At 64.8% G+C, this 56,918-nt stretch carries 54 protein-coding genes (2 of these 54 only partly in view); 36 read left to right on the forward strand and 18 right to left on the reverse strand.

The genetic code is table 11. The features are described 5' to 3' along the window. Together dnaK and LG661_RS02460 are read right to left on the reverse strand one after the other, a co-directional pair. Positions 1-591 carry the beginning of a molecular chaperone DnaK gene (gene dnaK / locus LG661_RS02455; RefSeq protein WP_230530273.1) on the reverse strand. 1,332 nt of this gene lie to the left of the window's left edge, so only the first 591 of its 1,923 coding nucleotides appear in the window; its start codon is at positions 589-591; its stop codon lies off the left edge, out of view. A 278-nt stretch (positions 592-869) separates the two neighbouring features. Beyond that, a complete protein-coding gene (locus LG661_RS02460) occupies positions 870-1,487 on the reverse strand; it encodes a DUF6428 family protein (RefSeq protein ID WP_230530274.1) in 618 nt (205 codons plus the stop codon). A gap of 43 nt (positions 1,488-1,530) precedes the next feature. On the opposite strand from LG661_RS02460, the gene LG661_RS02465 reads away from it, so the two are divergent. After that, positions 1,531-1,869 (forward strand): ArsR/SmtB family transcription factor, encoded by a 339-nt coding sequence (locus LG661_RS02465; RefSeq protein ID WP_230530334.1) that lies wholly within the window; start codon positions 1,531-1,533, stop codon positions 1,867-1,869. Between the two features lie 33 nt (positions 1,870-1,902). Here the strand turns inward: LG661_RS02465 and LG661_RS02470 are convergent, their stop codons facing one another. Continuing rightward, positions 1,903-2,811 carry a methylated-DNA--[protein]-cysteine S-methyltransferase gene (locus LG661_RS02470; RefSeq protein ID WP_230530275.1) on the reverse strand — a complete coding sequence of 303 codons (909 nt, stop codon included), beginning with the start codon at positions 2,809-2,811 and terminating at the stop codon, positions 1,903-1,905. Between the two features lie 385 nt (positions 2,812-3,196). Then, positions 3,197-4,471, reverse strand: coding sequence for a calcium-binding protein (locus LG661_RS02475; RefSeq protein ID WP_230530276.1), 1,275 nt, complete (start codon positions 4,469-4,471; stop codon positions 3,197-3,199). A gap of 290 nt (positions 4,472-4,761) precedes the next feature. On the opposite strand from LG661_RS02475, the gene uvrA reads away from it, so the two are divergent. The 4 genes from uvrA (at position 4,762) to LG661_RS02495 (ending at position 13,041) form a co-directional block, all read left to right on the forward strand. Next, positions 4,762-7,752: an excinuclease ABC subunit UvrA gene (uvrA, locus tag LG661_RS02480; RefSeq protein WP_230530277.1), complete on the forward strand. Its 2,991-nt coding sequence runs from the start codon at positions 4,762-4,764 to the stop codon at positions 7,750-7,752. 276 nt (positions 7,753-8,028) lie between these two features. Then, positions 8,029-9,936 carry a PAS domain-containing sensor histidine kinase gene (locus LG661_RS02485; protein WP_230530278.1) on the forward strand — a complete coding sequence of 636 codons (1,908 nt, stop codon included), beginning with the start codon at positions 8,029-8,031 and terminating at the stop codon, positions 9,934-9,936. A gap of 199 nt (positions 9,937-10,135) precedes the next feature. Beyond that, positions 10,136-12,205: a hybrid sensor histidine kinase/response regulator gene (locus LG661_RS02490; RefSeq protein WP_230530279.1), complete on the forward strand. Its 2,070-nt coding sequence runs from the start codon at positions 10,136-10,138 to the stop codon at positions 12,203-12,205. Between the two features lie 95 nt (positions 12,206-12,300). Next, entirely contained in the window at positions 12,301-13,041 is a 741-nt protein-coding gene (locus LG661_RS02495) for a DUF4336 domain-containing protein (protein WP_230530280.1), read from the forward strand. A 114-nt stretch (positions 13,042-13,155) separates the two neighbouring features. Here the strand turns inward: LG661_RS02495 and LG661_RS02500 are convergent, their stop codons facing one another. The 3 genes from LG661_RS02500 to LG661_RS02510 form a co-directional block, all read right to left on the reverse strand. Then, entirely contained in the window at positions 13,156-13,395 is a 240-nt protein-coding gene (locus LG661_RS02500) for a DUF6894 family protein (RefSeq protein ID WP_230530281.1), read from the reverse strand. Between the two features lie 204 nt (positions 13,396-13,599). Next, a complete protein-coding gene (locus LG661_RS02505) occupies positions 13,600-13,911 on the reverse strand; it encodes a hypothetical protein (protein ID WP_230530282.1) in 312 nt (103 codons plus the stop codon). Between the two features lie 42 nt (positions 13,912-13,953). Continuing rightward, positions 13,954-14,310: a TonB family protein gene (locus LG661_RS02510; protein WP_230530283.1), complete on the reverse strand. Its 357-nt coding sequence runs from the start codon at positions 14,308-14,310 to the stop codon at positions 13,954-13,956. Positions 14,311-15,321: 1,011 nt separating this feature from the next. Between LG661_RS02510 and LG661_RS02515 the strand changes: the two genes are divergently transcribed. The 6 genes from LG661_RS02515 to LG661_RS02535 all read left to right on the forward strand — a co-directional run bounded on the left by LG661_RS02515 (position 15,322) and on the right by LG661_RS02535 (position 22,224). Then, positions 15,322-16,392: an autotransporter-associated beta strand repeat-containing protein gene (locus tag LG661_RS02515; RefSeq protein WP_230530284.1), complete on the forward strand. Its 1,071-nt coding sequence runs from the start codon at positions 15,322-15,324 to the stop codon at positions 16,390-16,392. Continuing rightward, positions 16,389-17,468 (forward strand): autotransporter outer membrane beta-barrel domain-containing protein, encoded by a 1,080-nt coding sequence (locus LG661_RS25015; RefSeq protein ID WP_268995426.1) that lies wholly within the window; start codon positions 16,389-16,391, stop codon positions 17,466-17,468. Before LG661_RS02515 ends, LG661_RS25015 begins: the two co-directional genes overlap by 4 nt. Further along, entirely contained in the window at positions 17,440-18,009 is a 570-nt protein-coding gene (locus LG661_RS25020) for an autotransporter outer membrane beta-barrel domain-containing protein (RefSeq protein WP_268995425.1), read from the forward strand. The genes LG661_RS25015 and LG661_RS25020 overlap by 29 nt, the downstream gene beginning before the upstream one ends. A 102-nt stretch (positions 18,010-18,111) precedes the next feature. Continuing rightward, entirely contained in the window at positions 18,112-19,224 is a 1,113-nt protein-coding gene (locus tag LG661_RS02525) for a S1C family serine protease (protein ID WP_230530285.1), read from the forward strand. A gap of 281 nt (positions 19,225-19,505) precedes the next feature. Beyond that, complete coding sequence (locus tag LG661_RS02530; protein ID WP_230530286.1) at positions 19,506-19,811, forward strand: hypothetical protein; 306 nt, start codon at positions 19,506-19,508, stop codon at positions 19,809-19,811. Between the two features lie 211 nt (positions 19,812-20,022). Continuing rightward, positions 20,023-22,224, forward strand: a complete 2,202-nt coding sequence (locus tag LG661_RS02535; RefSeq protein WP_230530287.1) for a malate synthase G — start codon at positions 20,023-20,025, stop codon at positions 22,222-22,224. A 34-nt stretch (positions 22,225-22,258) separates the two neighbouring features. Here the strand turns inward: LG661_RS02535 and LG661_RS02540 are convergent, their stop codons facing one another. Together LG661_RS02540 and pxpB are read right to left on the reverse strand one after the other, a co-directional pair. Beyond that, on the reverse strand, positions 22,259-23,284 hold the full coding sequence (locus tag LG661_RS02540) for a 5-oxoprolinase subunit C family protein (protein WP_230530288.1): 1,026 nt from the start codon (positions 23,282-23,284) through the stop codon (positions 22,259-22,261). Further along, complete coding sequence (pxpB, locus tag LG661_RS02545; RefSeq protein WP_230530289.1) at positions 23,281-24,042, reverse strand: 5-oxoprolinase subunit PxpB; 762 nt, start codon at positions 24,040-24,042, stop codon at positions 23,281-23,283. The genes LG661_RS02540 and pxpB overlap by 4 nt, the downstream gene beginning before the upstream one ends. Positions 24,043-24,201: 159 nt before the next feature. Between pxpB and LG661_RS02550 the strand changes: the two genes are divergently transcribed. Further along, complete coding sequence (locus LG661_RS02550) at positions 24,202-24,987, forward strand: 3-hydroxybutyrate dehydrogenase (RefSeq protein WP_230530290.1); 786 nt, start codon at positions 24,202-24,204, stop codon at positions 24,985-24,987. A 120-nt stretch (positions 24,988-25,107) separates the two neighbouring features. Here the strand turns inward: LG661_RS02550 and pip are convergent, their stop codons facing one another. Next, complete coding sequence (pip, locus tag LG661_RS02555; RefSeq protein ID WP_230530291.1) at positions 25,108-26,052, reverse strand: prolyl aminopeptidase; 945 nt, start codon at positions 26,050-26,052, stop codon at positions 25,108-25,110. 165 nt (positions 26,053-26,217) lie between these two features. Between pip and LG661_RS02560 the strand changes: the two genes are divergently transcribed. From LG661_RS02560 to LG661_RS02575, 4 genes are all read left to right on the forward strand, one after another. Further along, on the forward strand, positions 26,218-27,291 hold the full coding sequence (locus LG661_RS02560; RefSeq protein WP_230530292.1) for an extracellular solute-binding protein: 1,074 nt from the start codon (positions 26,218-26,220) through the stop codon (positions 27,289-27,291). A gap of 71 nt (positions 27,292-27,362) precedes the next feature. Further along, entirely contained in the window at positions 27,363-28,445 is a 1,083-nt protein-coding gene (locus LG661_RS02565) for an ABC transporter ATP-binding protein (protein ID WP_230530293.1), read from the forward strand. After that, entirely contained in the window at positions 28,442-29,308 is an 867-nt protein-coding gene (locus LG661_RS02570; protein ID WP_230530294.1) for an ABC transporter permease, read from the forward strand. Before LG661_RS02565 ends, LG661_RS02570 begins: the two co-directional genes overlap by 4 nt. A gap of 5 nt (positions 29,309-29,313) precedes the next feature. After that, positions 29,314-30,150: an ABC transporter permease gene (locus LG661_RS02575; protein ID WP_230530295.1), complete on the forward strand. Its 837-nt coding sequence runs from the start codon at positions 29,314-29,316 to the stop codon at positions 30,148-30,150. 17 nt (positions 30,151-30,167) lie between these two features. Here the strand turns inward: LG661_RS02575 and LG661_RS02580 are convergent, their stop codons facing one another. Genes LG661_RS02580 through LG661_RS02605 form a run of 6 tightly spaced genes read right to left on the reverse strand, consistent with a single transcriptional unit; the run spans position 30,168 to position 36,554 of the window. Further along, on the reverse strand, positions 30,168-31,295 hold the full coding sequence (locus LG661_RS02580) for a dipeptidase (protein ID WP_230530296.1): 1,128 nt from the start codon (positions 31,293-31,295) through the stop codon (positions 30,168-30,170). A gap of 33 nt (positions 31,296-31,328) precedes the next feature. Further along, the gene (locus LG661_RS02585; RefSeq protein WP_230530335.1) at positions 31,329-32,108 is read right to left on the reverse strand and encodes an ABC transporter ATP-binding protein; all 780 of its coding nucleotides are present in this window, start codon (positions 32,106-32,108) and stop codon (positions 31,329-31,331) included. A 22-nt stretch (positions 32,109-32,130) separates the two neighbouring features. After that, a complete protein-coding gene (locus tag LG661_RS02590; RefSeq protein ID WP_230530297.1) occupies positions 32,131-32,967 on the reverse strand; it encodes an ABC transporter ATP-binding protein in 837 nt (278 codons plus the stop codon). Next, positions 32,964-33,899 (reverse strand): ABC transporter permease, encoded by a 936-nt coding sequence (locus LG661_RS02595; protein ID WP_407666623.1) that lies wholly within the window; start codon positions 33,897-33,899, stop codon positions 32,964-32,966. Before LG661_RS02595 ends, LG661_RS02590 begins: the two co-directional genes overlap by 4 nt. Beyond that, a complete protein-coding gene (locus tag LG661_RS02600) occupies positions 33,896-34,951 on the reverse strand; it encodes an ABC transporter permease (RefSeq protein ID WP_230530299.1) in 1,056 nt (351 codons plus the stop codon). Before LG661_RS02600 ends, LG661_RS02595 begins: the two co-directional genes overlap by 4 nt. 7 nt (positions 34,952-34,958) lie before the next feature. Beyond that, positions 34,959-36,554, reverse strand: a complete 1,596-nt coding sequence (locus LG661_RS02605; protein WP_407666618.1) for an ABC transporter substrate-binding protein — start codon at positions 36,552-36,554, stop codon at positions 34,959-34,961. A 244-nt stretch (positions 36,555-36,798) separates the two neighbouring features. On the opposite strand from LG661_RS02605, the gene argH reads away from it, so the two are divergent. The 3 genes from argH (at position 36,799) to LG661_RS02620 (ending at position 39,069) form a co-directional block, all read left to right on the forward strand. Then, positions 36,799-38,163: an argininosuccinate lyase gene (gene argH / locus LG661_RS02610; RefSeq protein WP_230530337.1), complete on the forward strand. Its 1,365-nt coding sequence runs from the start codon at positions 36,799-36,801 to the stop codon at positions 38,161-38,163. Between the two features lie 187 nt (positions 38,164-38,350). Continuing rightward, positions 38,351-38,785, forward strand: coding sequence for an Hsp20 family protein (locus LG661_RS02615; protein ID WP_230530300.1), 435 nt, complete (start codon positions 38,351-38,353; stop codon positions 38,783-38,785). Between the two features lie 23 nt (positions 38,786-38,808). After that, entirely contained in the window at positions 38,809-39,069 is a 261-nt protein-coding gene (locus tag LG661_RS02620) for a BQ00720 family protein (RefSeq protein ID WP_230530301.1), read from the forward strand. A 15-nt stretch (positions 39,070-39,084) separates the two neighbouring features. Here LG661_RS02620 and LG661_RS02625 read toward each other — a convergent pair whose 3' ends face one another. After that, positions 39,085-39,846 (reverse strand): alpha/beta hydrolase, encoded by a 762-nt coding sequence (locus tag LG661_RS02625; RefSeq protein WP_230530302.1) that lies wholly within the window; start codon positions 39,844-39,846, stop codon positions 39,085-39,087. Between the two features lie 83 nt (positions 39,847-39,929). On the opposite strand from LG661_RS02625, the gene LG661_RS02630 reads away from it, so the two are divergent. The 6 genes from LG661_RS02630 to pheT all read left to right on the forward strand — a co-directional run bounded on the left by LG661_RS02630 (position 39,930) and on the right by pheT (position 46,342). Continuing rightward, on the forward strand, positions 39,930-41,174 hold the full coding sequence (locus LG661_RS02630) for a glycosyltransferase family 4 protein (protein ID WP_230530303.1): 1,245 nt from the start codon (positions 39,930-39,932) through the stop codon (positions 41,172-41,174). Positions 41,175-41,313: 139 nt separating this feature from the next. Then, the gene (infC, locus tag LG661_RS02635; RefSeq protein ID WP_230530304.1) at positions 41,314-41,835 is read left to right on the forward strand and encodes a translation initiation factor IF-3; all 522 of its coding nucleotides are present in this window, start codon (positions 41,314-41,316) and stop codon (positions 41,833-41,835) included. A 198-nt stretch (positions 41,836-42,033) separates the two neighbouring features. Beyond that, complete coding sequence (gene rpmI, locus LG661_RS02640; protein ID WP_036362945.1) at positions 42,034-42,234, forward strand: 50S ribosomal protein L35; 201 nt, start codon at positions 42,034-42,036, stop codon at positions 42,232-42,234. Positions 42,235-42,275: 41 nt separating this feature from the next. Further along, the gene (gene rplT / locus LG661_RS02645; RefSeq protein ID WP_230530305.1) at positions 42,276-42,644 is read left to right on the forward strand and encodes a 50S ribosomal protein L20; all 369 of its coding nucleotides are present in this window, start codon (positions 42,276-42,278) and stop codon (positions 42,642-42,644) included. Positions 42,645-42,822: 178 nt separating this feature from the next. Continuing rightward, positions 42,823-43,905, forward strand: a complete 1,083-nt coding sequence (gene pheS / locus LG661_RS02650; RefSeq protein WP_230530306.1) for a phenylalanine--tRNA ligase subunit alpha — start codon at positions 42,823-42,825, stop codon at positions 43,903-43,905. 13 nt (positions 43,906-43,918) lie between these two features. After that, positions 43,919-46,342 carry a phenylalanine--tRNA ligase subunit beta gene (gene pheT / locus LG661_RS02655; protein WP_230530307.1) on the forward strand — a complete coding sequence of 808 codons (2,424 nt, stop codon included), beginning with the start codon at positions 43,919-43,921 and terminating at the stop codon, positions 46,340-46,342. A gap of 22 nt (positions 46,343-46,364) precedes the next feature. Here pheT and LG661_RS02660 read toward each other — a convergent pair whose 3' ends face one another. Next, the gene (locus LG661_RS02660) at positions 46,365-47,153 is read right to left on the reverse strand and encodes a HesA/MoeB/ThiF family protein (protein WP_230530308.1); all 789 of its coding nucleotides are present in this window, start codon (positions 47,151-47,153) and stop codon (positions 46,365-46,367) included. Positions 47,154-47,306: 153 nt separating this feature from the next. Between LG661_RS02660 and LG661_RS02665 the strand changes: the two genes are divergently transcribed. The 11 genes from LG661_RS02665 to LG661_RS02715 all read left to right on the forward strand — a co-directional run. Next, positions 47,307-48,311 (forward strand): BMP family lipoprotein, encoded by a 1,005-nt coding sequence (locus LG661_RS02665; protein WP_230530309.1) that lies wholly within the window; start codon positions 47,307-47,309, stop codon positions 48,309-48,311. 105 nt (positions 48,312-48,416) lie between these two features. Beyond that, a complete protein-coding gene (locus tag LG661_RS02670; protein ID WP_230530310.1) occupies positions 48,417-49,940 on the forward strand; it encodes an ABC transporter ATP-binding protein in 1,524 nt (507 codons plus the stop codon). Next, the gene (locus LG661_RS02675) at positions 49,940-50,374 is read left to right on the forward strand and encodes a VOC family protein (protein WP_230530311.1); all 435 of its coding nucleotides are present in this window, start codon (positions 49,940-49,942) and stop codon (positions 50,372-50,374) included. The genes LG661_RS02670 and LG661_RS02675 overlap by 1 nt, the downstream gene beginning before the upstream one ends. After that, positions 50,371-51,474 carry an ABC transporter permease gene (locus tag LG661_RS02680; protein ID WP_230530312.1) on the forward strand — a complete coding sequence of 368 codons (1,104 nt, stop codon included), beginning with the start codon at positions 50,371-50,373 and terminating at the stop codon, positions 51,472-51,474. The genes LG661_RS02675 and LG661_RS02680 overlap by 4 nt, the downstream gene beginning before the upstream one ends. Before the next feature lie 3 nt (positions 51,475-51,477). Continuing rightward, positions 51,478-52,383: an ABC transporter permease gene (locus LG661_RS02685; protein WP_230530313.1), complete on the forward strand. Its 906-nt coding sequence runs from the start codon at positions 51,478-51,480 to the stop codon at positions 52,381-52,383. A 1-nt stretch (position 52,384) separates the two neighbouring features. Further along, the gene (cdd, locus tag LG661_RS02690) at positions 52,385-52,789 is read left to right on the forward strand and encodes a cytidine deaminase (protein ID WP_230530314.1); all 405 of its coding nucleotides are present in this window, start codon (positions 52,385-52,387) and stop codon (positions 52,787-52,789) included. 3 nt (positions 52,790-52,792) lie between these two features. Beyond that, a complete protein-coding gene (locus LG661_RS02695) occupies positions 52,793-53,614 on the forward strand; it encodes a purine-nucleoside phosphorylase (protein ID WP_230530315.1) in 822 nt (273 codons plus the stop codon). Beyond that, positions 53,607-54,368: a deoxyribose-phosphate aldolase gene (gene deoC, locus LG661_RS02700; RefSeq protein WP_230530316.1), complete on the forward strand. Its 762-nt coding sequence runs from the start codon at positions 53,607-53,609 to the stop codon at positions 54,366-54,368. The genes LG661_RS02695 and deoC overlap by 8 nt, the downstream gene beginning before the upstream one ends. Position 54,369: 1 nt before the next feature. Further along, positions 54,370-55,692 carry a thymidine phosphorylase gene (gene deoA, locus LG661_RS02705; RefSeq protein ID WP_230530317.1) on the forward strand — a complete coding sequence of 441 codons (1,323 nt, stop codon included), beginning with the start codon at positions 54,370-54,372 and terminating at the stop codon, positions 55,690-55,692. After that, on the forward strand, positions 55,689-56,630 hold the full coding sequence (locus LG661_RS02710; protein WP_230530318.1) for a 2-hydroxyacid dehydrogenase: 942 nt from the start codon (positions 55,689-55,691) through the stop codon (positions 56,628-56,630). Before deoA ends, LG661_RS02710 begins: the two co-directional genes overlap by 4 nt. 135 nt (positions 56,631-56,765) lie before the next feature. Then, positions 56,766-56,918 carry the start of a hypothetical protein gene (locus tag LG661_RS02715; protein WP_230530319.1) on the forward strand. 153 nt of this gene lie beyond the right edge of the window, so the window shows 153 of its 306 coding nt (coding positions 1-153); the start codon lies at positions 56,766-56,768; the stop codon falls past the right edge of the window.

Raw genomic sequence — 56,918 nt, forward strand, 5'->3', positions numbered from 1 at the left:
GCCGCCGCCGAGGTCGTAGACAGCGATCGTGCCCTGCTGCTTCTTGTCAAGGCCATAGGCCAGGGCCGCAGCGGTCGGCTCGTTGATGATGCGCAGAACCTCGAGGCCCGCGATCTTGCCCGCGTCCTTGGTGGCCTGGCGCTGGGCGTCGTTGAAGTAGGCGGGAACCGTGATGACGGCCTGCGTCACCGGCTGGCCGAGATAGGCCTCCGCGGTTTCCTTCATCTTCTGCAGGGTGAAGGCGGAAATCTGCGAGGGGGAATAGGTCTTGCCGTCGGCCTCGACCCAGGCGTCGTTATTGCCGCCCTTGACGATGTGGTACGGAACCAGGCCCATGTCCTTCTTGGTCATGGGATCGTCGAAGGTGCGCCCGATCAGGCGCTTGATGGCGAAGAAGGTGCGCGACGGGTTCGTGACCGCCTGGCGCTTGGCCGGCTGGCCGACGAGGCGCTCGCCTTCGTCCGTGAAGGCCACGATGGACGGAGTCGTCCGCGCGCCTTCCGCATTCTCGATGACTTTGGCCTGCGAGCCTTCCATCACGGCGACGCAGGAATTGGTGGTGCCGAGGTCGATACCAATGACCTTACCCATGGCGGGATCCCTCACTTTCAAGCAGACCGCCGGGCCCTGAAAGCAGCCCGGCCCATGGCTTATGGGTTGAACAATGTTTTTACGACGGACAGGCCGCCCCAAGCGGAGGCGTATCCTGTTCTGGCGCTGATATAAGAAGAGGGCTCAAGCGCTGCAAGACGATCCGTGACGTCTCGTGCGCTTATCACCCTCTGGAGCGCGTCCCTGTGGCATCCCTGCCATTCTTCGGCGGCAGGGATGCGCGTCGCCAATGTTCGAGGGAAACCCGTCAGAGGCGGCTAGCAGCAGCCGGCGCCCTTGGCGGCCGGGCGGGAAGGGGAGCAGCACCCCGAGGCGGCCTCGCGGATCGCCTTCTCGGTCCGGGCATCGTCCGGGGTGAGGCGGGCCGGCCTGTCGAGCCCTTGGGCCTCGAACCAGCGGTCCCGCGGCTTGCAGGAGGCCTGGCGAGGGGAAAGCGAGACCAGGACCCGCCGAGGCTCCACCACGATCCCCGCTACGGCGTAGAGCCCGATCACCCCCACATCGTCGCCGCATTCGAAGGTGAGGCGGGAATCCGGGTCGATGCCGGCATCGCGGGACACCTTGTCCATGATGGCGAGGAACTTGGCGGCCGTCATCACGCGCTCGCCGTCGGCTCCGGGAACATCCCAGACCTGGACGAACGTCTCGGTCCACGCCTCCGGGTTGGCGCCGCAATCCAGGCCGGAGAAGCGTCCCGACTTGACCTCGGTGACATGGTAGCCGGCCCGGGTTTCCCGCCCCGCATAGGCAACGACGAGAGGCAGCGCGCCGTGGGGCCTCAGCGCCTCGAGAAAGGCGCTCGTGGTGGGGTCCGAGAGGTTCGCAGCCTGCGATGATCCCGGCTTCGCAAGGGGAGAGATGACAAGGCTGGTCATGATGGGCTATCCTTATTTAGACATTTAAAGGAATATTGAAATGTTGGGCGAGAGTCAAGCCATCGCGGCTTTCGGCTCCCTCGCGCAGGAGACGAGGCTGCGGGTGCTGCGCCTGCTGGTGCAGGCCGGGGCGGAGGGATTGTCGGCGGGAAGCCTTGCGGAAAGGCTCGAGGTGTCGCCCTCGAACATCTCGTTCCACCTGTCCCATCTCGAGCGGGCGGGCCTGATTCAGGCCCGCCGCCAGGCGCGGTCGATTATCTACAGCGCCGCCTATGACGCCTTGCGCGACCTTGTCCGCTTCCTGATGGAGGATTGCTGCGCCGGAGATCCCCGGGTCACGGGCAGGGGCTGTGCGCCTGCAGAACCGCCGAAGCCAGCCTGATCTCCGGCGCGGCCGCCGGCCGGAATGTCGGCATCAGGTGGCGAAGCTGCCGCTCAGGTTCCCCGCTTCCCACCCCAGGATCGCCTGCTTGCGGGTGAGCCCCCAGTGATAGCCGGTGAGCGCGCCGGAGCGGCCGAGCACCCGGTGGCAGGGGACCACGAAGGAGATCGGGTTCTTCCCCACCGCCGCTCCCACCGCCCGGCAGGCGGCGGGCTTGCCGATGTGGCGGGCGATGTCGGAATAGGTGGTGGCCCGGTCCCTGGGGATGCGCAGCAGGGTCTGCCAGACCCGGACCTCGAAATCCGTGCCGATGAGCACGACCCTCAAGGGCTGCTCCGCCTCCCACTGGGACGGGTTGAAGATCCTCCGCGCCAGCGGCGCGGTGGCGGCCGTGTCCTCCACGTAATGGGCCTTCGGCCAGCGCCGGGTCATGTCGGCCAGCGCCGCCTGCCGGTCGCCGTCGTCGACGAAGCCGAGGCCCGCGAGGCCGCGTTCCGTCACGATCAGCAGCGCCTCGCCGAAGGGGGAGGGGTGGAAGCCGTAGCGCATGGTGAGGCCTGAGCCGCCGGCCTTGTAGTCTCCCGGCGTCATGGCCTCATGGGTCACGAAGAGATCGTGCAGCCGGGCCGGGCCCGATAGCCCGAGCTCGTAGGCGGTATCGAGGACGCTGGCCGAGGAGGCGAGCAGCGCCTTGGCGTTGTCGAGCGTGATCGCCTGAAGAAACGCCTTCGGGCTCAAGCCCGCCCAGCGCCGGAAAAGGTGGTGCACATGGGTGGTGGAAAGGCCCACATGCTCCGCGATGGCCTCCAGCGAGGGCTGCTCCCGCCACCGCTCCGAGATGAAGGCGATGATCCGGCGCACCCGCTCATAGTCGGCCTGCGGCCCTTCCGGCAGGTCGATGGCGCCGGATTCGATGGTGATGTCGCGCAAGGTATCGAGCATGATCGTGCTCCCTGATTGACGGTCACTCTAGCGGCCGATGGCGGGAATCGACACCCGATATCTGTGACGGCTCCCCTATTCCAGCGGAGAGGAGATGGACGAGGGCGTCTCGCGTGCGCTCTGGAGCCTCCTTCGAGACGCANAGAAGTCCCTGTAGGTCATCTTCAGCTTCTTGGAGAGACTGGCGATCTCGACGGCCTTGCTGCGTCCTGAGCCATCGGCGTCATAATAGAGCACACCTTTCTTCTTGCTGTAGACGAGATGGCCGCTCTTGTCCTTGGCCTTATCGCCCACGACAAAGTACTTCTTTTTGAGCTTCGCAGGCTTCTTCTCCGAGCCCTTCTTGCCGAGCTTCTTGAAGATCTTGTTGTCGAGCCAGATGGTGTCATCCTTCGTCGCGAAGTCTGTGATCTTGTCGAGATTCGACTTCTTGTTCGGCTTGGCGTCGAACAGAAAAATGTCCCCGTCCCGCGCCGCCCTTCAGGATACCCTTGCCTCTGCCTCCATTGAGGATGTCATCGCCGGCCTGACCGTCCAGCACATTTGCGAGGGAACTGCCCGTGAAACAGTGATTGTGAGCCGTGCCGATCAGATTCTCGACACTGATGAAGGTGCTGCGGCCATTGTCGGTGGATTGAGCTTTCGACTTCGCGAGATTGATGCTCTCGCCATGCGATGCCGGAGAATGATTGGGGAGATAGTCGACCCCGTCGAACTTCACGGTGTCAACCCCGGCGCCGTCGTTGAGAGTATCGTCTCCCTGCCCGCCGAAGAGCACATCGTTTCCGGCACCTCCTTGAAGTGCATCATCCCCCGAACCGCCGGCCAGCAGGTTCTCTCCACCATTGCCGATAAGGCGGTAGTGGCTCTGATCAGCAATGATATTCTCAATCCCGGTAAGCGTGTCGAACCCCGACCCTGTGTCCTGCGAGCCAGTTCGGCTCAGATCGACTGTAAAAGGTCGTGTCATGTCATACGCCCTGAAAACGGCAGTATCGCTACCCGTGCCGCCGTCGAGCACATCATTGCCTATCCCACCAACTAGATATTCGGCCCCTGCCCCACCATGGGCGCGATCATCACCACCTCCCAGCGCAATGTAGCCCCCAGATACAAAGCCCTCGCGGCCGTAATAAGCGTCGTTTCCATCATTCAGGTCGATTTCGCCGTGGATCTTTCCGGCGTTTTTGATTGTATCGTCTGCGCCAGAAGCCCGAATTGCGGTGCGGCTGAAAACCATATCCGTATTCTGAATCACCCCCACGTTGTTGACGACGAGAGCATGAGCACTGGAAATGGCCGCTTGGGTTCCGCTGATGGCGCCGGCATTTCGGATGGTGCTTGCTATGGAACCTGGCTCCGAGTGATCGTAGCCAATACCAATCCCCCGTCTTCCGGAGAATGACCCGGTGACGCCGACGGTCACATCGACCACCTCATTGGCCCACAGGCCGAAATAGTCGCTAGCGCCAGCAACCGCACCGCAAATAGCAATAGCGTTTCCGCTGGAGGCGATGATGCCATCTGATCCCCCAACCGGCATGAGGATGCTCCCGGTCGCGCTGACCAGAAGCCGGTCGCCGGAGTCGAGGTAAAGGGGCGAGTCCTGGAACTCATCGAGTATAACGTCCCAGGTTTCGCTCGCATTAGATTCGGCCATGATGCTTTCTCTGATAAATGAGGATATGCACCTTTATAACACTTAATTTACTGAAAGCTGTCCAGACCATCGAGAAATTTACCACTGGTTGAGAGGCAGGAACCCATCCGCTTCATTCCATCCACAGTACCAGGAAGGTTAGGTCGCCCGTCCCCATTGCCCGCGTACCCCCTTTGTTCTAGGATCGCATCCCTGGAATCATCCGCCGCATTGCGCCGGCGGGTGGGGCGTCACATATCCGGGAACCGGCCGCACTGGGCCGGATCTCCTCCAAAAGGCTTTAGCGGGCAATGGCTAAACTCGACGACCTGTTCAACCGCGCCAAGGCGGGCGATCCGAATGCGCGCGTGATCTCCGTGCGCGGGGCGCGGGAGCACAACCTCAAGAACGTCGACCTCATGGTCCCGCGCGACCAGTTCGTGGTGTTCACGGGGCTTTCCGGCTCCGGCAAGTCGTCGCTTGCCTTCGATACCATCTATGCCGAGGGGCAGCGGCGCTATGTGGAGTCGCTCTCCGCCTACGCCCGCCAGTTCCTGGAGATGATGCAGAAGCCGGACGTGGACCAGATTGACGGTCTGTCGCCCGCCATCTCCATCGAGCAGAAGACCACCTCGCGCAACCCGCGCTCGACGGTGGGCACCGTCACCGAGATCTACGACTACATGCGCCTGCTCTGGGCGCGGGTGGGCGTACCCTATTCCCCCGCCACGGGCCTGCCCATCGAGAGCCAGACCGTGAGCCAGATGGTGGACCGGGTGCTGGAGCTGCCGGAGAAGACGCGCCTCTACCTGCTCGCCCCCGTGGTGCGCGGCCGCAAGGGCGAGTACCGCAAGGAGATCGCCGAGTTCCAGAAGAAGGGCTTTCAGCGCCTGAAGATCGACGGCGAGTATTACGCCATCGACGAGGCCCCTGCCCTCGACAAGAAGTTCAAGCACGACATCGACGTGGTGGTGGACCGCATCGTCGTGCGCGCCGACATCGCCGCGCGCCTGTCGGAATCCTTCGAGACCGCGCTGGAGCTGACCGACGGCATCGCCGTCATCGAATATGCGGACGAGAAGGACGAGAAGGGCCAGCCCAAGCGCATCGTCTTTTCCTCCAAGTTCGCCTGCCCGGTCTCCGGCTTCACGATTCCCGAGATCGAGCCGCGCCTGTTCTCGTTCAACAATCCCTTCGGCGCCTGCCCCACCTGCGGCGGCATCGGCCACGAGATGCGCATCGATCCCGCCCTCGTGGTGGACGAGAGCCTGTCGCTGAAGCGCGGGGCCATCCTGCCCTGGGCGAAGTCCACCTCCCCCTATTACGGCCAGACGCTCGAGGCCCTCACCCGGCACTTCAAGGCCTCCATGACGAAGCCCTGGGCGGAGCTGCCGGAGAATGTACGCGACGTGATCCTCTACGGCTCCGACGGCGAGCCGGTCCGCATGGCCTATGACGACGGCCTGCGCGCCTACGAGGTCAAGAAGCCGTTCGAGGGCGTGATCCCCAATCTCGAACGCCGCTACAAGGAGACCGAGAGCGACTGGGCCCGCGAGGAGATCGGCCGTTTCATGGGCGAGACGCCCTGCGAGGCCTGCGGCGGCAAGCGCCTCAAGCCCGAAGCGCTCGCGGTGAAGATCGCAGGCTCCGATATCGGCGATGCCACCGCCCTCTCCGTCAAGGACGCGCAGGAATGGTTCGCAGGGCTCGGCGACAGGCTGACCGCGAAGCAGAACGAGATCGCCGGCCGCATCCTGAAGGAGATCCGCGAGCGCCTGACCTTCCTGGTCGATGTGGGCCTGGAATATCTCACCCTCGCGCGCGCCTCCGGCACGCTGTCGGGCGGCGAGAGCCAGCGCATCCGCCTCGCCTCCCAGATCGGCTCGGGCCTGACCGGCGTGCTCTACGTGCTCGACGAGCCTTCCATCGGCCTGCACCAGCGCGACAATGAGCGCCTGCTCGTGACGCTCAAGCGCCTGCGCGACCTCGGCAACACCGTCATCGTGGTGGAGCATGACGAGGACGCGATCCTCCATGCGGATTACGTGTTCGATATCGGCCCGGGGGCGGGCATCCATGGCGGCCAGGTGGTCGCTGAGGGCACGCCCGACGAGATCATGGCGAACCCGAAATCGCTCACCGGCAAGTATCTCACCGGCGAGATGAGCGTGAAGGTGCCCGAGAAGCGCCGCAAGCGCGACAAGACCCGCATGCTGAAAGTGGTCGGCGCGAAGGGCAACAACCTGAAGAACGTGACGGCGGAAATCCCGCTCGGGACGTTCACCTGCATCACCGGCGTGTCCGGCGGCGGCAAGTCCACGCTCGTCATCGACACGCTTTACAAGGCGGTGGCGCGCAAGCTCAACGGTTCGCTGGAGCACCCGGCCCCGCATGAGCGCATCGAGGGCCTGGAGCATCTCGACAAGGTCATCGATATCGACCAGTCCCCCATCGGACGCACGCCGCGCTCGAACCCCGCCACCTATATCGGCGCCTTCACGCCGATCCGCGAGTGGTTCGCGAACCTGCCCGAGGCCAAGGCCCGCGGCTACCAGCCGGGACGCTTCTCGTTCAACGTGAAGGGCGGCCGCTGCGAGGCCTGCCAGGGCGACGGCGTCATCAAGATCGAGATGCACTTCCTGCCCGACGTCTACGTCACCTGCGACGTGTGCAAGGGCAAGCGCTACGACCGCGAGACGCTGGAGGTGAAATACCGCGAGAAGTCCATCGCCGACGTGCTCGACATGACGGTGGAGGAGGCCCGCGAGCTGTTCAAGGCCGTGCCTTCCATCCGCGAGAAGATGCAGACATTGGCCCGCGTCGGCCTCGACTACGTGCATGTGGGCCAGCAGGCCACCACCCTTTCCGGCGGCGAGGCGCAGCGCGTGAAGCTCTCGAAGGAGCTCTCCAAGCGCGCCACCGGCCGCACCCTCTACATCCTCGACGAGCCCACCACCGGCCTCCACTTCCACGACGTGGCGAAGCTCCTGGAAGTGCTGCACGAGCTGGCTGATCAGGGCAACACGGTGGTGGTGATCGAGCACAATCTCGAGGTCATCAAGACCGCCGACTGGGTCATCGACATGGGCCCCGAAGGCGGCAGCGGCGGCGGCCAGATCGTGGCCCAGGGCACCCCCGAGGACATCGCCGCCTCAGGCGCCAGCCACACCGGCCGCTTCCTCAAGGAGGTGCTGGAGCGCCGTCCCCTGAAGAAGCCGGCGGCCGCGAAGGAGCCTGCCAGGAAGGCCGCGCCCAAGAAAGAGGCGCCCAGGAAGCAGGTGACCCGGCAGGCGGCGGAGTAGCCGCCCCTCTTTTCCGTCGCCGCGACATTCGGTAAAGACAACGGGAACGGAGGAGCTCTTTGCGAGTTGGTGTGGGTTGTTTGCCGCTCCTCGTTCATGACTACCCACAAAGCCAGTCACTTTCCCTCACGCCTAAGGAGGCGCTCGTGGACGGCGAGGCCATGTCAGGTCGCGATGGCCATATCAATGCAACCGTCAAGGACGAGCGCAGGCCCCTCGGCCGACATGACGGTCGGACCGGACAGCCAATCGCCTTTTCCGCCGGAAGCCTGCCTAGTGGCTGATAGCGCACAGGTCGCGGCGGTATCCCGCGCTCCCCGCTTTCTCCAGGGAGGCGGCGAGATGGGTGCGCGCATGCGCGAACTCGACTGGTCGATCTCCCCTTTGGGTCCCCCTGAGCATTGGCCGCAATCCCTGCGCAGCTATGTGGAGCTGATGCTCAATGCCCGGCAGGCCATGTTCATCGCCTGGGGACCGGAGCTCGCGTTCCTTTACAACGGCGATTACATCCCGGTCTTCGGGGCCAAGCACCCGCACGCATTGGGACGCCCCTTCGCCGAGGTCTGGTCCGACATCTGGGAGCAGATCGGCCCCATTGTCGACAGGACCCTCGCAGGCGATGCAAGCTGGTTCGAGGATCTTCACATTCCCATGGAGCGATATGGCTTCAGGGAGGATACCTGGTTCAGCTTTTCCTATACGCCGATCCGGGACGAGAGCGGCCGGATCGCGGGCATGTTCTGCGCGGCCGTGGAGACCACGGAGAAGGTCCTCGCGGAGCGGCGCAACATGGAGGAGCACGAGCGATTGCGGCTACTGTTCGAGCAGGCGCCCGGCTTCATCGCCATGCTGCGCGGGCCGGACCACGTATTCGAACTCGCAAATTCCTCCTACATGCAACTCGTCGGCCACCGGGATATTCTCGGGAAGCCGGCTGGGGAAGCCTTGCCGGAGGTCGTCGATCAGGGCTTCATCAACCTGCTCGACCAGGTTTTTCACAGCGGCAAGGCCTACCGGGCGGATGGAGTGAGAATCGAGCTCCAGCGCGCGCCGGATGGGCCGGCCGAGGAGCGCCTCCTTAATTTCGTCTACCAGCCCATTACCGATTCCGGGGGGCAGGTGACGGGGATCTTCGCCGAGGGGCACGACGTCACGGACCAGATGCAGGCCGAGCGGGCCCTGCGCGAGAGCGAGGCGCGGCATCGCGCCATTGTCGCTGCGACACCGGAATGCGTGAAGCTCGTCTCCACGCAGGGCAGGCTTCTCGAGATGAACGCCGCCGGGCTCTCGATGATCGAGGCTCCTGACGTGGCATCCGTTCGGGGAGCGAACATTCTGGACGTCATCGCCCCGGAATTTCGCACGGAATGGCGCGAGAACCATCACCGCGTCTGCAGGGGCGAGAGCCTGAGCTGGGAATTCGACATCGTCGGCCTGCAGGGAACGCGTCGGCGCATGGAGACCCATGCGGTGCCTCTCACCATGCCCGACGGAACCGTCGCCCAGCTGGCCGTGACCCGCGACGTCACCCAGCGCAAACGCTCGGAGGAGCACCAGCAGCTCCTCATCAACGAGTTGAACCACCGGGTGAAGAACACCCTCGCCACGGTCCAGTCCATCGCGGCCCAGACCCTGCGCAGCGCCGGGAGCCTCGATGGGGCCAAGGGCGCCCTGGAAAGCCGGCTCCTCGCCCTGTCACGCACGCACGACGTGCTCACCCGGGAGAACTGGGAGGGCGCGGGCTTGAGGGAGATCGCCACGCAGGCGATCGAGCCCTATGCCGGTGTCGGCGAAGGCCGCCTGCACCTTCAGGGGCCGGATGTGCGGCTTCCTCCACGCATGGCCCTGGCGCTTGCGATGGCCCTGCAGGAGCTGGCGACGAACGCGGTCAAGTACGGGGCCCTCTCGCGACCGACGGGGAAGCTCCGGATCGCTTGGGCGATCGAGCACGGCGATCCTCCCTGCCTGCATCTCGAATGGCGGGAGAGCGGCGGTCCGCCCGTCCGGCCGCCGGCCCGGCGGGGCTTCGGCACACGCCTCATCGAGCGCAGCCTGGCCCAGGACTTGAACGGCAGCGTGCGGATCGATTTCGAACCCGCCGGCGTCGTCTGCCGAGTGGAAGCGCCGATGGCGGATATCTCCGGCCCGGCCAGCTCGCATCGCCGGGATACCGGCCGCCCTTGAAACCCGCGCCCCATCGCATATTTGCCCCCGCCAGTTTCCTGTAAGCCTTGGGTGAAGCCAAGCTTGCATGTCCTTGGCGACGTGAATGCCCCGGAGCGGACCTCGCCCGGAAAGGCGGTGCACGGAAGGGCTTGGGTTCGTGGGTCAGGTTGCATTGAAAGGGAGGAATGTCCTCTGGCCTCTCCAGGCCCTGACGGTCATGAGCATTCTCGGGCCGGCCCTGTTCTTTGCCTACACGGCGTGGGACGACCGCCGGCGCATCGTGGCGCAGACCGAGGAGCGGATCGAACGGGCGCTCGACGTGATCCAGGAGCACACCCTCAAGGCGCTCCAGACCGTGGAGCGCACCATCGCCGAGACCGAGGAGGTCATGCGCGGCCTCACGCCGGAGGAAATCCGGGCGGAGGAGGCCCGCCTCTCGGCCCGCCTCAGGCGGACCCAGGCGGCCCTGCCCCAGATCGAGGCGATCTGGGCCTTCGACCGGAACGGGCATCCCCTGGTCTCGAGCACGGTTCTGCCCGTGCCCCGCGACCTGGACAATTCCGACCGCGACTATTTCGCGGCCCAGGCCGAGCGCGATGCGGGCACCTATATCGGCAAGCCCACCGTCTCGAAGATCGGCGGCATCCGCTTCTTCGTGGTCAGCCAGCGCCGATCCAGCCCCGACGGCAGCTTCGACGGAGTGGTCGCCATCTCCCTGCGGCCCGAGCATTTCCGCGAATTCTACGGCCGGATCGCGCGGGGGATCGCGGATTCCTTCGGCCTCATCCGGGCCGACGGCGAGTTCCTGGCGCGTTATCCCTCCCTCGGCAGCGAGCCGATGCGGCTCGACCCGCAAAGCGCCTTCGTGCGCTCGATCCAGCAGAGCGCCCGGGCCGGACGCTTCACCACCGTCTCGCAGATCGACGGCGTCGAGCGCCGGATCGGCTACCGCAAGGTGCCGGGCTACCCGGTCTATGTGCAGGTCGGCATCGAGAAGGCCATGATGGGGCGGGAGCTGTGGCAGGCCATGGCGGGCCTTCTGGCCTTCGGCGTCCCGGCCACCCTGTTCCTCTTCGGCCTGAGCCTCTACGCGCTCAACCGCACCCGCAGCTTCCATGCGGAGGTCGGGCGGCGCGAGGCGGCCGAGGCGGCGCTGAAGCAGGCGCAGCGCCTGGAGGCAATCGGCCACCTCACGGGCGGCGTGGCGCACGACTTCAACAACCTGCTGATGGTCGTCAAAGGCAACGTGGACCGCCTGCGGCGCTATCCGGCGGAGGAACGGCAGAAGCGCTCCATCGACGCCATCGAGACCGCCGCCACCCGCGGCGCGACCCTCGTGCGCCAGCTTCTGTCTTTCTCCCGCCAGCAGACCCACGAGCCGGCGGTGATCAACCTGCGGGATTACATGTCCGAGCTGCAGGACATGCTCCGCTCGTCCCTGCGCGGCGACATCGCCGTGGAGACGAGGCTGCAGGAGGACCTGTGGAACACGAAGCTCGACGTGAACGAGTTCGAGCTCGCGATCCTCAACATCGCGGTCAATGCGCGCGACGCCATGCCCGACGGCGGACGTCTGATCATCGAAGCATGGAATGCGAACCTCGCCGACCGCACCCTGGCGGGGCTCACCGGCGATTTCGTGGTGCTCAGCCTCACCGACACGGGAAGCGGCATCCCCGAGGACGTGCTGCCCCACATCTTCGAACCCTTCTACACCACCAAGGAGGTCGGCAGGGGCACCGGCCTGGGCCTGAGCCAGGTCTACGGCTTCACGCGCCAGATCGGCGGCGCCGCGACGGCGCGGGCGGAGCCCGGGCAAGGCACGACCATCACCCTCTACCTGCCGCGTTCGACCGAGGGCGTGGAGGCTGCCGCGTCCGATGCCGCCGCTCCCCTCCAGGCGGGCGGCGAGGGCCACATCCTGCTCGTCGAGGACAATCCCGACATCGCCGAGGTGACGAGGACCAACCTCGAGGAGGTGGGCTACAGCGTGACCCATGCCGCCCATGCCGGCGCGGCGCTCGAGCTTCTGGGCCGGAGCGAGATCTTCGACCTCGTGCTCAGCGACATCGTCATGCCAGGAGACCTGAACGGGCTCGATCTCGCCCGCGCAATCCGCGCGCGCGACCCGTCCCTGCCCGTGCTGCTCACCACCGGCTACAGCAGCGTGGCGCAGACGGCCATGGACGAGGGTTTCTTCATTCTCCGCAAGCCTTACGATTCCGCCGATTTGAGCGACTGCATCGGCCGGTCGATCCGGATCCGGCCGCTCAAGGAGAGCGCATAGAGCAAGGAGAGCGCATAGAGCAAGAAGCATCGGATTGGTCCCGAAAGCGCCCATCCGCTTTCGGGTCCGTGCCGCAACCAGGGGAAGCCCACGCCATGCCCAGCCCCGACGTCACCTATCCGCCCCTCGACACCCTCAAGCCTGTCGCGGACGATCTCTGGATCGTAGACAGCGGCCCGCAGCATGCCGCGGGCCTCGCCCTGCCGGTCCGCATGAGCGTGATCCGCCTCCCCTCCGGCGGGATGTGGCTCCACTCCCCGACGCGCTTTTCCGAGCCCCTGCGCCGGGAGATCGAAGCGCTCGGCCCCATCCGCCACCTCGTCGCGCCCAACATCGCCCATTGGACCCATCTGAAGGAATGGCAGGCCCATTGCCCCGAGGCCCGAACCTCCGCCGCGCCGAACCTGCGCCAGCGCTCCCAGGTGCAAAGCCAGGGCGTCCGCCTCGACCGGGACCTCGGCGAGACCCCGCCGGAGGATTGGAACGGCGTGATCGAGCAGATCATGGTGCCCGGCGGCGGGGGATTTACGGAAGTCGCCTTCTTCCACCGCCCCACGCGCACGCTGCTTCTGGCCGACCTCGTTCAGAACCTGGAGCCCGGCAAGCTCCCCATCGGCACCCGCCTCTTCGCCGCGCTCAACGGGATCCTCGCCCCCGACGGGAAGGCCCCCGCCTATCTGCGCCTCGCCATCCGCCTGCGCCGGAGCGAGGCGAGGCAGGCCGCGGAACGGATCCTGGCCTGGAACCCGGAACGCGTGATCCTCGGCCACGGCCGTTGGTTCGAGAAGGAGGGCACGGCGCAGCTGAAGCACGCCTTCCGCTGGCTGGTGGGCTGAAAGCGAGCGTCTCGTGAGGAAAAGTCGATCCGGTTTTCCTCACGATGCTCTCATCATAAGATAAAGCATCGGACGGGATCCCAAAAGTGCAAATCCACTTTTGGGTCCGATGCTTTAGCGCGGCGTCTGGATCGCCTCGACGAACGGGAACTCCAGCACGATCTCATCCGCCTCGTCCCGCACCTCCACATGGCAGGACGCCCAGCTGACCGGCCGCGGCAACGCGCTCCCCATGAGGTCGAGCGCCAATCCCCGCGCGGCCTCCCACGCCGCATCCGCATCGGGCAGCTCCCGCCCGTCCGGATCGCTGACGACATCCTCACCGATCTGCACGTTGAAGAAGTAGCGGGGCATGGGATTTCTCCGTGAGAGCATCGGGCCGGGTGTTCCCGGCTTCAATGCCGATTGACGCTAAAGCTTTTTCGGCGACGTGGATCCGGCTCGCCGCCCCAAAAACGGAGCAAGGCTCTAACGAACGGCAATGAGTTCACCTCGGTTCGTGATAGCCGGACTCGTAAGTCTCACTCCGAAAATTCCAACCGAAGATACTTCCACTCGCTATAACTCCCAGCGAAAGCCGCTGGGATGCGGAAAGGCGCGCAACGCCGGATCGCTCGAAGAGCGGCTTGCGCCAATTGGGGGGTCCGCTTGCGGGCCCAACACTTTCGGTGGCCGGGAAAGCGAACCATCCTGGGCGAGATGCAGCCCGAGTTGCGCCTTTGCGCCCTGTGGACTCGAAGGCATCATGAAGCAGGGAACGATCTGGGAGAGAAGGATTTTCACCAGAGCATCGTGCTGGTCAGGGGCCATTGCACGAGCCGGATCGGTCCATGCGCAAATCACGAGTAGTGCTGGAATCAGGCGTTTCATCGGCTTCTCGCTCCCATTGGCAGTCGAGTCTCCAGCACTGTGCTATTCCGTCTCAAACCCGATCCGCATCACCCTCCAGTCTCGATAGCGCGAGCGCATTTCTGCCGGAACTGCGAAAGGTGTGCAGCGCTCCAGGGCTCGCAATGCAGCCTGTGCTGCTGTCGATGTCGGAGACCCTTCGATCACCTGCGGCGGCTGGGCCAGGGAACCGTTCGGATTGAGCCGCACCTCGACGACAACTCTCCCCTCGCCGCGCGCTTTCGCGGGAATGACATAGCACTCGCCAACCTGATGCTGGAAGGCAGCCCTGAGGTCCTCACGCCCGTCCATGGCTGTCATGCAGGCGGAGAAGCTCATGGTGAGCAGGACAATGGATATTGCGGAAGCGAAGCGGTTCATGGGCGGGAATCCCTTTCCCGAAATGGTAAGCGTCGCCGTTTGGCGTTGCAACCCTATTGCGAAACACTCATCCCCCTATCCGCCTATCCGTTCTAACACCCCACAGCCCTCATCCTGAGGAGGTGCGTAGCACCGTCTCGAAGAGCCTGCCCCGGACTTGATCCGGGGACGAGGGCGTCTCGCGTGCGCTCTGGAGCCTCCTTCGAGACGCAGACTGCGTCTGCTCCTCAGGATGAGGAGGAGAGATTGGGCCGGTGTATGTTCCTCTTTTGTTCTTGACTGCGGCCTCAAGCTTTGCTATATCCTGTCTTGTCCGCAGCACCGGGACGCGCCCGAGGCGTCGGTNAGACTGCGTCTGTTCCTCAGGATGAGGAGGAGAGATTGGGCCGGTGTATGTTCCTCTTTTGTTCTTGACTGCGGCCTCAAGCTTTGCTATATCCTGTCTTGTCCGCAGCACCGGGACGCGCCCGAGGCGTCGGTTGTGGCGGCGGATGCGGTTTGCTCGCGGCACGGGGTCTCGCAAGCCCTGCGCCGCCAGGAGATCCGAGCGGGAGACCTGGAGCACGGCGCCTGTTCGGGCAGGCCTGCGTTCCCCTCTCCCCAGCCTCGCCCGTACCGGATGACAGCCGGGGCTGCGCGACAGAGCGCCGTAAGAGAGCCTGGGGGCGGCTGTGGCGTCCCATCACAGGCTCTCGGAGCGCGAGGCCGGAGCCCTGCCGAGACGCCGCGCGGGACGCGTGTTGCTTCCTGCCCGGGCGGCTTCCCGCCCGAATTCTTCGCACGCCGCAGGGCAGCGAAGCGAGACAGCGTCCCGTGCTTCCCCCGTCCCGCAAGGGACAAAGCCAGGACCGGACCGACAGCCCTTCCGCCAAAACCCGGCGCGAAGACGATGGCTCGCGGGCGTTGCTCCGGTTGACGGAGCCCTGCTCAACCCTCCCCGAACATACAGTTTCCCGGCGGCATGGGAGCGCTACGTCATCTCGTTGCAATTCCATTTTCGAAAGGAACGTGATGGCTGGCGCACATCTCCCGACAGGTCCTGTGAGGACCGCCCGATCCTCGCATCATCCCATCTTCACGCTCCTCCTTTCCGCCTTCGCCTCGATCCCCGCCCTCCTTCCCTCCTCGCCGGCCCTGGCGCAGAGGCAGGAGGTCCTTGCCGGCGGGCAGGTGATTGCGGATCCGGTCGATCTCGGCGCGCCGGGCATCGCCTATACGGTCCCAGGCCTGTCGAGCGACCGTGCCGCGATCAGCGGCCGGATCGGAGGAGCCGGCCCCCTGATCAAGGACGGCGGCGGAACGCTGGTCCTCCAGAACACGCTGAACGATTACACCGGCGCGACGACGGTTCGCGCCGGAACGCTCGAGGGGAGCCTGAGCCGGACCACCAATCTCACCGTGATGAGCGGCGCCATCTACAGGACCACCGGCACTCAGAACATCCGGTCGCTCAGCGGCGAGGGAACCATTGCCGGAGCCGCCCGCTCGTCACTCTCCGTCAACCTGAACGCCGTTCCCCTGCAGGTCTTTTCCGGCCGCCTTTCACTGCCGGATTTCCACATCTCGGGAACGGGAACCTTCGTGTTCCGCGGATCCGCCGACTTCACCACTTTCCATGCAGGGCCGGGCAGCACGTTGCGGGTGGAAAGCGAGGTCGGCCAGGTGCGGCCGGTCGGCGGCACCGTCCAGATCGCCGATGGCGCCAGGATCGGCAGCATCTACATCCGGGGGAGACTCCGAACACGATCGACGTTCCAAGCGGCGTCGGAGAAATCGGCTTCATCGACGCGCGAGTCGAAGGCGACACGCAGGGAACGCTCATCAAGACGGGAGCCGGCACCCTGCGGGTGCCGTTGGACGATCCCAATTACGGCGCCGGCTGGAACTTCAACTCGACCGTCGTCGTGCGGGAAGGACGCCTGGCCGTCGACGGCACGGTCTTCCCCGGCGCGTTCAGCGGCAGCCGCCTGTTCGGGGAGTGGATCGTCGAAGGATCGGGCGTTCTCGGCGGCACCGGTCAGATCGGCTATCCGGAGGATCCGGAGACCGGCTCCCGGCGCGGCGAAATCCATGTCTTCGTGAACAACAGCGGCACGATTGCGCCCGGCAATTCCATCGGCACCCTGACCATCGTCGGACCGGTGACGTTCAATGCCGGCTCCAGCCTCGAGGTCGAGGTCGATCCGCAGGGGCGGAGCGATCTGCTCAGGATCGACGGAACCGCGATCCTCAACGGCGGCACCGTGCGGGTCCTGCCCCTGGCCGGCCTCTACACGGCCCAGAGCCGCTACGTCATCCTCACTGCGAGCGGCGGCGTGACGGGCCAGTTCTCCGATGCGCGCATCCCGCATAATTTCGCGTTCCTGACGCCGACGCTGTTCTATTCGGCGAATGACGTCGCTCTTGTCCTGACACGCAACGAGCGTCCCATCGACGACATGGACGACGAGTCGACGGACCCGCCGCCGGATACGACGTCGGACGATGATCCGGAGGATGATGACGGCGGCAATGATCGCAACGATGAGCCCGGCGGCAACGGGCGCGATCTTCCGGGCGGAAACCCGCTCACCATCGGCGGCGTCCTGGATGCCCTGCCCCTCACAAATCCCGTCGTCGAGGCCGTCGTCTCCCTCGATGAAGCAAACGTGAGGCCTGCGCTCGATCTGCTGTCCGGCGAGCTCTATCCCAGCCTTGCGGCTGCATGGCTGGATGAAAGCCGCCTCGTGCGGGAAGCGGTTCTGAACCGCCTGCGGCAGGCCTCGGCACAGAGCGGGATTCCCGCATTCGTCGCCGCGCAGGGGCTGCGCGTCTCCTATACGGCCGATGTTGCAGGAGGACGGCAGGCGTCCCCCGTTCCGGCTCCGGATCCCGCCTTCGCCCTCTGGGGACAGGCCTTCGGGTCCTTCGGTCGTCTCAAGGGAGACGGGTTCATCGCATCCCTCGACCGCTCAACGCGGGGTTTCGTCCTCGGCGCGGATTACAGGCAGGGGCCCTGGCGCGTCGGCATCGTCGGCGGCTACACGCAGACATCCCTCGATCAGCAGGCTCTCTCGGCCTCCGCCCATCTCGATACCTACTATGTCGGCGCCTATGGCGGCTTCTCGCTCGATGGCCTGGAGATCAAGGTTGGTTGGCGGCCTCTACACCGCGCATGACATCGAGACATCGCGGTCGGTCGTCTTCCCCGGCTTCAGGGACAGCCTCGGCGCCAACATCGACGGGCGCGGCTGGCAGGTCTTCGGCGAAATCGGCTACACCTTCCAGATGGGACAGGTGGCGCTCCAGCCCTTCGCGGGGCTCGCCTATATCCATCTCGAGACCGACAGCTTCAGCGAGGAAGGCGGACCGGCGGCCCTGGTCGGCGCGGGCCTGAGCCGCTCCGTCGGCTATTCGACCCTCGGGCTTCGGGCCTCCACGAACTTCACTCTCGACGACATGAATCTCAGACTGCACGGCATGATCGGATGGCGTCACGCCGTCGTCGAGGAGGCCTCCTTCGCATATCTCGCCTTCCGCGACGGGAGCTTGCCGTTCCGCGTCGCCGGTCTGCCGATTGCCAAGGACAGCCTCGTCGCGGAGGTGGGCCTCGATTGGGAGATCGGTCCCCGGGCGAGGCTGGGCGTGTCCTATTCGGGCATGATCGCCGACAGGGCCGCCGATCATGCCGTCAAGGCGGATCTCACGATCCGCTTCTGATCCGCGCCGCCTTCATCAGGAACGATTTGCGCTCGAACACGTCCATCATGGGCGGGCTCGAACACGGGTCCTGGGGACAAGGCGGCACGATAGGGGAGGTGGATGTACGACCGATTTGCGCGCGTGGCGATGGTGGCGGTTGCGCTCCTGCTCGCTTTCCTCGCCATTCAGCCCTACGTGGACCGCTATTTCTTCGCCGCACAGGAGCCGCGCCCCGTCGCCTCCCGCGGCGATCTTGCGGAGTTCGAGCTTTCGACCATCCGGGTCTTCGAGGCGATTGCGCCCTCGGTCGTGCAGGTCGTGTCCATTCCCTCCGGACGCGGGCGCATGAGCCGCGCCCGCGGCGTCGGATCGTCCGGAACGGGGTTTCTCTGGGATACGGCCGGGCACATCGTCACGAACGAGCATGTCGTGGCGAATGCGAACACCTTTGCGGTCCGCCTCGCGTCCGGGGATGTCGTGCGCGCCGAGGTGGTCGGGCGGGCCCCGAACTACGATCTCGCCGTGCTGCGCGTCTCGCGGCGCGGGCAACTGCCGCCGCCGGTGCCGGTCGGGACGTCCGCCGATCTCCGGGTGGGGCAGGCGGCTTACGCCATCGGCAATCCCTTCGGTCTCGACCAGTCGCTCACCACCGGCATCGTCAGCGCCGTGAAGCGTCGCCTGCCGACGAGCGGAGGACGCGAGATCGCCGACGTGATCCAGACGGATGCCGCCATCAATCCAGGCAATTCCGGAGGGCCGCTCCTCGACTCCGCCGGCCGTCTGATCGGCGTCAACACGGCCATCTTCTCGCCCTCCGGCGCGAATGCGGGCATCGGATTCGCCATTCCCGTCGATGTGGTCAACCGGGTCGTGCCGGAGCTGATCCGGCAGGGGCGCGTGCCGACGCCCGGCATCGGCATTCTGATCGCCGACGAGGCGCTGACGGCCCAGATGGGGGTCACGGGTCTCATGATCGCCGCCACCGTGCCGGGGTCGCCGGCGGAGACAGCGGGCCTGCAGGGAATCGAGCCCGAGGCGGGACAGGTCGGCGATGTCATCGTGGCGGCAAACGGTGCGCCGGTCCGGCATCTCTCCGACCTGACGAACCAGCTCGAGAAGGTCGGCATCGGCGGCACCATTGCGCTGACGGTGGTCCGGGACGGGCGCTCACGCACAGTTGATGTGGCGGTCGAGGACATGGAGAGACGGCTGCCTCCGATTGCACGCCCCTAGAAAAAGCATCCGCCACGTTTCTCTCGCGGACCGAAGTCGAGCGATATCGCTCGGATCGGGCGATGTTTTTCTGCAAACCGGCGATCCGCCTCACCTTCAGGAAATCCCGCACGGGAATGTTCCAATTTCGTGAGAGGCGGGGTGTGAACCAGTATCGAGGCGGCGCGTTTGACAATCACATTGAACGTTTTGCTAGGCGCAACCGGCTAGGAATCTTGACTGAATACTTCGGGTGCTCGCGGCAAAACATTTATAGCTCAAGTATACGGAGGAATTCCGTGATGCGCTTGAAATACACTGCCTTTGCCGCTTCCTTCGCAGGACTGATGATGGTCGGAAGCATCCCGGCTTCGGCTCAGATGGCCTGCGCGCCCCGTGATGAAGTCATCGACGCCCTCGGACAGAAGTATGACGAGGCCCCGGTCGGCATCGGCTTGATGCGCCCCAATCAGGTGCTCGAACTGCTTGTCTCCGATACCGGGTCCTGGACCCTGCTCGTGACCCTGCCCACGGGCCGGTCCTGCATCATGGGAGCCGGCGAGAACTGGGAGACCATGACCGTGGAGATCAAGGGCGATCCCGTGTGAGAACTGCCCTCGAACGCGCTGAAGGCCGACATGCCCTTAGGCCCGGATGTTCTTGCATTGCATGCATCGGCGGGCCTGCGAGACCTGATGGGTCGTAAAAAAGACCTGCCCCATCAGTCCTTTGTCTCATGGACAAGGGCGCGCGTCTTCTCTTTTTACCGTGGAGCCTTAAGCTAAGGGTCAAGGATCCTCCTCCACGAAAGCGGGAACGATGAAGCGCGTCCAGACGAACGGTCTCCAGGTTGCACCGGTTCTTCACGATTTCATTGAGAGGGAAGCTCTCCATGGGACCGGGGTATCGGCCGACGCCTTCTGGAGGGGCCTTGCCGGCCTGGTCCGGGACTTCGCGCCCCGCGACCGTGAGCTTCTCGGCGTCCGGGACAAGTTCCAGGCGCAGATCGACGAGTATCACCGTGCGCAAGCCGGCAAGCCCTTCGATCAAGCCGATTACGAGCGCTTCCTGCGGGATATCGGCTATGTCCTTCCCGAGCCGGAGGAATTTTCCGTCGGGACGCTGCATGTCGATGACGAGATCGCCCGCATCGCCGGTCCTCAGCTCGTGGTGCCGGTCTCCAATGCCCGCTATGCGCTCAACGCCGCCAATGCGCGCTGGGGCAGCCTCTACGATGCGCTCTACGGCACGGATGCGATCCCCGAGGACGAGGGAGCAACGCGGGGCGGCGGATACAACAAGGCGCGTGGCGCGAAGGTGGTGGCCCGTGCCCGCGAGCTGCTGGATCAGGCCGCTCCGCTGTCTACGGGCAGTCACAAGAATGCCGTTTCCTATTCCGTTCAGGGTGGTGCTCTGACCGTCAAACTCCAGGACGGCAGCGAGACCGCTCTTGCCGATCCTGCCCGGTTCGTCGGCTATCAGGGCGATGCGGCCGATCCTTCCGCCGTGCTGCTGCGCCACAACAACCTGCATGTCGAGATCAGGGTCGACCGGTCCAATCCCATCGGAGCCGACGATCCGGCGGGCGTCGCCGATGTGGTGATGGAATCCGCCGTCTCCACCATCATGGACCTCGAGGACTCGGTCGCCGCCGTCGATGCGGAGGACAAGGTTCTCGTTTACCGCAACTGGCTCGGCCTCATGAAGGGCGATCTGGCGGAGAGTTTCGAGAAGGGCGGACGCACCGTCGAGCGCCGCCTGAACCCGGATCGGATCTACACCATGCCCCAGGGCGGCGAGCTCCGCCTGCATGGACGCAGCCTCATGCTGGTGCGCAATGTGGGCCACCACATGTTCACCGATGCGGTGCTGGACGAGAACGGCGAGGAGATCCCCGAGACCATTCTCGACGCCGCGATTACGTCCCTGATCGCCATTCACGACATCAAGGGCGAGGGCGAAATCCGCAACAGCCGCGCAGGCTCCGTGTACATCGTGAAGCCCAAGATGCACGGGCCGGACGAGGTCGCCTTTGCGAACGATCTCTTCGCCGCCGTCGAGGACATGCTTTCGCTTCCGCGCAACACGCTCAAGATGGGCATCATGGACGAGGAGCGACGTACGACTGTGAACCTCAAGGCCTGCATCAAGGCGGCCTCCGAGCGCATCGTGTTCATCAACACGGGCTTCCTCGACCGCACCGGGGACGAGATCCATACCTCCATGGAAGCCGGTCCCATGATCCGCAAGAACGACATGAAGTCGACCGCGTGGATCAAGGCCTACGAGGACAACAACGTGGATGTGGGTCTCGCCTGCGGCCTGCCGGGCAAGGCGCAGATCGGCAAGGGCATGTGGGCCGCGCCCGACAGGATGGCCGACATGCTGGCCCAGAAGATCGGTCATCCGCAGGCCGGCGCCAACACCGCCTGGGTGCCGTCTCCGACGGCCGCGACACTCCATGCCATGCACTACCACCAGGTCGATGTGATGAACCGGCAGGAGGAGCTGAAGCAGCGTCCTGCAGCAAATCCCTCCGATATCCTCACGATCCCGGTGTCCCAGTCCAACTGGGCTCCCGACGCGGTCCAGCAGGAGCTCGACAACAACTGCCAGGGCATCCTGGGCTATGTGGTGCGCTGGATCGACCAGGGCGTCGGCTGCTCCAAGGTGCCTGACATCCACGATGTCGGCCTCATGGAGGACCGTGCCACCTTGCGCATCTCCAGTCAGCACCTCGCCAACTGGCTGCGCCACGGCATCGTCACGGAGGATCAGGTGATGGAGACCCTGCGCCGCATGGCGGAGGTGGTGGACCGGCAGAATGCGGGCGATCCGCTCTACAGCCCCATGGCCCCCGGCTTCGACGGCCCCGCCTTCAAGGCGGCCTGCGATCTGGTGTTCAAGGGCGCGGCGCAGCCGAACGGCTACACCGAATGGATCCTGCACGAGCGTCGCCGCGAGGCGAAGGCGGCAGGCGCGCCGGACCGCATCGAAGAGAGCGGCGTCAAGACGAAGTAGGATGAAGAAGGGCGTCTCACCGGACGCCCTTTTCTCATTCGTGCGCTGTGGGAGCGAGCGCGTCAATTGTGCCGCCGATCAGGTTTCGGCTCAGCAGGTGCTCCGTCGTCAGATCAAAGCGGACAGGCACGAGCTTCGAAGGCAGATCCGCGATCCAATCCTTCAGCCGCCGCGCCGCCGCCACGGCCTCGCTGCGCTCCACGGCCTGGAAGCGCACGCCCGCGCCGGGCCGCATTTGACCGAAGCGGGGAAGGTCGGCGCTGATCACGGTTGCGATCTTCGGATAGCCGCCCGCCGTCTGCCGGTCGCGCATCAGCACGATGGGCTGGCCGCTGCCCGGCACCTGGATATGACCGTGGACGATCCCGTCCGAGACGATGTTGAAGCCTTTGGCATGCTCGAGCTTGGGCCCGGTGAGCTGGAACCCCATCCGGTCGGCCTGGGGGCTGATGGTGAATTCGTTCTCCAGGAACGTGCGGATCGCATCGTCCGTGAGGTAGTCGTCCTGCGGGCCCAGCATGACGCGTATCGGGCCCGTCTCCTCGATGATGTCGGCGGTCAGCTGCATCGGCTCGCCCCCTTGGGCCTCTGGCCGGCAGGGCAGGCGGTTTCCGGCCTGGAGCGGTGCGCCTTTCAGGCCGCCGAGGCGGGAGCGCAGATGGAACGAGAGGCTTCCCAGTTGCGGCTCGACGGCCAATCCTCCGGCCACCGCCAGATAGGCGAAGGCCCCGGTGCGGGGATGCCCCACCTCCAGGGTCTGCCCCTCCTTCAGGATGAACGAGGTCAGGGGCGGGACGGGCGTACCGTCGATGCTGGCGGATGCGCCCGCGCCGAGGACGGCGAGGCGCAGGTCGCCGCCCTCAGCTGTGAAGGCGCCGCCGAGATTGACGAACTCGACGGCCGCCATTTCCGGCGTGTTGCCGACAAGGACGTTGGCCATGGCGAGCGCGCGGAAATCCATAGCGCCTGAGGGCGAGACGCCGAAGCGCTGATAGCCGAAGCGGCCGCGGTCCTGCAGGGCCGTCATGGGGCCGCAGGAGTTCACGATAAGGTCCGTCATGGACGCACCTCCTCGGCCACGGGCTCACCGGCAAGCGCCGCCATCTCCAGCGACTCCCAGCGCGAGGCATCGATGGGCTCGAAGACGATTTCGTCTCCCGCCGCGAACAGGAAAGCCGGGTCGCGCTCCGGGGCATAGGTGCGCACGGGCGTGCGGCCGAGATTGTGCCAACCGCTCGGCATGTCCATGGGCGCGATGCCGGCCTGCTCGCCGCCGATCATGATCGTGCCGGAGGGAATCTTGGCGCGGGGATGAAGCCTACGGGACGTGGCGATCCGCTTGTCGAGGCCGCCGAGATAGGTGAAGCCCGGCAGGAAGCCGATCAGGTAGATGCGATAGACCGCCGACGAATGGATGTCGATCACTTGGGCAGGTGTCATGCCGTGGATCTCCGCGACTTCCTCCAGGTCGCTCCCGAATTCCCCGCCATAGACCACGGGCACCCGCCAGCGCCTGCCCTTTGCGTTGCGAGGGGCGATGTCCCTGGCCTCCTCCTCGAGAAGGCTCACCAGCGCCTCGTAATCGGTCACGGTCGGATCGAACTGGATGGTGAGCGAGCGGTAGGTCGGCACGGTCTCGATGAGGCCGGTCGGCGCGCGCTGCCGGACGATCTCGTCGAGCGCGAGCACCTTTCCGTTGAGATCGGGATCGACGGTGCTCCCGAACTCGACGGTCACGGCGCTGTCGCCGCAGGGGAGGATTCTCGGTGTCTGCACGATGCTCTCGCTGATGATCGGACCGGCCTTTGCCCATCTCACATCGGGGCCGATCCTTCAACGGCAAGAGGTGGCGCAGGGGCATGCGCCGGGAACATGAGGGGACATTCCGCCTATGCTCCTTTTTGCTAGACTCAACTCCGCTTCCCTCTTCGTGCTATGCCACGGCCATCTGAGCCTCAGCTCTATCCGGAGACAATCATGACCCTGAAATCGAAGACGGCCGTCATCACGGGATCGACGAGCGGCATCGGCCTCGCCATCGCGCGGGCACTCGCCAAGGAGGGTGTCAACATCGTCATCAACGGCCTGGGGGATGCAGCGGAGATCGAGAAGACCCGCGCCGGCATCGAGAGCGAGTTCGGTGTCAAGGCGGTCTATTCGCCCGCCAACATGCTTAAAAGCGACGAGATCGAGGAGATGGTCCGCCTCGGGGAGCGCACCTTCGGCAGCGTCGACATCCTGGTCAACAATGCGGGCATCCAGTTCGTGTCGCCGGTGGAGGATTTTCCGGTCGAGAAGTGGGACCAGATCATCGCCATCAATCTCTCCTCCGCCTTTCACGCCATCCGCGCCGCCGTGCCCGGCATGAAGGCGCGCAAATGGGGCCGCATCATCAATACGGCCTCCGCCCATTCCCTCGTCGCTTCGCCCTTCAAGTCGGCCTATGTGGCGGCCAAGCATGGCATCGCAGGCCTCACCAAGACCGTGGCGCTGGAAGTTGCGACCCACGGCATCACCGTGAACTGCATCAGCCCCGGCTATGTCTGGACGCCCCTCGTGGAGAACCAGATTCCCGACACCATGAAGGCGCGGGGACTCACCAAGGAGCAGGTCATCAACGACGTGCTGCTGGAGGCGCAGCCAACCAAACAGTTCGTGACTGTCGACCAGGTTGCGGCCACGGCCGTTTTCCTCTGCTCGGACGCCGCGAGCCAAATGACCGGGACCAACCTCTCGATGGATGGCGGCTGGACTGCGAAGTAAGGGACGGGGCCTCGATCTTCGAGGCGCAGATGACGGCCCTCATTCTGAGGAAGTCACGGAGTGACCGTCTCGAAGGATAAGGGCGGTGCTATGTGATGCAGAAGCGCCTTCGCAAGGGGCTCACCCTCTCGCGAAGGCATCCGTCGCCTCGATGAGGTGGTGGGCGATGCCGGGCTCGCTCACCGCGTGGCCCGCATCCGGCACCATGATGAACTTCGCCTCCGGCCAGGCCCTGTGCAGGTCCCAGGCGGTCTTCGGAGGTGTCGCAACGTCGTAGCGGCCCTGGATGATGACGCCCGGAATGTCCTTCAGGCGATGGGCGTCGCGGATGAGCTGTCCGTCCTCGAACCAGCCTTCGTTGACGAAGTAGTGATTCTCGATCCGGGCAAAGGCGAGGGCATAATGCGCGTCGCCGAACTGGTCGCTGTATTCCTGGTTCGGAAGGAGCGTGATGGTCTCCCCCTCCCACAGGCTCCAGGCCCTGGCGGCCTCGCGCTGAACGGCGGGGTCGGAATGGGTCAGGCGCTTGCGGTAGGCCGCCATCAGGTCGCCGCGCTCGTCCTGCGGGATCGTTGCGAGGAAGCGCTCCCATTTGTCCGGGAACATCCATGACGCGCCTTCCTGGTAATACCAGAGCAATTCCTCGCGCCGGAGCGTGAAGATGCCGCGCAGCACGAGCGCGCTGACCCGCTCCGGGTGCGTTTCCGCATAGGCAAGCGCCAGGGTCGAGCCCCAGGAGCCGCCGAAGACCATCCATTTATCCACACCCAGCATGATCCTCAGCCGCTCGATATCGGCCACGAGATGCCACGTGGTGTTGGCCTCCAGGCTCGCATAGGGCGTCGAGCGCCCGCAGCCGCGCTGGTCGAAGAGCAGGATGCGGTACTTCTCCGGGTCGAACAGCCGGCGCTGGGTCGGCGTGCAGCCGCCGCCGGGGCCGCCATGCAGGAAAACGACGGGCTTTCCGTGCGGGTTGCCGCACAGCTCCCAATAGACCTTGTGCCCGTCGCCGACATCGAGCATGCCGTGATCGTAGGGTTCGATTTCGGGGTAGAATGTGCGCATCGCGAGGCTCCGGCGGATCTCCATCCATAGCGGGGCCGGTGGCCTGTGTCAGCCATCCATGATTTCCTAAGCCGGCTCCAAAAGCTCTGGCATGTCGTGCAAGTGTCATATAACTTTGTCACGGGGAACATGGGTAAAATCCCGGACACAACGGAGGACTTAAAGATGTTGACCAAGCGCGCCAGCCTGAAGCTGGCTACGGCACTCGCCGCTCTCATGGTCGTTGGCTCGGCTAAGGCCGCCGAGAAGCTGCGGCTTCTGACATGGTCGGGTTACGCACCGGCAGACGTCATCGAGCAGTTCAAGAAGGAAACGGGCATCGACGTCGAGGTCACGACCTCGAACAACGAGGAGATGATCTCCAAGCTGCGCGCGACGCAAGGGTCGGGCTTCGATCTCGTCCAGCCGAGCCAGGACCGCATCGCCGGCCCGCAGACCGAGTTCGGCATCTACAAGCCCCTCGACATGTCGAAGATCAAGTCGGACCAGTTCATCGCCTCGATGCTGGAAGCGACGAAGAAGAACACCACCGTCGACGGCAAGGTCTACGGCGTTCCCCACATCTGGGGCACGGATGGTCTCGTCGTGAGCACGAAGGCCGCTCCGAAGGTCGCAGACTACAACGACCTCTGCGATCCGTCGCTCGCAGGCAAGACCAGCTTCCGCGCCAAGCGCCCGGCGCTCATCGCCTTCGCCTTCGCGAACGGCATGGATCCCTTCGCGTCCTACAACGACCCGAAGGCCTATGAGGCGATGATGGAGAAGGTCGGCGCCAAGCTCGCCGAGTGCAAGAAGAACGTGAAGTTCTTCTGGGAAGGCTCCGATCAGCTCCTCAACGCCATGCGCTCCGGCGAGGTCGTCGCCGCGATGGCGTGGGATACGGGCGGCTGGAAGCTCAACGCCGAAAACCCCGACATCAAGTTCATCGCACCGATGTCGGGCGCGCTGGGCTGGGTCGACACCTATGCGATCCCCGCCAAGGGCCGCAATGACGACGCCGCCTACAAGTGGATCAACTTCAACATGCGTCCCGAGATCGCCGCGAAGGTCGCCGCTGCCGCCGGCAACTTCACGGCTTCCAACGGCGCCGACAAGATGATGCAGGGCAAGCTGAAGGAACAGTTCGCCGAGAGCTTCCCGCAGGCTGCCATCGACAACATCAAGTGGTATCCGGCTGTGCCCGCCGGCCTCGAAGCGATCGAAGGCAAGGTCCTCGACCGCCTGAAGGCCGGTTCGTAACTCCTCGCATGCAACGACCATCATCCCCCGGCCTGTCCGGGGGATGACTCTTTTTCTGTATCGCGGCACCCATGGCACATTCCACCGACCTCGACATCGTCAACGTCACCAAGCGGTTCGGCGCATATGCGGCCGTCAACGATGTGACCTTCAGCGTCGCTCCCGGCGAATTCTTCTCGATCTTGGGACCTTCCGGCTGCGGCAAGACCACCCTGATGCGCATGATCGCCGGGTTCGAGGATCCGACGAGCGGAGACATCCGCATCCGCGGACAGTCGATGCTCGGCGTTCCGGCCAACAGGCGTCCGGTCAACATGGTGTTCCAGAGCCTTGCGCTCTTTCCCATGATGAGCGTAGGCGAGAACGTGGCCTATGGGCTCACCTGCCGCGGCGTTTCCCGCGCGGAGGCCGAGGAGCGCGCCAACCGCATGCTCGAGCGCGTGGGCCTGAAAGGTTTCGGCGACCGCCGCGTGACGGCGCTCTCAGGCGGCCAGCGCCAGCGCGTGGCCATTGCCCGCTGCCTCGTGCTGGAGCCGACTCTCGTCCTCCTCGACGAGCCGCTCGGCGCGCTCGATCTCAAGCTGCGCGAGCACATGAAGATTGAGCTCAAGCAGCTGCAGGCGACCTTCAACACCACCTTCGCCTATATCACCCACGACCAGTCCGAGGCCCTCGTCATGTCGGACCGCATCGCGGTCATGAACCAGGGCCGCTTCGAGCAGGTGGGAAGCCCGCGCGAGCTCTATCACAGCCCGGCGACCCCCTTTGTCGCGAGCTTCGTCGGCGAGACGAACCGCTGGCAGGGCGAAGCGGCGCCTGCCTCCAACGGCGCCATATCCGTGCGCCTGCCGTCCGGCGCGGTGATTCAGGGGCAGGGCGGGGCGCGTCAGTCGGCGCTCGCCTTCGTGCGGCCCGAGGCCATTGCGCTCGCCCAGGATCAGATCTCTCTCGGCAACCTGCCCAACCGCTTCGAGGGCCGCGTTTCGGCGGTGCTCTTCGATGGCGCGAATTCGAGCCTGCTCATCGAGGCCCCCGGCTTCGATGCGCCGGTGCGTGCGGTGCTGCCCCAGGCGGGGCCGCTGGCCGGCATCCGGGTCGGCGCGCCGGTCCATGTCGGCTGGACGGCGGATGCGATGAAGGTCTTCGCCGCATGAAGAAGCCGGCGCGGAACCTGACCCTGTTTCTTCTGCTGGCTCCGGCCTTTCTCTGGCTCGGCCTGCTCATCGTCCTGCCGCATGTGGAGATCCTCATCCTCTCGCTGAGCGAGAGGGTAGCGCCGCGGGTCTATGCCTTCGGCTTCGGCAACTACCTGGAATTCTTCACCGAGCCGCTCTACTGGCGCACCTTCGCCCGCACGGCCGGCATCTCGATCCTCGTGACGGTGCTGACCCTCGTGCTCGCCTTCCCCATCGCGCTCTACATCGCGCGCGTGGCGCAGGGCCGCCTAAAGGCGATACTGCTGCTTTTGTGCCTGCTGCCGTTCTGGGTGTCGGAACTCGTGCGCACGCTCGGCTGGATGATGATCCTGCGCGAGACCGGCGTGATCTCCTACGTGCTCCTGGCGACGGGTCTCACCGAACAGCGGGTCGAGTTCCTCTACAACGACGGCGCGGTGATCCTCGGTCTCGTCTATGGCGGCCTGCTCTTCATGATCGTGCCGCTCGCCAATGCGCTGGAGAGCCTGGAGCCTGCCGTGGTCGAGGCAGGCTACGATCTCGGCGGAAGCCGCTGGACGGTGCTGCGCCGCATCGTCATTCCGCACGCGATGCCAGGCATCGTTGCGGGCTCGATCATCGTGTTCATGCTCACCGTCGGCAACTTCGCGACTCCGGTGCTGCTGGGCGGCAAGAACGGCCTGTGGTTCACCGAGCAGATCTACGCCCAGTTCATCACCCGCTTCAACTGGCCTCAGGGAGCGGCCTTCGGCATGCTGCTCCTGCTGCTTTCCTCCGCCACCGTGTGGCTGGGCCTGCGCCTGACCGGCCAGAATCTCGGCACCACCTTGAGGCAGGCTTGAGAACCATGAACCGTCCGACCCTTGCCTGGAAACTCTACGTCGGGGCGTTCTACGCCTTCCTCTTCGCGCCGCTGCTGATCGTGGCGATCTTCGCCTTCAATGCGAGCCAGTTCCCGTCGCCGCCGTGGCAGGGCTTCACGCTGGAATGGTTCATCGGCACGGGCGTGGTCTTCGGCAAGCCCGGCGTACTGGTGGATCCGATCTGGCTCGACAGCATCGCCAACAGCTTCAAGGTGGCCATCCCGGTAGCCCTGCTCGCGGTGATCATCGGCACGGTGAACGCCTGGGTGCTGGAGCGCGCCGAGTTCCGCGGCAAGACGGTCCTCGCGATGATGATGATCCTGCCGCTGGTCATTCCGGGCGTGGTGCTCGGCATCTCGATCCTCGCCTTCTTCTCGCGGCTCGCCAACGGGCTTGAGGACTGGCTTCAGACCGATCTCGATTTCCTGAGGCCGGGCCTGCCGCTGGTGGTCCTGGGGCAGCTCTCCTTCATCCTCACCATCGCGACGCTCATCATCGCCGCGCGTCTGCGTAAGTTCGACCGTTCGCTCGAGGAAGCCGCCTTCGATCTCGGCGCGAGCCGCGCACGAGTGCTGCGCACCATCACGCTGCCTTTCTTAAGCCCGGCGCTCGTCGGAGCAGGGCTCGTGGCGCTGCTCATGTCGTTCGAGAACTTCAACACGACCCTAATGCTCGTCGGCTCGGAAGCGCCGCTGCCGATCGCCATGTACGGCCAGATGCGCGAGGGCGCATCCCCCGCCATCAATGCGGTGAGCCTGATGCTGATGCTGGCCATGGGCGGAACCGCGAGCCTCTTTGCTCTGACGTCGAAACAGCGCTGAGCGCCTTCAACGCAGCCTCATCCTGAGGATGACGCCGTTTGCAGCGTAGCCTCAGGATGAGGTGGGAGAGGCGGAAATAACCGCCCCCAGGTGCGCTCCAGGACGCCGATCCAGTTCTCGTAGCAGAGCTTGCGGAGCGTCGCGTCGTCGTAGCCATGCCGGCGCATCGCGTCGACCAGGCGCGGCAGGCCGCGCACGTCGCCGATCTCGGCCGGGATCGTCGCGCCGTCGAAATCGGAACCGAAGCCGACGCCGTCGATGCCCACGTGCTCGATCAGGTGATCCATGTGGCGGATCATCTCTTCCAGTGGCGTGTCGTCGTTGCGCTGCCCGTCGGGACGGATGAAGGAGGTGGCGAAGTTCACGCCGACCATGCCCCGTCTCTCGTGGATCGCCGCGAGCTGCTTGTCGGTCAGATTGCGGGAATGGGGGCTGATCGCATAGGCGTTCGAATGGGTCGCAACGAGGGGCGCATCGGAGAGCGCCGCCACGTCCCAGAAGCCCTTCTCGTTCAGGTGCGAGAGGTCGATCATGATCTTGAGGCGGTTGCAGGCCTTCACCAGCTCGCGCCCGCGATCCGTCAGGCCGGGCCCCGTGTCGGGCGTCGAGGGATAGCGGAAGGGGACGCCGTGGCCGAAGATGTTGGGGCGGCTCCAGACCGGGCCGATGGAGCGCAGGCCCGCCTCGTAGAGCACGTCCAGCGTGTAGAGGTCTGGATCGATGCCTTCCGCACCCTCGATGTGCAGGATCGCGGCGAGCTTGCCGGCATCGAGGCAGTGGCGGATCTCCTCGGCCGAGCGGACGATCTTCACCTCGCCGTTCGAGGCGCGCTCGATCCGGATGAGGAGGGCGGCCATGCGGGTGGTGATCTGCTGGCTCTGCGCGAGCTCGAGCTGCGGCGGCAAGGGCACGTCGTACTGCGAATGCGTCATCAGCGCGTCGATATCGACCCCGCCGCTTTCGGAGGGCACATAGACGGCGAAGAACCCGCCGAAGAGCCCGCCCTGCTTCATCCGCGGCCAGTCGAGATGGCCGATATTGTCGCCTTCCAGAAAGGCCCGCGCGGGCTCCATCTTCCCGCGCATGAGGCGGAGAAGAACGTCGTTGTGACCATCGAAGATCGGCATCGGAGAAGTGCGGGACATGGAAGCGCCAAGCTGGTTGGAAGGTGAAGGGGTTCAGACGGCGATCGCCGGAGGCGGCTGCACCGCTTCCCGGGAATAGCCGCGGCTCGCATCGATCAGGGATTGCGTATATTCGTTCGAGGCCTGTCCGCTCCTCAGAGCGGCCGCCGTGGTCTCCTCCACGGCCTCGCCGTGGCGCATGACGAGCAGGCGCTCGCACAGATGCGCGACGACGGCGAGATCGTGGCTCACAAGGATATAGGTCAGGCCCATCTTGCGGCGCAGGTCGTCGAGCAGGTTCAGGATCTCCGCCTGCACGGAGGCGTCGAGCGCCGAGGTCGGCTCGTCGAGCAGCAGCACCTTCGGACGCAGGATCAGCGCGCGCGCAATCGCGATGCGCTGGCGCTGGCCGCCCGAGAGCTGGTGCGGATAGCGGAAGCGGAAGGAGGGGCCGAGGCCAACCTCGCGAAGGGCCTGGAGGATGCGCGTCTCCGCGTCCTTCTCGCGGTGGATGGCGAGGGGCTCGGAGAGCGTGCGATCGACCGTGTGTCGCGGATGGAGCGAGGCGTAGGGGTCCTGGAAAACCATCTGCACCGTGCGGTAGAAGGCTTTGTCGCGCGGCGTCGGCACGTCCCGTCCGTCGACGAAGACGCGCCCGCCGGAGACAGGCGCGAGGCCGCAGATGGCGCGCAGCACCGTCGATTTGCCGGAGCCGGATTCGCCGACGAGGCCATAAGCTGCCCCGGCTTCCACCTGGAAGCTTACGTCCTTGACGGCTTCCACCCGCAGGCGGCCCGTCCCGAAGACGACCTTGAGGTTTTGAATATCGAGCATCGGATCTGTCACGGGTCCCTCCTCATTGCGCCCATGAGGGGTCACGGTCCAGGGTCGGGAGCGGACGCACGTCGTTGGCCAGCGTCGGCAGGCAGCGCATGAGACCCTGGGTGTAGGGATGCTTCGCGTCCCGCAGGTGCCGCGCCTCCAGTTCCTCGACCACGCGGCCTGCATACATCACGAGCACGCGGTTGCAGAAGGAGGAGACCAGCTTCAGGTCGTGCGAGATGAAGATGAGGCCCATGCCGCGCTCCGAGACGAGTTCGTCCAGAATGCGCAGCACCTCCATCGACACGGTCACGTCGAGCGCCGAGGTCGGCTCGTCCGCGATCAGGAGATCGGGATCGGTGACGAGCATCATGGCAATCATCGCCCGCTGTCCCATGCCGCCGGAGACCTCGTGCGGGTAGAGCGAGAAGACGCGGCCGGGGTCGCGCATCTTCACCGCCTCGAGCATGGCGAGCGCCTTGTCGCGGGCTTCCGCCTTCCCGGCCCTCTTGTGGGCCCGGTAGGCCTCGATGATCTGCTCGCCGATGGTCATGACCGGGTTCAGCGAGTACTTCGGATCCTGCATGACCATGCTGATGCGTCCGCCGCGAAGGTCGCGCAGTGTCCGCCTGGAGGCGGTCTGCAGGTCGATGCCGTCGAAGGCGAGGCGCTTGGCCGTGATCTCGCCCGGAGGCGGGGTGAGGCCGAGGATCGCGCGGCCCGTCTGCGACTTGCCGGAACCGGATTCGCCCACGATGCCGAGGCGCTCGCGGCCGAGCTGGAAGGACACGCCGCGCACTGCTTCCACGGTGCCGGTGCGCAGGTGAAAGCGGACGCGGAGGTCCTCGACGTCGAGAAGCGGCTTCGTCATTTGGCTGCCTTCGGATCGAGAACGTCGCGCAGGCCGTCGCCGAGCAGGTTGAAGCCGAGGCTCACCATGAAGATGGCGATGCCGGGCATGGCGGCGACCCACCACTGGTCGATAAGGTAGTTGCGGCCCGTCGCCACCATCGCGCCCCATTCCGGCATCGGCGGCTGCGCGCCGAGACCGAGGAAGCCGAGACCTGCGGCGGTGAGGATGATGCCCGCCATGTCGAGGGTCACGCGCACGATGAGCGAGGACAGGCAGAGCGGCACCACATGGCCCATGATGATGCGGGGCGTCGACGCGCCCTGCAGTTTCACGGCGGCGATGAAGTCACTGTTGCGGATCATCAGGGTCTCGGCCCGCGCGATGCGCGCATAAGGCGGCCACGAAGTGATCGCGATCGCGATGACGGCGTTCTCGATGCCCGGGCCCAGAGCCGCCACGAAGGCGAGCGCCAGGACGAGACGCGGGAAGGCGAGGAAGATGTCGGTGATCCGCATCAGCACCGTATCGACCCAGCCGCCGAGATAGCCGGCCACCGTGCCGACGAGCAGGCCGATGGGCGTCGCGATGACCGACACCAGGATCACGACGAAGAGCGTGATGCGCGAGCCGTAGACGATACGCGAGAAGATGTCGCGCGCCTGGTCGTCCGTGCCGAGCCAGAAGGTCTCGCTCGGCGGCAGGAGACGCTCCGTGCGCAGGTCGCCGCCGACAACCGGCGAATAGGGCGCGATGAAGTCAGCGAAGGCGGCGACGAGCACCAGCAGGACGACAATGCCGAGGCCCAGGATCGCCAGCGGATTGTTCGTGAAGGAGCGCCACCCGAGATAGCCGCGGCCGAAACGGGCCTGCCAGCGGGAATTCGGCTCCGCCGAGAGAAGCCAGGCCTGCAGGCCCGACGGTTGAGGGAAGGGAGGTGCGCCGGCCATCAGCGGGTCCTCGGATCAAGCAGGCGGTAGAGCAGGTCGGAGACGAGATTGAGCACCACGAAGGTGGCGCCGATCACGAGGGTTCCGCCGAGCACTGCGTTCATATCCGCATTCTGAAGGGAATTGGTGATGTACTGGCCGAGTCCCGGCCATGCGAAGACGGTCTCGGTCAGCACGGAGCCTTCGAGCAGGTTCGCGTATGACAACGCGATCACCGTCACGAGAGGCACGGCCGCATTGCGCAGGGCATGACGCCAGATCACGCGCAGCTCGGACAGACCCTTCACGCGGGCCGCGATCACGTATTCCTGCGCCAGTTCGTTGAGCATGAAGGAGCGGGTCATGCGGCTGATATAGGCGAGCGAGAAATAGCCGAGCAGGGAGGCGGGAAGGATGATGTGCGAGACCGCATCCCAGAATGCATCCCACTGGCCCTGCATGGCCGTGTCGATCAGCACGACGTTGGTGACGGGCTCGTAGAGATAGGAATAGGTCACGTCGAGGCGGCCCGGTCCCGCCACCCAGTCGAGCTTGGCGTAGAACAGGAGCAGGCCCATGAGGCCGAGCCAGAAGATCGGAACCGAATAGCCGACGAGGCCGAGCAGACGGACTATCTGGTCGATCAGGGTGCCGCGCTTGACCGCCGCGAGAATGCCGAGCGGGATGCCGAACAGGACGCCAATGAGCGTGCCCAGCGTCGCCAGTTCCAGCGTCGCGGGAAAGACGTTCGCGATATCCGTCATCACGGGGTTCGTGGTGAGGACCGAATTGCCGAAATCGCCGGTGACGGCTTTCTTGAGATAGATCCAGAACTGCTGGATCAGGGGCAGGTCGAGGCCGAGCTCCTCGCGCACGCGTTCATAGACCTGAGGCGAGGCCCGGTCGCCGACGATGGCGAGCACGGGATCGATGGGAACGATGCGGCCGATGAAGAACGTGACGGCAACCAGCCCGAAGAGGGTCGTCGCCAGCACGGCAATGAACTGAACGGTCTTTGTAAGGTAGAAGCGGAGGACATCATGCCCTCCGCTCCCGATCGCGATTGAAGATGTCATCGAGAAATTAGTTCTTCTTCACTTGGGCGTAGCTGTTGGTATCGAAGGACGGGCCGAGGATGAAGCCGTCGACCTTCTTGCGCATCGCGACGTTCTCGACTTCCTGCAGGAACACCACGAACGGACCGTCATCGAGAACGGACTGCTGCAGCTCCTTGTACATCTGCGCGCGCTTCGCGGGATCCCGCTCCAGCACGGCAGCACGGGTCTTCGCCGTCAGCGGGCCCGGATCCCAGGCATTGCGCCATGCCAGCGGCTTCGCCTTGGCTTCGTCCGAGTTGTCCTCGTTCGCCGCGAAGGTATCGGCATTGGTGTTCGGATCCTGATAATCCGCGCCCCAGCGGCCGATATAGATGTCGTGCTGGCGGGCACGGTACTTGGTCAGGGTCTGCTTGCCGTCGCCCGGGATGATCTCGAGCTTCACGCCGGCCTGGCCGAAGGTCTTCTGGATCGCTTCAGCCATGCCGGTCACTTCGGCGGAGGAGCGGGTGTCCATGGTGACTGTGAAGCCGTCCTTCAGGCCGGCCTGGGCGAGCAGTTCCTTCGCCTTCGCCACGTCGAGCTTGTAAGGGGTCTCCGACATTGCGCCGAGGAAGCCTTTCGGCAGGAAGGCCTGATGAACCTCGCCCTTGTTCTTCATGATCGTGTCGGCGATGGCCGCATAATCCACGAGATACTTGAGGGCCTTGCGGACCTCGGGTTTCGCCAGGTTCGGGTTCTTCTGGTTGAGGCCGAGATACCAGACGCCGCCCTTGGCGCCGGATTCGACTTCGATGTCGGGGTTCTTCGCAACGGCGGCGAGTTCTTCCGGATTCAGATTGCGGGCGATATCGACGTCGCCCTTCTCCAGAAGGATGCGCTGCGTCGCCGTCTCCTTGATGTGACGGGTGATGACGCGCGCCATCGGCGTCTTCTTCTCGTAGTTCGGGTTGCGCTCGAGAACGACGACCTCGTTGGCCTTCCAGTCGCGGATCGTGAACGGGCCGGAACCGGCGTAATGCGTCTTGAGCCAGTTATAGCCCAGGTCGCCGTCCTTCTCGTTCTGCATCACGAGCTTCTTGTCGACCACGGAGGCGACCGTGGACGTCAGGGCGTAGAGAACGAAGGTCGGCGCATAAGCCTTGTCGAGTTCCAGGGTGAACTCCATGGGGCCGGTCTGCTTGATCTTGTCCTTCACGTTGTCCTTCGTCAGGCCGAACTGGCCGAGGATAAAGGCCGGGGACTTGTCGAGGATGACCGCGCGCTGGAGCGAGAACACGACGTCCTCGGCGGTCAGCGGGTTGCCGGAAGCGAACTTCTTGTTGGGCTTCACCTTGAAGGTGAGGGTCTTGCCGTCCGGCGACACGGACCAGGACTCGGCGACCTCGCCGTAGATTTTCGAGACGTCCTTGGGATCGTAGTTGATCAGACGCTCATAGGTGTTGCCCATGATCTCGGAGGCGGTGAACTCGAATACCTCAGCCGGATCGAGGGTGATGATGTCGTCGATCTGCCAGGCTTGAACGAGGGTGTCCGGCGGCGTCGCTGCCTTAACGGCAGTGAACGAGGTCGCCATGGTGGCGACCATGGCTGCCGATAGGAAAATTTTCGGAAGTCTCTTCATTGGCCCATTCCCTTGTGGCGCTATGAACGCTTGTTGTGCGCCAATATGAATGCAAATCACACAAGTGCTGTCCAGTCCAGCAACTGGTTTTAAACTGGCAAAGGTTACGCAGCATGCTTAATCGGCGGGCAGACCGGGTAGCGACTTGGCCTTCCGGGGCAAACTGTGGCAAAGGCACGCAATATCTCAAGAACCCGGGTGAAACACAGTGTCCGAAGAAGCCAAGAAGACGGGTGCCAACAGCATGTGGGGCGGGCGGTTCTCCTCCTCGCCCAGCGCGCTCATGGAAGCCATCAACGCCTCCATCGGCTTCGACAAGCGACTGGCCTCCCAGGACATCCAGGGCTCCATCGCCCACAGCGCCATGCTGGCGAAGCAGGGCATCATCGCGGAGAGCGACCGCGATGCCATTCATCAGGGGTTGCAACGGGTTCTCGGAGAGATCGAATCCGGCAGCTTCACCTTCTCCACGGCGCTGGAAGACATCCACATGAACGTGGAGAGCCGCCTGCGCGAGATCGTGGGCGATCCGGCGGCCCGCCTGCACACGGCCCGCAGCCGCAACGATCAGGTCGCGACCGATACCCGCCTGTGGGTCCGCGAAGCGCATGACCGCACGGACGAGCAGCTCACGAACCTCATCAAGGTGCTCCTCGACAAGGCCGAGGCCCATGCCGCCACCGTCATGCCGGGCTTCACTCATCTTCAGAGCGCCCAGCCTGTGACCTTCGGCCATCACCTCATGGCCTATGTGGAGATGTTCGGCCGCGACCGGAGCCGCTTCCGGGATTCCCGCAGTCGCCTGAACGAGTGCCCCCTCGGCGCGGGCGCGCTCGCCGGCACGTCCTTCCCCATCGACCGGCACATGACCGCGAAGGCTTTGGGCTTCGACGGCCCGACCCGCAACTCCCTCGACACCGTTTCCGACCGGGACAGCCTGCTCGAATTCATGGCTGCGGCCTCCATCTGCGCCATGCACCTTTCGCGACTGGCTGAGGAGATCATCGTCTGGATGTCGGCTCCCTTCGGCTTCGTGCGCCTGCCCGACCGCTGGACTACCGGCTCCAGCATGATGCCGCAGAAGCGCAATCCCGACGCGGCCGAACTGGTGCGCGGCAAGACGGGGCGCGTCATCGGCTCACTGGTGTCGCTGCTCACCGTCATGAAGGGCCTGCCGCTCGCCTATGCCAAGGACACCCAGGAGGACAAGGAGCCGCTCTTCGACGCCGCCGACACCCTCGAGATCGTGCTCGCCGCCACGACCGGCATGATACAGGACCTGGAGCCCGTGCCGGAGCGCATGGCGGCTGTGGCCGGGGCCGGGTTCTCGACCGCGACGGACTTGGCCGACTGGCTGGTTCGCAGCCTCGGCATTCCCTTCCGTGACGCTCACCACGTGACGGGGCGGATCGTGTCGGAGGGCGAGAAGCGGGGCTGCACCCTGGAGGAGCTCCCCCTCGAGGTCATGCAGGCGGTCGAGCCGAAGATCCACAAGGGCATCTACGACGTGCTGAGCGTCGAAAACTCCGTCCGCTCCCGCACGAGTTTCGGCGGGACCGCTCCCGTCCGGGTGGCCGAGCAGGTCGCCTGGTGGCGCGACCGGGTCTAGGTCGCGTGAGCTCGCCGCAGGGCGTATTTACCCTGCTGAAACAGCCCTGCCGGGCTTGGCTTGGCAGGGCCTTGATAGGCGCGAGGACCATATCCATATTGCTGTCAGCGTACCTGTCATAGTCGCTTGAGCGCCGCCTGAGCGGGCTCAAAACCAACCGAAGTGCCTCTAACCTTGGGCTTCGAACATGTCGCGTCAGTCGCCCTTCGGGCATCCGTTTCTGTTAGGCTTCGACGAGATTGAGCAGGCGCTCGATCGCGTTGCGAAAGCAGCGGGGGACGGGTATCCGCCCTACAATATCGAGCGTCTGGCTCGCACCGAGGACGCCCCCGAGCGTCTCCGGATAACCCTGGCGGTCGCCGGCTTTACCCGGGACCAGCTCGAAGTGATCCTCGAGGAGAACCAGCTCGTCATCCGGGGCCGTCAAGCCGACGACAAGGCAAGGCACTTCCTGCACCGCGGCATCGCCGCCCGTCAGTTCCAGCGGACCTTCCTCCTCGTCGATGGCATGGAGGTCCTCGGCGCTGACCTGTCCAATGGCCTTCTGTCGATCGATTTGGCCCGTCCCGAGCCGGAGCGGATCATCCGCAGGATCGACATCATCGCCTCGGACAAGGTGTGACGGCATCCGCAAAGGAGATGACCATGGACTACAACATCAAGAACCTCGCCGGACTGGATGCCGCCGATCTCGGCGCGCTGGGCGTGGGCGAGGTGGCCTATGTGAAGCCCCTGCGCTCCGACGACGTGGCGCGGCTCTTTCCGCAGGCCCCCGAGATTCAGCCCGGTCTGCAGCTCTTCGCCCTTCTGTCCGCCAGCGGCGAGCCCATCCTGCTCACCGACAACCGCGAGGCGGCGGTCGCCAATGCCTGGGCGCATGATCTCGAGACGGTGAGCCTCCACTAGGGCTCGCCATTCCTGTCAGGCAATCGCCTGGATCGCAGCGATCAGGCGCTCCAGATCCTCATCCCGGGAGAGACGGTGATCCCCGTCCTTGATCAGCGTCAGGGACACGCTGTCTCCCGGGAGATGCTCCACGAGCTGGAGCGCATGGCCCCACGGCACGTCCGGGTCCTTCATGCCCTGCAGGACATGGACGGGGCAGCCGGTCCGGATCGGCTGCCCGAACAGCAGGTGCCGCCGACCATCCTCGATCAGCCCCTTGGTGATGGGGTAGGGATCTTCGGAATAGGCCGAGGGCCGGTAGTAGACGCCCTTCTCTTCCACCGCTTGCCGGATGTCCTCTGGAAAGCGCTCCCACATTAGCCTCTCGGTGAAGTCCACCGCAGGCGCGATGAGAACCATGCCGGCGGGAGTCTGAGGAGCCTTCTTTTCCATCAGATGCTGTGCCGCGAGGAGGGAAATCCAGCCTCCCATGGAGGAGCCGACCATGACAGGTGCTTCCGGAACGAAGTGCCGGAGAACTGCCAGAGAGTCTTCCAGCCAGCGGGAGATGGTGCCTTCCTCGAAAGCCCCCGCCGACTCGCCGTGGCCGCTGTAGTCGAACCTGACGAAGGCGCGGCCCGTCCGGGCCGCCCAGGCATCCAGCGCCTCCGCCTTGGTGGAGCGCATGTCGGACTTGAATCCGCCGAGCCAGACGACCGGCGGACCCCTGCCCTCCCGGGCGAGAACGGCAATCTGGCGCGCATCGGCTCCCTGGCCGACCGTGACGCTTTGCGGCATGGTTAACTCATCCTCAACTGCTTTGAAGCAAGCGTTTTTCAGAAGCGATTCTTTTCCATTCTATCGAGAAGGCTCTTACATCGGTGAGTTTTTCAGCGCGACCCGGCGGAGCGGCAGCCTTTCCATCCTCCAAGCTCCATCCGCTGGCGGGCCGGACGGTTTTGCAGATCATCCCCGAACTCGAAGCGGGTGGGGCGGAGCGCACCACCGTCGACATCGCCGAGGGCCTCGCCCATGTCGGCGCGCGAGCGCTCGTCGCGACGGAGGGCGGGCGGCTTGTGGGCGAATTGCAGACCAAGGGCGGGATTTGGGTGCCCTTCCGCGCCGCGACGAAGAACCCGTTCTCGATGCTGGTCAATGTGCGCAAGCTCGCCCGCATCTGCCACACCGAGGGGGTTTCTCTCGTCCACGCCAGGTCCCGGGCTCCGGCCTGGGTGGGGCTGGGTGCTGCGCGGGCGCTCAACATCCCGTTCGTGACGACCTATCACGGCAGCTATTCCGGCCGCTCTTCCGTGAAGGTTCTCTACAACTCGGTCATGGCCCGGGGCGATGTGGTCATCGCCAACTCCCATTACACGGGCGACCTGATCCGCTCGGCCTATCCCCAGGCAGGGGAGCGGATCCGCGTCATCCATCGCGGCACGGACTTTTCCGTCTTCTCGCCGGGAGCGGTCCAGCCGGAGCGGATCGAGGCCCTGCGAAAGGCCTGGGAGGTCGCGCCCCACGAGCGCGTGGTGCTGCTGGCCGCCCGCCTCACCGGGTGGAAGGGCCAGAAGGTCCTGATCGAGGCTGCGGCCAGGCTCCGCGATGCGGGCCTTGCGGACGTGGCCTACATCCTCGCCGGCGATCCGCAGGGGCGTGACTCCTACGTGAAGGAGCTCGACGCGCTGATCGAGGCTCGCAGGCTTAAAGGAATCGTGCGCCGGGTCGGCCACTGCACCGATATGCCGGCGGCTTTCATTGCAGCTTCGGTGGTCACGGTGCCCTCGACGGAGCCCGAGGCCTTCGGGCGCTCGGCGGTGGAGGCGCAGGCCATGGGCACGCCTGTGGTGGTCTCCGACCTCGGAGCCGTTCCGGAGACGGTGCTGGCGCCCCCAGCGGTTCCGCCCCATGAGCGGACCGGCTGGCGCATTCCGCCTGGCGACGCGGAGGCCCTGGCCGCGGCGGTCGGAGAAGCGCTCGGGCTCGGCGCCAGTGCCCGGATCGCCCTCGGCACGAGAGCAAGAGCCCATGTGGAACGGCATTTTTCCCTGGAGCGGATGGTGTCGGGCACGCTCGATGTGTATTCCGCCCTGCTGGAAGGCCGTTTTACGCGCAGAACAAGTTGACTTCGCGCTGATTTGCGCGAAATGTCAGTTCACTCGTGGCAAGGTTGGGCAGACCCGTCAGAGGCTCTTCACCGAGTCTCCGGATCCGACTGAGCCCTTGAAACAGGAGATTTGAGCCATTCGCAGACCAATGAGACCTATGCCGGTGCCGCAGAAGGACGGACCGCGCGCCAACCGAGACATCCGCGGCGTTCGCGAAGTGCAGCTGATCGATGATGCCGGACAGAACCGGGGCGTGATGCCCTTCTTCGACGCTCTCCGCGTAGCGGAAGATGCGGGGCTGGATCTCGTGGAGATCTCGCCGAACGCCAATCCTCCCGTCTGCAAAATTCTCGATTACGGGAAGTTCCGCTTCCTCGAGCAGAAGAAGGCCGCTGAGGCGCGCAAGAAGCAGAAGACCGTCGAGGTCAAGGAAATCAAGCTGCGCCCGGGCATCGACGATCATGACTACGACGTGAAGATGAGGGCCATGAAGGGCTTCTTCGAGGAAGGCAACAAGGTGAAGATCACCCTGCGCTTCCGCGGCCGCGAGATGGCGCACCAGGACCTGGGCCTCAAGGTTCTCGATCGGGTGAAGTCCGATGTGGGCGACCTCGCCAAGGTCGAGCAGGAGCCGAATTTCGAGGGCCGTCAGGTCGTCATGGTGCTGGCGCCCCGGTAAGGCATTCCCTCTAAGGCGAAAATCCTGGCCGTCGGCGCCCCGGCGGCCATTGCTTTTTGGGCGGTCTTCTGCCATAAGCCGCCCTTCGTTGAACCGCCCGGCTGTTAGGGCTGCCGTGGCGGTTCGTTTTGCTCGCAGCAGCAATAGGGCCGAAAGGGCGGTTTTTCCGCTCTCAAGGCCTGACCAAAGGAGAGCCAAATGCCCAAGCTGAAGACGAAATCGGGCGCGAAAAAGCGCTTCAAGATCACCGGCACCGGCAAGGTCGTTTACGCCCAGGCCGGCAAGCGCCACGGGATGATCAAGCGGACCAACAAGCAGATCCGCAACCTGCGCGGCACCACGACCCTGTTCGAGGGCGACGCGTACAACGTGAAGAAGTACTTCCTGCCGAACGGCTAAGGCGGTCTTCCCCACATCCCGGATTTTGAAGGAGTTTTTCCATGGCCCGCGTCAAACGGGGCGTTACCGCCCACGCCAAGCATAAGAAGGTTCTGAAGGCCGCCAAGGGTTTCTACGGCCGCCGCAAGAATACCATCCGCATCGCCAAGCAGGCGGTCGAGAAGAGCATGCAGTATGCTTATCGCGACCGTAAGAACAAGAAGCGCACCTTCCGCGCTCTCTGGATCCAGCGCCTCAACGCTGCTGTTCGCGAGCACGGCCTGACCTATTCCCGATTTATCGACGGTCTCGGCAAGGCTGGGATCGAGGTGGATCGCAAGGTCCTGTCCGAGATGGCCATCCACGAGCCGGCGGCCTTCGCCGCCTATGTGGAGCGCGCCAAGGCTTCCCTGCCTCAGCAGGCGGCCTAAGGTCGGATAGACTAGCTTCGGAGTGGCTGGCCGCCAGCCGCTCCGCCTTACTCCCCCTTCTCCGAGACCATTCGCGCTGACGGCTCGACAAGCTGTCGGTCGCCACCACGCGGCTCGGAAGACTTGACGGTTCCCGCGCCGCGCTTCACTCAAAGCGCTTGCATCTGGCAAGGGACCGATGACCGATCTCAACCAACTCGAACGTGACCTGCTCGCCCAGGTCGAGGCCGCCAGCGACGAGGCGGCTCTGGAAACCGTGCGCGTGTCCGCGCTCGGCAAGAAGGGCTCCGTCTCAGAGCTCCTGAAGACCCTCGGCTCCATGACGCCCGAGGAGCGCAAGGAGCGTGGACCGCTCATCAACGGACTGCGCGACACGGTGCAGGGGGCGATCGCCGCCAAGAAGGAGACGCTCGCCGAGGCCGCTCTCGATGCCCGTCTCGCGGCCGAGCGCATCGACGTGACGCTGCCCGTGCCGGAGTCGCCAGAAACCCGCGGCCGCATCCACCCGATCAGCCAAGTGATCGAGGAGCTGACGGCGATCTTCGCCGATATGGGCTTCTCCGTGGCCGAGGGGCCGGATATCGAGACCGACTATCTCAACTTCACGGCGCTCAACTTCCCCGAGGGCCATCCGGCCCGCGAGATGCACGACACCTTCTTCCTCGCCCCCGACGAGAAGGGCGAGCGCAAGGTGCTGCGGACGCACACCTCGCCGGTCCAGATCCGCACGATGACCTCGCAGAAGCCGCCGATCCGGGTGATCATTCCGGGCCGGACCTACCGGCACGATTCCGACCAGACCCACACGCCGATGTTCCACCAGGTGGAAGGCCTCGTCATCGACCGGCAGGCCAATATCGCGCACATGAAGTGGATCCTGGAGGAGTTCTGCAAGGCCTTCTTCGAGGTCGACCAGGTGAGGATGCGGTTCCGTCCGTCCTTCTTCCCCTTCACGGAGCCTTCGGCCGAAGTCGACATTCAGTGCTCGCGCAAGGGCGGCGAGATCCGGTTCGGCGAGGGCACGGACTGGCTCGAAATCCTGGGCTGCGGCATGGTCCACCCGAACGTGCTGCGCAATTGCGGACTCGACCCCGACGAGTACCAGGGCTTCGCCTGGGGCATGGGGATCGACCGCATCGCCATGCTGAAATACGGCATGCCGGACCTGCGCCCCTTCTTCGAGGCCGATGTGCGCTGGCTGAACCATTACAGTTTCCGCCCGCTCGACATCCCGAGCCTCGTTAGCGGCCTGACTTCCTAAGAGGAGAGCAACGATGAAATTCACCCTCTCCTGGCTGAAGGATCATCTCGACACCTCGGCCTCTCTCGACGAGATCGTCGAGACGCTGACCCGCATTGGCCTTGAGGTCGAGGGCGTGGAGGACAAGGCGAAGATGCTGGCGCCTTACAAGGTCGCCTATGTGGTCTCCGCCGAGCAGCACCCCAATGCGGATCGCCTGCGCGTGTGCATGGTCGATACGGGCGAAGGTGCGCCGATCCAGGTCGTCTGCGGTGCGCCGAATGCCCGTACCGGCATGAAGAGCGTTTTCGCGCCGCCCGGCACCTACATTCCAGGCAAGGACATCACGCTGGGCGTCGGCACGATCCGTGGCGTCGAGAGCAAGGGCATGCTTTGTTCGGCAGCAGAACTTGAGATCTCGGACGATCACGACGGCATCATCGATCTGCCGGAAGATGCACCGGTGGGGCAGCCTTACTCGGCTTATGCCGGCCTCGACGATCCGGTGATCGAGATCAACCTCACGCCCAACCGCCCCGACTGCACCTCAATCCACGGCATCGCGCGCGATCTCGCGGCGGCAGGCCTCGGCACCCTCAAGGGTGAGGCCATTCCGTCCGTTGCGGGCAAGGGCGCATGCCCGGTTTCCGTGACCCTCGATCTCGCCGGCGAAGACGAGAAGCTCTGCCCCACCTTCGCGCTGCGCCTCGTGCGCGGCGTGAAGAACGGTCACTCTCCGGAATGGATGCAGCGCCGCCTGCTCGCCATCGGCCTTCGCCCGATCAATGCGCTGGTGGACATCACCAACTACATGACCTTCGACCGGGGCCGTCCGCTCCACGTCTTCGATGCGAAGAAGGTCAATGGCGACCTGACCGTCCGCCGGGCGAAGGACGGGGAGGAGGTGCTGGCGCTCGACGGGCGCACCTACAGGCTCGATCGCGGCACCGTGGTGATTGCCGACGAGAACGGCATCGAATCCATCGGCGGCATCATGGGCGGCGAGCATTCCGGCTGTGACGAGAATACCACCGATGTGCTGATCGAGTCCGCGCTCTGGGATCCGCTCAACATCGCCCAAAGCGGCCGCAAGCTCGGCATCATCACCGACGCGCGCTACCGCTTTGAACGCGGCGTCGATCCGGCTTTCACCATTCCAGGTCTCGACATGGCCACGCGTCTTGTGATCGACCTCTGCGGCGGTGAGGCGAGCGAGGCCGTGATCGCGGGAAGTATCCCGGAGGACCGGCGCGTCATCGAGTTCCCCTGGGCAGAGGTTCCGCGCCTCTCCGGACTTGATGTGCAGCCTAACGAATCCCGGCGGATCCTGGAGAAGCTCGGATTCGCCATCGAGGGGTCGGGCGAGCGCGTCAGCGTCACTGCCCCGTCCTGGCGTCCCGATATCGAGGGCAAGGCGGATCTGGTCGAGGAGGTCATCCGCATCGCCGGTCTCGACCGGATCGAGCCAACGCCTCTGCCGCGCCTCGAAGCTGCGGTGGCGAAGCCCATCCTGACCCTGATCCAGAAGCGCACACGCCTTGCTCGCCGCTCGCTGGCGGTCCGCGGTCTTGTTGAGGCCGTCACCTGGTCCTTCATTGCGAAGAACGAGGCGGAGCTCTTCGGTGGCGGGGATGCGCGGCTTGCCCTCGCCAATCCCATCGCATCAGACCTCTCCGACATGAGGCCGAGCCTTCTGCCCGGCCTCATGAAGGCGGCCCAGCGCAACGTGGATCGCGGCTTCGGTGATGTAGCCCTCTTCGAGGTAGGCCAGACTTTCGCCTCGGGTGAGCCCGAGGGCCAGTCGATCAAGGCGGTCGCCGTGCGACGTGGCACGGCTCGCGCCGAGGGCGTGGGCCGTCACTGGGATGGCGGGGCTCAGGCTGTCGACGCTTTCGACGCCAAGGCTGATGTGCTGGCGCTGCTGACGGCTCTCGGCATTCCGGTCGGAGGCCTCCAGATCGTGGCCGGCGGGCCGGCCTGGTTCCACCCCGGCCGCTCGGGCACACTGCAGTTCGGGCCCAAGAACGTGGTCGGTGCCTTCGGCGAGGTTCACCCAAAGGTGCTGAAGGCGCTCGACATGAAGGGGCCGCTCGTCGCCTTCGAACTCGATCTCAGCGCGCTTCCCCCGCCCAAGGCGAAGCCGACCAAGATGAAGCCGAAGCTCAGCTTGCCCGAATTCCAGCCGCTCACCCGCGACTTCGCCTTCGTGGTCGGCCGCGACGTGGCGGCAGGCGACATCGTGAAGGCCGCACAAGGGGCGGAGCGTCAACTGATCGTAAGTGTCGACGTGTTCGACGTGTACGAGGGCACAGGCATCGACCCCGACAAGAAGTCGGTCGCGATCGCCGTCACCCTCCAGCCCACGGAGAAGACGCTGACCGACATCGAGATCGAGGCCATCTCGGCCAAGATCGTCGGTGACGTGGCGAAGAAGACCGGCGCAGTCCTGCGCGGATAGCAAACGACTTCCCGGACGTGGCTCAGGCCACGTCCGGGCGGCGCGTCCCATTCAGCGGGTTGGTCTCGTCCCACCCGTACCGGACCGTATCGAAGCGCATGGAACGCGCATCGACCATCAGCAGACGACCGACGAGACTTTCGCCGAAGCCGACGATCTCCCGGAGCACTTCCATCGCCATCAGGCTGCCCATGACGCCCGCCAGCGCGCCGAGAACGCCCGCCTCCGCACAGGTCGGAATCGCGCCGGGTGGAGGCGGGGAGGGGAAAAGGCAGCGGTAGGTGGGGTTCGGCCGTCCGTCCGGCCCGGTTTCATGGGCTCGGATCGTGGTCAGCGAACCGTCGAACTGACCGAGCGCCCCGGTCACCAGGGGCCTCTTCTCGTAGAAGCAGGCATCGGAAATCGCATAGCGGGTCTCGAAGTTATCCGACCCGTCGACGACGATGTCATAGCGGCCCGTCAGGTCCCGCGCATTCTCCGCCGTGATCCGGATTTCATGGGCCTCCACCATCACATGGGGATTGAGGCGCCGGATGGCTTCTGCCGCGCTATCGACCTTGGGCCGGCCGAGGTCCGGAGTGCCGTGGATCACCTGGCGCTGGAGGTTGGAGAGGAATACCGTGTCGTTATCCACAAGGCCGATGGTGCCGATGCCTGCCGCAGCGAGATACTGGATCACTGGCGCGCCCAGGCCTCCAGCCCCGATCACAAGGACCCGCGCGGCCTGGAGCTTCGCCTGTCCGGGACCGCCCACGTCCCGGAGGACGAGATGGCGGGCATAGCGATCGATTTCATCCGGTGTCAGGGGCATGGGTGCGACCTTAATGTAAGGGCCGATCCTATCAACCTTTCTTGAAGAAATACCGCCCCCGGCTTGACAGGGTGCTTGGCGTCGTGGCCCATCCCATGCCATCGTCAATTGGCAACCGGGTAACAACCGGCGTCAAAACAGGGAACCATGCCGATGACAGTCACCAAGTTCGGCCTCGCGCTCGCGGGCCTCGCCTTCTCCGCCTCCGCGGCCTTTGCCCAGCAGGGGTCCATCAAGCCCGCCATCGTTTACGACCTCGGCGGCAAGTTTGATAAGTCCTTTAACGAGGGCGTCCACACCGGCGCAGAGCAGTACAAGAAAGATACCGGCACCGAATACCGCGATTTCGAGCCGCAGAACGATGCTCAGCGCGAGCAGGCGCTCCGCCGCTTCGCCCGCGACGGCTATTCGCCGATCTTGGCTGTGGGCTTCAGCCAGGAATCCGCTCTGAAGAAGGTCGCCGACGAGTTCCCGAACACCAAGTTCGCGATCATCGACGCCGTGGTCGAGAAGCCGAACGTGCAGTCCATTGTGTTCAAGGAGCATGAGGGATCGTTCCTTGTCGGCATGCTGGCTGCCATGGCCTCCAAGAGCGACAAGGTAGGCTTCGTCGGCGGTATGGACATCCCGCTCATCCGCAAGTTCGCCTGCGGCTACGTCCAGGGCGTGAAGCATGCCGAGCCGAACACCGAAGTATTTCAGAACATGACCGGCACCACGGGCGCTGCCTGGAACGACCCGGTGAAGGGCGGCGAGCTCGCCAAGAGCCAGATCGACCGCGGCGCCGACGTGATCTACCACGCAGCCGGCGGCACCGGTGTCGGCGTCCTGCGCGCAGCCGCCGATGCGGGCAAGCTCGGCATCGGCGTCGACTCGAACCAGAATGCCCTACATCCCGGCAAGGTGCTGACCTCCATGGTCAAGCGCGTGGACGTCGCGACCCAGAACGTGTTCGACCAGGCCAAGAAGGGCACCTTCAAGCCCGGCCTGACGGTTCTCGGCCTCAAGGAAGATGGAGTGGCCTGGGCCCTCGACGAGCACAACAAGGCGCTCATCACGCCCGAGATGAAGGCTGCCGTCGACAAGGCTGCGGAAGGCATCAAGTCCGGCACCATCAAGGTGCACGACTACATGACCGACTCCAAGTGCCCGGTCTAAGATAAATAATCACACCGGATGCCAGCCGCGAGGCTGGCATCCGCCCTTTTTTGTTTCCTTTGAGCCTTGGCTCTGCGCTTCGCCTTACTGGATTTATTGAGGCCGATGTCTCCCGCCATTGAACTCATTGCCATCAACAAGCGCTTCGGCGACGTTCATGCCAACAAGGACGTGAACCTCACCGTCGAGCGCGGCACGATCCACGGCATCGTCGGCGAGAACGGCGCGGGCAAGTCGACGCTGATGTCGATCCTCTACGGGTTCTATGAGGCGGATGCCGGCGAAGTCCGGGTCAACGGCAAGCCTATTGCCATCCGCTCGCCAATCGACGCCATCTGTGCCGGCATCGGCATGGTCCACCAGCACTTCATGCTGGTCGAGCCGCTCACCGTGGTTGAGAACGTCATGCTCGGCGCCGAGGGGGGGCGCTTCCTGCGCGCCGGCGAGGCCAAGGTGCGTACAGAACTCGCGCGGCTGGCGAAGGAATACGGCCTTGAGATCGACGTGGACGCCATCGTCGGCGAGCTGTCGGTCGGCCTCCAGCAGCGTGTGGAAATTCTGAAAGCCCTCTACCGTGGCGCTGACATCCTCATTCTCGACGAGCCTACCGCCGTACTGACGCCGCCGGAGGCGGATGCACTGTTCAACCTGCTGCGCTCGCTGAAGGAGCAGGGGAAGACCGTCATCCTTATTACGCACAAGCTGCGCGAAATCATGGCGATCACGGATTGCGTCTCGGTCATGCGCCGCGGCGAAATGGTGGCGACTGTCGAGACGGCCAATACATCGCCCCCTGAGCTTGCGGAGCTCATGGTGGGACGGCGCGTGCTCCTGCAGGTCGAAAAAGCCGAGAAGTCGCCGGGCCGCCCCCTCCTCGAAATCGAGAAGCTGTCGGTTGTCGATACCCGCGGCGTCCTGCGCGTGGCCAATGCTTCGCTCACCGTCCATGCTGGCGAGATCGTCGGCATTGCGGGTGTTGCGGGCAATGGACAGAGCGAGCTGCTTGAAGCCATTGCGGGCATGCGCCGGCCCATCCTCGGCTCCGTCCGCCTTGGGGGACGCGAGATCAGGCCTAGCGAGCACAATCCTCACCAGATGCGTGAGATTGGCCTTTTGCATGTGCCGGAGGACCGGTTGCGCATGGGGCTTGTACCTTCCTTCGCGGCTTTCGAGAGCGCCATCCTCGGCTTCAGCCACGAGGGTCGTCTGGGGCACGGCCCGATCCTCGACCATGACCGCCTGATCGCCGATCTCTCGGCAAAGATGGAGCAGTACGACGTGCGTCCGCCTGCGCCGCGGCTGAAGACATCGAAGTTCTCCGGCGGCAACCAGCAGAAGATCGTGCTAGCGCGCGAGATCGAGCGCAATCCGAAGGTGCTCCTCGTGGGACAGCCGACTCGTGGCGTCGATATCGGCGCCATCGAGTTCATCCACCGCCGCCTCATTGCCCTCCGCGATGCGGGCGTCGCCATTCTTCTCGTTTCGGTCGAGCTGGACGAGATCATGAATCTCTCCGACCGCATCCTCACCATGTGCGGCGGCCAGATCACGGGCGAGCGCAAGCCGTCTGAGACGAACGAGCAGGACCTCGGCCTTCTCATGGCCGGCGTCACGGACGAGGCCGCCTGATGCAGCCACGATTGACCCTCGTCACTCTCGGGGTGACTGACCTCTCGAAGTCACGCGCCTTCTATGAGGCCTGGGGCTGGAAGGCCTCGTCCGCAAGCCAGCCGGGAGTTGCCTTCTTCCAGGCCAACGGATTGGCGCTCGCTCTCTTCGGGCGCGCCGATCTCGCCAAGGATGCGGGCGTCGAGGATAAGCCAACCGGCTTTGCCGCCATCACGATGGCCTACAATGCCCGCTCGAAGGCGGAGGCCGACGAGGTCTATGCCCGGGCTATCGCCGCAGGCGCGCAGGCCGTAAAGCCGCTGCAGGACGTATTCTGGGGCGGATATTCGGGTTACTTCGCCGATCCGGACGGGCATCTCTGGGAAATCGCTTGGAACCCGTTCTTCCCCCTCGACGACGAGGGTCACCTGTTCCTGCCGGATTCTCTGACGTGAGCGCTCCCCTCGAGATGCCCAAATGGGCCGACACGATTCTTGTCCCCGCCATTTCGGTGGTGGCGGCCTTCCTCATGGCCGGCCTCGTCGTGCTCAGCATTGGTGAAAACCCGATCACCGCCACGCGCTGGCTTCTGCAGGGCAGCCTCGGAACGGGGGAGGGGCTCGGCTTCACCCTGTTCTACATGACCGACTTCATCTTCGTCGGGCTTGCGGTTGCGGTCGCCTTCCATGCGGGCCTGTTCAATATAGGCGGCGAAGGGCAGGCGACCCTGGGAGGTCTCGGCATTGCGCTGGCGCTGAACAATCTGAGCTTTCTGCCGGGCTTCCTCCTCATTCCCATCGGCATTCTCGCCGCTGCCGCCTTCGGAGCGTTCTGGGCCGCCATCCCCGGCTACCTGCAGGCCAAGCGCGGCAGCCACATCGTGATCACCACGATCATGTTCAACTGGCTCGCCAGCGTGCTGGTCGTCTATCTGCTGGTGAACGTGCTGCGTGAGCCGCAGTCGATGAATCCAGAAACGCGAGCCTTTCCGGAGCAGGCCTACATTCCCTTCATGCACGAGGTCTTTGCTGTCTTCGGCATCGAGATCCCGCCATCCCAGCTCAACCTCACCCTAGTGCTCGCGCTGGCCGCTGCCTATTTCGTCTGGCTCCTCATCTACCGTTCGCGCCTCGGCTATGCGATCCGCGTCGTCGGCGCGAACCCGACGGCGGCGGTCTATGCCGGCATCTCGCCTGCGCGCATCATCATCATTGCCATGGTGCTCTCGGGCGCACTGGCAGGTGGTCTCGCGGTAAACGAACTGATGGGCTATCAGCATCGCCTGCTGCTGGAATTCACCTCCGGCTACGGCTTTGTCGGTATAGCGGTCGCGCTTATGGGCCGCGCTCATCCAGTCGGCATCGTCCTGGCCTCGCTCCTCTTCGGCATTCTCTACCAAGGTGGCGCCGAACTCGCCTTCGAGCAGCCGAACATCACCCGCGACATGGTGGTAGTCATCGGCGGTATCATCATCCTGTTCGCCGGCGCCCTCGACGGCTTGTTCCGGCGTCTGGTGGCGCAGATGCTGGCGCGGCCGAAACTGGCGAGGGCCTGACCCATGGATCTCGGCATCATCGCGACACTTTTCGATTCGGCTCTGCGGCTTTCGATTCCGCTGCTGGCCGCCTGCCTCGCCGGGCTCTGGTCCGAGCGCTCGGGCGTGGTCGATATCGGCCTTGAGGGCAAGATGCTGGTGGCGGCTTTTGCCGCGGCCGTCGGCGCTTATGCCTTCGACTCGGCCTGGATCGGCCTCTTGGCCGGCGTCGGTGCCTCCGTGATCTTTGGTCTCGTTCACGGCTTCGCCTCCATCAGCCAGCGCGGCAACCAGATCGTGTCCGGGGTCGCCATCAACATGCTGGCGGCAGGTCTTACGGCCATCGTCGGCAATGCCTGGTACGGACAGGGCGGGCGCACGCCGCCGCTCGAGGGCGTCCAGCGCTTCTCGGGCGTGCTGCTCGGTCATTCCGCGCTGGTCTATATCGTGTTGCTGGCTGTTCCGCTCACATGGTTCGTCCTTGGGCGGACACGCTTCGGCCTTCGGTTGCGTGCAGTCGGCGAGAACCCGGCCGCCGTCGACACCGCGGGCATCTCCGTCACAGGACTGCGCTACACGGCCGTCATCATCGGCGGGGTTCTGTGCGGATTGGGTGGCGCTTATCTGTCGGTTGGCCAGGCTGCAGGATTCCTTCCGAACATGACCGCCGGCCGAGGCTTCATCGCGCTCGCCGCCCTCATCTTCGCCAAGTGGCGCGCCTGGCCGGCCTTGGGCGCATGCTTCCTCTTCGGCCTTCTTGACGCCAGCGCCAACCAGCTTCAGGGCGTTGTCCTTCCTGGTATCGGCGAGGTGCCGGTTCAGGCCATTCAGGCGCTGCCCTATCTCATGACAGTGATCCTGCTCGCGGGCGTCATCGGGACGGCGATCCCGCCCCGCGCGGCTGGAATTCCCTATGTGAAGGAACGCTGAGATGGCTTCCCTCGATGCACTCTTCGAGACGGCTAAAGCCATCCAGGCGCGGGCTTATGCGCCCTATTCCCGCTTCAAGGTGGGGACTGCCATCCGCACGCCGAGCGGTAGGATTTTCGCCGGCTGCAACGTGGAGAACGCGGCCTATCCGGTCGGCTCCTGCGCGGAGGCCGGTGCGATTTCGGCCATGCTGGCCGGAGGCGAGAGCCGCATCGCGGAAATCGTAGTGATGGGCGAGGGCGATGTTCTCTGCACGCCCTGTGGCGGTTGCCGGCAGCGCATCCGTGAATTCGCCTCGCCCGACACACCCATTCACGTTGCGGGCCCTGAGGGAATCCGCAGGAGCTTTACCCTGGATGAGCTGTTGCCGTTTTCGTTCGGACCAGACAATCTCAGCGACCGGTAAGGAATGATGATTCAGCAGAACGTTCAGGAGGCCGCCGAATTCGTGCGCGCCCGCGGCTTCGATGGCCGTTTCGATGCCGCCTTCGTGCTCGGCACGGGGCTTGGCCCCCTTGTGGACGAACTCAGCGATGCGGTGAGCCTCCCCTATGCCGAGATCCCCCATTTTCCGAGAAGCGGTGTCTCCGGCCATGCGGGCAAGCTTGTCGCCGGAATGCTCGAAGGAAAGCGCGTGCTCCTGTTTGAGGGCCGGGCCCATTACTATGAGACCGCTGACGCGGGTGCGATGCGAATTCCCGTGGCCCTCGTGAAGGAGCTTGGTATTCCGGTGCTTGTCGCGACTAATGCTGCGGGCTCCGTGCGGGCGGAGATCCGCCCCGGCAGTCTCGTCGCCATCAGCGATCATCTCAACCTATCCGGCGCAAACCCGCTCCTCCGCGATCACTCGGAAGGGCGCTTCGTGTCGCTGACGGGGGCCTATGATGAGGGCCTGCGCAAAACCCTCCGGAGCGCCGCGACCAAGACCGGCATCGACTTGCCTGAAGGGATCTATGCATGGCTCTCGGGGCCGAGCTTTGAAACCCCTGCCGAGATCCGAATGATCCAGATTCTCGGCGCGGATCTCGTGGGTATGTCCACGGTGCCGGAGGTGATCCTCGCCCGGTACTATGGTCTGAGAGTTTCAGCGATCTCTGTCGTTACCAATCTCGCCGCCGGGATCGAAGGCGCTTCGCCCTCGCATCAGGAAACGAAGGATACGGCGGCGGAGGCCTCTGAAAAGTTCAAGCGTCTCATCCGTTCATTCGTCGCGGAGTTGTCCCATGTCTGACGCAGAAATTGCACAGCGTGCCCTGAGCTGCCTCGATCTCACCGACCTGACGGATAACTGCACGGACCAGGCAATCGATGCGCTTTGCAGGAAGGCGCTCGACCCCCGCGGCCCCATGGCCGCCGTCTGTGTCTGGCCGCAATTCGTCAAGCGCGCTCAGGAGAACCTGCGCGGCTCCCCTGTCCGGATTGCGACGGTAGTGAATTTTCCCGCCGGCGGTGAAGATGTGGACCGCGTGACGGACGATACGCAGGAGGCGCTGTCCGACGGCGCGAACGAAATCGATCTCGTCCTGCCCTATGAGGCCGTGCGTCGTGGGGATCTGGCGGTTGCTGCCGAGATGGTGGAAGCCGTCCGCGAGACAGTCGACCAGGACCGCCTGCTGAAGGTGATTTTGGAAACTGGCGAGCTCTGGGATCCAGGCCTTATTGTAACGGCAAGCCGCCTCGCCATCGATGCAGGCGCTGATTTCATCAAGACATCGACCGGAAAAACACCCGTCTCCGCCACGCCGGAAGCGGCCGAGATCATGCTCGATGCCATCAAAGCTTCGAGACGTCCTGTCGGATTGAAACCTTCGGGTGGCATCCGCACGGTGGCGGATGCGAAGATGTATCTCGATCTGGCTGACCGCATCATGGGGCCGGGTTGGGCAACGCCGCGGACCTTTCGGATCGGCGCCAGCAGCGTTTACGAAGCGCTGATTGCGGCCATCGAAGGACGAGCCGGCACGGCTGCCGTCGGGATCTACTGACATGACTCTTCTTCCGCAGGAAATCATCCGCCGTAAGCGCGACGGCGGAACGCTGGATGCCGAGCAGATCCGGAACTTCATCGAGGGCCTTGCCTCCGGCCGCGTATCCGAGGGGCAGGCGGCGTCCTTCGCCATGGCGATTTTCTTCCGTGGCCTTTCCGTGCCGGAGCGTGTGGCGCTAACGCAGGCCATGATGGAATCCGGCGAAGTGCTGAAATGGGATCTTCCTGGTCCCGTGCTCGACAAGCATTCGACGGGCGGAGTGGGCGATACGGTTAGCCTTGCGCTCGGGCCTGCTGTTGCCGCCTGCGGCGGCTTCGTGCCGATGATCTCCGGTCGTGGCCTTGGCCATACGGGCGGCACGCTCGACAAGTTCGACTCCATCCCAGGCTATGTCACGCAGCCCGATATCGATACCTTCCGGCGCGTGACGCGCGAGGTCGGCTGCGCCATCATTGGCCAGACGGCCGATCTCGCCCCCGCCGACAAGCGGCTCTACGCTATCCGCGATGTGACGGCGACGGTGGAGTCCATCGATCTCATCACCGCCTCCATTCTGTCCAAAAAGCTGGCCGCAGGGCTTCAGGGACTCGTGATGGATGTGAAGTTCGGCTCGGGTGCCTTCATGGACAATGCGAGGGGCGCCCGTGCCCTGGCCGAAAGCCTCGTTCTCGTTGCCAACGGCGCTGGCCTGCCGACGAGCGCGCTGCTCACCGACATGGACCAGCCGCTCGCCTCGGTGGCAGGCAATGCGGTCGAAGTAGCCTACGCCATCGACTATCTTACAGGTCGCCGCCGTGAGCGGCGCTTCCACGAGGTCACCGTTGAACTCTCGGCCGAGATGCTCGTGCTGGGCAGGATCGCCGCAAATGTCGGTGAGGCGCGAGAGAAGGTCGAGCGTGCGATTGCCTCCGGCAAGGCGGCGGAGGTTTTTCAGTGCATGGTGGTCGCCCTTGGCGGTCCTGCCGACCTGTTGGAACGGCCCAGCCAGCACCTCCAGGCCGCGCCCGTGATCCTCCCCGTCCATGCGGATCGGCCCGGTACCGTCGAGAGGATCGCAACGCGCGACATCGGCGTCGCCGTTGTGGCCCTCGGCGGCGGACGAACCCGGCCGCAGGATCCCATCGACCACGCAGTCGGCCTCACCGATTTGGTAGAAGTCGGTGCGGCGGTCGATGCCGGACACCCGCTTGCTATTGTCCATGCACGCAGCGTGGAGGCGGCGGAGATTGCAGCCCACGCCGTTCGTACGGCCTACACCATCGGAGAGGGCGGGACAGCACCGGCCCCGATGATCCTCGAGCGTATCGGAGCCGCCTCATGAGCCTGCTTATCGCCCTGACATGGGAGCCGAAGCCGTGGGTCGAACGCTTCAGGAAGTATCTGCCCGACCGCGACATCGTCGTTCTCGGAGAGAACCTCGACAGGAATGCGGTCCGCTATGTGGCGACATGGGGACCCAAGCCCGGCAGCCTGTCGGGCCTGCCTAAACTCGAGGCGATCTTCTCGCTCGGCGCTGGTGTCGATCACCTGATGGGCTATCCCGATCTGCCCGACGTGCCGATCATCCGGGTGGCGCAGGACAATCTCACCAACCGCATGAGCGAGTACGTGGTCATGCACTGCCTTATGTATCTGCGCGACCAGCGCCGATATGACGAGGACCAACGGGTGAAGCGCTGGGATGCGGAGCGTACGCCGCCGATTGCAGGGGATGTGCGCGTCGGCGTCATGGGCTTTGGTGTGCTGGGGCAGGATGCTGCCCGCAAGCTGAAGGTCATGGGCTTCGACGTGGCTGGATGGAGCCGCACACCGAAGAATGTGGACGGTTTTCAGGTCTATTCGGGCGAGGAGGGGCTGGCCTCCTTTTTGAACCGAACCGACATTCTCGTGAGCCTGATTCCGCTGACTTCCGACACTGCAGGCATCCTCAACCGCTCCCTGTTCGAGAAACTCGCGCGCGACGGCGCACTCGGCGGGCCGGTGCTCATCAATGCGGGGCGCGGCAGGCTGCAGGTGGAGTCGGATATTCTCTCCTGTCTCGATGATGGCACGCTGAAGGCCGCAACCCTCGACGTGTTCGAGGTGGAGCCCCTGCCACAGGACTCGCCGCTCTGGTTGCATCCGCGCGTCACGGTCACGCCGCACAACGCGGCGGTTAGCGAGCCGGAGGCGACCGCGCGCTACATCGCCGAGCAGATCCGCCGCCACGAGGCCGGCGAGCCCTTCCAGAACGTGGTCGACCGGGGCCGCGGCTACTGAGCCGCAGGTGCTCCTGCTCCATCGCGTTCACTTCCTCGCGAAGACGCGGAACTTCCTGCAGGACGGCTCTTTCAGGGAACCATTGGCCGTATTCCAGCGATTGTATCCTTAGGCATAACAAAGCTGGAGAGTACAATGTCCTGGAAAGAGCGGGTCCCGCTCCGCGGCAGAAATACCGGGAGCCGCGTGGTCGAAACCGATGTCGAGGCGCGTCAGGGGCCGAAAGGCCGCCCTGTTCTGATGGTGCTGTTGGCCAGCGCGCTTCTGCTGGGCCTCTACCTGGTGGGC

It is taken from the genome of Microvirga roseola, assembly GCF_020866965.1.
Taxonomy (GTDB): Bacteria; Pseudomonadota; Alphaproteobacteria; order Rhizobiales; family Beijerinckiaceae; genus Microvirga; species Microvirga roseola.

Coding starts and splice junctions, on each gene's coding strand:
- LG661_RS02460 (WP_230530274.1), bottom strand. CDS start 1,487: ATGACCAGCCTTGTCATCTCTCCCCTTGCGAAGCCGGGATCATCGCAG.
- LG661_RS02470 (WP_230530275.1), bottom strand. CDS start 2,811: ATGCTCGATACCTTGCGCGACATCACCATCGAATCCGGCGCCATCGAC.
- LG661_RS02475 (WP_230530276.1), bottom strand. CDS start 4,471: ATGGCCGAATCTAATGCGAGCGAAACCTGGGACGTTATACTCGATGAG.
- uvrA (WP_230530277.1), top strand. CDS start 4,762: ATGGCTAAACTCGACGACCTGTTCAACCGCGCCAAGGCGGGCGATCCG.
- LG661_RS02490 (WP_230530279.1), top strand. CDS start 10,136: ATGAGCATTCTCGGGCCGGCCCTGTTCTTTGCCTACACGGCGTGGGAC.
- LG661_RS02495 (WP_230530280.1), top strand. CDS start 12,301: ATGCCCAGCCCCGACGTCACCTATCCGCCCCTCGACACCCTCAAGCCT.
- LG661_RS02500 (WP_230530281.1), bottom strand. CDS start 13,395: ATGCCCCGCTACTTCTTCAACGTGCAGATCGGTGAGGATGTCGTCAGC.
- LG661_RS02505 (WP_230530282.1), bottom strand. CDS start 13,911: ATGAAACGCCTGATTCCAGCACTACTCGTGATTTGCGCATGGACCGAT.
- LG661_RS02510 (WP_230530283.1), bottom strand. CDS start 14,310: ATGAACCGCTTCGCTTCCGCAATATCCATTGTCCTGCTCACCATGAGC.
- LG661_RS02515 (WP_230530284.1), top strand. CDS start 15,322: ATGGCTGGCGCACATCTCCCGACAGGTCCTGTGAGGACCGCCCGATCC.
- LG661_RS02525 (WP_230530285.1), top strand. CDS start 18,112: ATGTACGACCGATTTGCGCGCGTGGCGATGGTGGCGGTTGCGCTCCTG.
- LG661_RS02530 (WP_230530286.1), top strand. CDS start 19,506: ATGCGCTTGAAATACACTGCCTTTGCCGCTTCCTTCGCAGGACTGATG.
- LG661_RS02535 (WP_230530287.1), top strand. CDS start 20,023: ATGAAGCGCGTCCAGACGAACGGTCTCCAGGTTGCACCGGTTCTTCAC.
- LG661_RS02540 (WP_230530288.1), bottom strand. CDS start 23,284: ATGACGGACCTTATCGTGAACTCCTGCGGCCCCATGACGGCCCTGCAG.
- LG661_RS02550 (WP_230530290.1), top strand. CDS start 24,202: ATGACCCTGAAATCGAAGACGGCCGTCATCACGGGATCGACGAGCGGC.
- pip (WP_230530291.1), bottom strand. CDS start 26,052: ATGCGCACATTCTACCCCGAAATCGAACCCTACGATCACGGCATGCTC.
- LG661_RS02560 (WP_230530292.1), top strand. CDS start 26,218: ATGTTGACCAAGCGCGCCAGCCTGAAGCTGGCTACGGCACTCGCCGCT.
- LG661_RS02565 (WP_230530293.1), top strand. CDS start 27,363: ATGGCACATTCCACCGACCTCGACATCGTCAACGTCACCAAGCGGTTC.
- LG661_RS02570 (WP_230530294.1), top strand. CDS start 28,442: ATGAAGAAGCCGGCGCGGAACCTGACCCTGTTTCTTCTGCTGGCTCCG.
- LG661_RS02575 (WP_230530295.1), top strand. CDS start 29,314: ATGAACCGTCCGACCCTTGCCTGGAAACTCTACGTCGGGGCGTTCTAC.
- LG661_RS02580 (WP_230530296.1), bottom strand. CDS start 31,295: ATGTCCCGCACTTCTCCGATGCCGATCTTCGATGGTCACAACGACGTT.
- LG661_RS02585 (WP_230530335.1), bottom strand. CDS start 32,108: ATGCTCGATATTCAAAACCTCAAGGTCGTCTTCGGGACGGGCCGCCTG.
- LG661_RS02590 (WP_230530297.1), bottom strand. CDS start 32,967: ATGACGAAGCCGCTTCTCGACGTCGAGGACCTCCGCGTCCGCTTTCAC.
- LG661_RS02600 (WP_230530299.1), bottom strand. CDS start 34,951: ATGACATCTTCAATCGCGATCGGGAGCGGAGGGCATGATGTCCTCCGC.
- LG661_RS02605 (WP_407666618.1), bottom strand. CDS start 36,554: ATGAAGAGACTTCCGAAAATTTTCCTATCGGCAGCCATGGTCGCCACC.
- argH (WP_230530337.1), top strand. CDS start 36,799: ATGTGGGGCGGGCGGTTCTCCTCCTCGCCCAGCGCGCTCATGGAAGCC.
- LG661_RS02615 (WP_230530300.1), top strand. CDS start 38,351: ATGTCGCGTCAGTCGCCCTTCGGGCATCCGTTTCTGTTAGGCTTCGAC.
- LG661_RS02620 (WP_230530301.1), top strand. CDS start 38,809: ATGGACTACAACATCAAGAACCTCGCCGGACTGGATGCCGCCGATCTC.
- LG661_RS02625 (WP_230530302.1), bottom strand. CDS start 39,846: ATGCCGCAAAGCGTCACGGTCGGCCAGGGAGCCGATGCGCGCCAGATT.
- infC (WP_230530304.1), top strand. CDS start 41,314: ATGCCGGTGCCGCAGAAGGACGGACCGCGCGCCAACCGAGACATCCGC.
- rpmI (WP_036362945.1), top strand. CDS start 42,034: ATGCCCAAGCTGAAGACGAAATCGGGCGCGAAAAAGCGCTTCAAGATC.
- rplT (WP_230530305.1), top strand. CDS start 42,276: ATGGCCCGCGTCAAACGGGGCGTTACCGCCCACGCCAAGCATAAGAAG.
- pheS (WP_230530306.1), top strand. CDS start 42,823: ATGACCGATCTCAACCAACTCGAACGTGACCTGCTCGCCCAGGTCGAG.
- pheT (WP_230530307.1), top strand. CDS start 43,919: ATGAAATTCACCCTCTCCTGGCTGAAGGATCATCTCGACACCTCGGCC.
- LG661_RS02660 (WP_230530308.1), bottom strand. CDS start 47,153: ATGCCCCTGACACCGGATGAAATCGATCGCTATGCCCGCCATCTCGTC.
- LG661_RS02665 (WP_230530309.1), top strand. CDS start 47,307: ATGACAGTCACCAAGTTCGGCCTCGCGCTCGCGGGCCTCGCCTTCTCC.
- LG661_RS02670 (WP_230530310.1), top strand. CDS start 48,417: ATGTCTCCCGCCATTGAACTCATTGCCATCAACAAGCGCTTCGGCGAC.
- LG661_RS02675 (WP_230530311.1), top strand. CDS start 49,940: ATGCAGCCACGATTGACCCTCGTCACTCTCGGGGTGACTGACCTCTCG.
- LG661_RS02685 (WP_230530313.1), top strand. CDS start 51,478: ATGGATCTCGGCATCATCGCGACACTTTTCGATTCGGCTCTGCGGCTT.
- cdd (WP_230530314.1), top strand. CDS start 52,385: ATGGCTTCCCTCGATGCACTCTTCGAGACGGCTAAAGCCATCCAGGCG.
- LG661_RS02695 (WP_230530315.1), top strand. CDS start 52,793: ATGATGATTCAGCAGAACGTTCAGGAGGCCGCCGAATTCGTGCGCGCC.
- deoC (WP_230530316.1), top strand. CDS start 53,607: ATGTCTGACGCAGAAATTGCACAGCGTGCCCTGAGCTGCCTCGATCTC.
- deoA (WP_230530317.1), top strand. CDS start 54,370: ATGACTCTTCTTCCGCAGGAAATCATCCGCCGTAAGCGCGACGGCGGA.
- LG661_RS02710 (WP_230530318.1), top strand. CDS start 55,689: ATGAGCCTGCTTATCGCCCTGACATGGGAGCCGAAGCCGTGGGTCGAA.